Source organism: Mycobacterium sp. ST-F2 (assembly GCF_001905655.1).
Taxonomy (GTDB): Bacteria; Actinomycetota; Actinomycetes; order Mycobacteriales; family Mycobacteriaceae; genus Mycobacterium.
The window spans coordinates 57,672-112,986 of record NZ_JMHT01000022.1 but is presented as its reverse complement, the minus strand read 5'-3'; the positions used below and the strand labels follow the sequence as shown (position 1 = coordinate 112,986).

General features: G+C 67.2%; 56 protein-coding genes (2 of these 56 only partly in view). 32 read left to right on the top strand and 24 right to left on the bottom strand.

The annotated features are described in order from the left end of the window. On the top strand, positions 1 to 38 hold the 3' portion of the coding sequence (gene trmD, locus EB75_RS09800) for a tRNA (guanosine(37)-N1)-methyltransferase TrmD (protein WP_073695231.1). It extends 649 nt beyond the left edge of the window; 38 of the gene's 687 nt are visible here — the last part of the coding sequence; the start codon falls outside the window, past its left edge; the stop codon is at positions 36 to 38. Positions 39 to 67: 29 nt separating this feature from the next. Here trmD and EB75_RS09795 read toward each other — a convergent pair whose 3' ends face one another. Next, on the bottom strand, positions 68 to 988 hold the full coding sequence (locus tag EB75_RS09795; RefSeq protein ID WP_073695230.1) for a serine hydrolase: 921 nt from the start codon (positions 986 to 988) through the stop codon (positions 68 to 70). Between the two features lie 315 nt (positions 989 to 1,303). Between EB75_RS09795 and rplS the strand changes: the two genes are divergently transcribed. The 4 genes from rplS to EB75_RS09775 all read left to right on the top strand — a co-directional run bounded on the left by rplS (position 1,304) and on the right by EB75_RS09775 (position 3,591). Then, on the top strand, positions 1,304 to 1,645 hold the full coding sequence (gene rplS / locus EB75_RS09790; protein ID WP_020103768.1) for a 50S ribosomal protein L19: 342 nt from the start codon (positions 1,304 to 1,306) through the stop codon (positions 1,643 to 1,645). A 43-nt stretch (positions 1,646 to 1,688) separates the two neighbouring features. Further along, positions 1,689 to 2,531 (top strand): signal peptidase I, encoded by an 843-nt coding sequence (lepB, locus tag EB75_RS09785; RefSeq protein WP_073695229.1) that lies wholly within the window; start codon positions 1,689 to 1,691, stop codon positions 2,529 to 2,531. Positions 2,532 to 2,539: 8 nt separating this feature from the next. After that, entirely contained in the window at positions 2,540 to 3,223 is a 684-nt protein-coding gene (locus tag EB75_RS09780; protein ID WP_073695228.1) for a ribonuclease HII, read from the top strand. A gap of 62 nt (positions 3,224 to 3,285) precedes the next feature. After that, the gene (locus EB75_RS09775) at positions 3,286 to 3,591 is read left to right on the top strand and encodes a DUF2469 domain-containing protein (protein ID WP_003893809.1); all 306 of its coding nucleotides are present in this window, start codon (positions 3,286 to 3,288) and stop codon (positions 3,589 to 3,591) included. 3 nt (positions 3,592 to 3,594) lie between these two features. Here EB75_RS09775 and EB75_RS09770 read toward each other — a convergent pair whose 3' ends face one another. Further along, the gene (locus EB75_RS09770; RefSeq protein WP_073695227.1) at positions 3,595 to 4,809 is read right to left on the bottom strand and encodes a cytochrome P450; all 1,215 of its coding nucleotides are present in this window, start codon (positions 4,807 to 4,809) and stop codon (positions 3,595 to 3,597) included. A gap of 142 nt (positions 4,810 to 4,951) precedes the next feature. Between EB75_RS09770 and EB75_RS09765 the strand changes: the two genes are divergently transcribed. The 3 genes from EB75_RS09765 to EB75_RS09755 are packed head-to-tail and all read left to right on the top strand — an operon-like array spanning position 4,952 to position 6,623. Further along, entirely contained in the window at positions 4,952 to 5,485 is a 534-nt protein-coding gene (locus EB75_RS09765) for a TetR/AcrR family transcriptional regulator (protein WP_083612132.1), read from the top strand. 60 nt (positions 5,486 to 5,545) lie between these two features. Further along, a complete protein-coding gene (locus EB75_RS09760; protein ID WP_073695226.1) occupies positions 5,546 to 6,214 on the top strand; it encodes a PadR family transcriptional regulator in 669 nt (222 codons plus the stop codon). A gap of 22 nt (positions 6,215 to 6,236) precedes the next feature. Beyond that, positions 6,237 to 6,623, top strand: coding sequence for a DUF2237 family protein (locus EB75_RS09755; RefSeq protein WP_073695225.1), 387 nt, complete (start codon positions 6,237 to 6,239; stop codon positions 6,621 to 6,623). 3 nt (positions 6,624 to 6,626) lie between these two features. Here EB75_RS09755 and EB75_RS09750 read toward each other — a convergent pair whose 3' ends face one another. Then, the gene (locus tag EB75_RS09750) at positions 6,627 to 8,333 is read right to left on the bottom strand and encodes a 3-ketosteroid-delta-1-dehydrogenase (RefSeq protein WP_073695224.1); all 1,707 of its coding nucleotides are present in this window, start codon (positions 8,331 to 8,333) and stop codon (positions 6,627 to 6,629) included. A gap of 145 nt (positions 8,334 to 8,478) precedes the next feature. Here EB75_RS09750 and EB75_RS09745 point away from each other — a divergent pair, with 145 nt between their 5' ends. From EB75_RS09745 to EB75_RS09735, 3 genes are read left to right on the top strand one after another with little or no spacing between them, the layout of a single operon-like run. After that, complete coding sequence (locus tag EB75_RS09745; RefSeq protein ID WP_073695223.1) at positions 8,479 to 9,612, top strand: 3-ketosteroid-9-alpha-monooxygenase, oxygenase component; 1,134 nt, start codon at positions 8,479 to 8,481, stop codon at positions 9,610 to 9,612. Further along, entirely contained in the window at positions 9,612 to 9,881 is a 270-nt protein-coding gene (locus tag EB75_RS09740; protein WP_073695222.1) for a ferredoxin, read from the top strand. Before EB75_RS09745 ends, EB75_RS09740 begins: the two co-directional genes overlap by 1 nt. 26 nt (positions 9,882 to 9,907) lie before the next feature. Next, a complete protein-coding gene (locus tag EB75_RS09735) occupies positions 9,908 to 10,708 on the top strand; it encodes an SDR family NAD(P)-dependent oxidoreductase (RefSeq protein WP_073695221.1) in 801 nt (266 codons plus the stop codon). 31 nt (positions 10,709 to 10,739) lie between these two features. Here EB75_RS09735 and EB75_RS09730 read toward each other — a convergent pair whose 3' ends face one another. Together EB75_RS09730 and EB75_RS09725 are read right to left on the bottom strand one after the other, a co-directional pair. Beyond that, positions 10,740 to 11,522 (bottom strand): SDR family NAD(P)-dependent oxidoreductase, encoded by a 783-nt coding sequence (locus tag EB75_RS09730; protein WP_073695220.1) that lies wholly within the window; start codon positions 11,520 to 11,522, stop codon positions 10,740 to 10,742. A 135-nt stretch (positions 11,523 to 11,657) separates the two neighbouring features. Then, on the bottom strand, positions 11,658 to 12,170 hold the full coding sequence (locus EB75_RS09725; protein ID WP_073695219.1) for an anthrone oxygenase family protein: 513 nt from the start codon (positions 12,168 to 12,170) through the stop codon (positions 11,658 to 11,660). Between the two features lie 96 nt (positions 12,171 to 12,266). Here EB75_RS09725 and EB75_RS09720 point away from each other — a divergent pair, with 96 nt between their 5' ends. Then, positions 12,267 to 13,193, top strand: coding sequence for an AraC family transcriptional regulator (locus EB75_RS09720; protein WP_073695218.1), 927 nt, complete (start codon positions 12,267 to 12,269; stop codon positions 13,191 to 13,193). An 11-nt stretch (positions 13,194 to 13,204) separates the two neighbouring features. Here the strand turns inward: EB75_RS09720 and EB75_RS09715 are convergent, their stop codons facing one another. From EB75_RS09715 to EB75_RS09690, 6 genes are all read right to left on the bottom strand, one after another. Beyond that, a complete protein-coding gene (locus EB75_RS09715) occupies positions 13,205 to 14,059 on the bottom strand; it encodes an SDR family oxidoreductase (RefSeq protein ID WP_073695217.1) in 855 nt (284 codons plus the stop codon). Positions 14,060 to 14,108: 49 nt separating this feature from the next. Next, the gene (gene lipP1, locus EB75_RS09710; protein ID WP_073695216.1) at positions 14,109 to 15,026 is read right to left on the bottom strand and encodes a LipP1 family hormone-sensitive lipase; all 918 of its coding nucleotides are present in this window, start codon (positions 15,024 to 15,026) and stop codon (positions 14,109 to 14,111) included. Positions 15,027 to 15,057: 31 nt separating this feature from the next. Further along, entirely contained in the window at positions 15,058 to 15,858 is an 801-nt protein-coding gene (locus EB75_RS09705) for an IclR family transcriptional regulator (RefSeq protein ID WP_073695215.1), read from the bottom strand. A 254-nt stretch (positions 15,859 to 16,112) separates the two neighbouring features. Next, positions 16,113 to 17,576 (bottom strand): FAD-dependent oxidoreductase, encoded by a 1,464-nt coding sequence (locus tag EB75_RS09700; protein ID WP_073695214.1) that lies wholly within the window; start codon positions 17,574 to 17,576, stop codon positions 16,113 to 16,115. After that, entirely contained in the window at positions 17,573 to 18,481 is a 909-nt protein-coding gene (gene bphC, locus EB75_RS09695) for a biphenyl-2,3-diol 1,2-dioxygenase (protein WP_073695213.1), read from the bottom strand. The genes EB75_RS09700 and bphC overlap by 4 nt, the downstream gene beginning before the upstream one ends. 1 nt (position 18,482) lies before the next feature. After that, positions 18,483 to 19,664 carry an acyl-CoA dehydrogenase family protein gene (locus tag EB75_RS09690; RefSeq protein WP_073695212.1) on the bottom strand — a complete coding sequence of 394 codons (1,182 nt, stop codon included), beginning with the start codon at positions 19,662 to 19,664 and terminating at the stop codon, positions 18,483 to 18,485. An 839-nt stretch (positions 19,665 to 20,503) separates the two neighbouring features. Between EB75_RS09690 and EB75_RS09685 the strand changes: the two genes are divergently transcribed. The 3 genes from EB75_RS09685 to EB75_RS09675 are packed head-to-tail and all read left to right on the top strand — an operon-like array spanning position 20,504 to position 24,375. Further along, positions 20,504 to 22,111 carry a flavin-containing monooxygenase gene (locus tag EB75_RS09685; RefSeq protein WP_073695211.1) on the top strand — a complete coding sequence of 536 codons (1,608 nt, stop codon included), beginning with the start codon at positions 20,504 to 20,506 and terminating at the stop codon, positions 22,109 to 22,111. Further along, complete coding sequence (locus EB75_RS09680; protein WP_073695210.1) at positions 22,111 to 22,911, top strand: mycofactocin-coupled SDR family oxidoreductase; 801 nt, start codon at positions 22,111 to 22,113, stop codon at positions 22,909 to 22,911. The genes EB75_RS09685 and EB75_RS09680 overlap by 1 nt, the downstream gene beginning before the upstream one ends. An 18-nt stretch (positions 22,912 to 22,929) precedes the next feature. Further along, entirely contained in the window at positions 22,930 to 24,375 is a 1,446-nt protein-coding gene (locus EB75_RS09675; RefSeq protein WP_073695209.1) for a WS/DGAT/MGAT family O-acyltransferase, read from the top strand. 13 nt (positions 24,376 to 24,388) lie between these two features. On the opposite strand, the gene EB75_RS09670 is transcribed toward EB75_RS09675, so the two are convergent. From EB75_RS09670 to EB75_RS09660, 3 genes are all read right to left on the bottom strand, one after another. After that, the gene (locus tag EB75_RS09670) at positions 24,389 to 25,897 is read right to left on the bottom strand and encodes an acyl-CoA synthetase (protein ID WP_073695208.1); all 1,509 of its coding nucleotides are present in this window, start codon (positions 25,895 to 25,897) and stop codon (positions 24,389 to 24,391) included. A gap of 338 nt (positions 25,898 to 26,235) precedes the next feature. Next, positions 26,236 to 27,672, bottom strand: coding sequence for a WS/DGAT/MGAT family O-acyltransferase (locus EB75_RS09665; RefSeq protein WP_073695207.1), 1,437 nt, complete (start codon positions 27,670 to 27,672; stop codon positions 26,236 to 26,238). A 299-nt stretch (positions 27,673 to 27,971) separates the two neighbouring features. Next, complete coding sequence (locus tag EB75_RS09660) at positions 27,972 to 28,823, bottom strand: alpha/beta fold hydrolase (protein WP_073695206.1); 852 nt, start codon at positions 28,821 to 28,823, stop codon at positions 27,972 to 27,974. Between the two features lie 113 nt (positions 28,824 to 28,936). Here EB75_RS09660 and EB75_RS09655 point away from each other — a divergent pair, with 113 nt between their 5' ends. The 3 genes from EB75_RS09655 to EB75_RS09645 are packed head-to-tail and all read left to right on the top strand — an operon-like array spanning position 28,937 to position 32,582. After that, positions 28,937 to 30,166 (top strand): CoA transferase, encoded by a 1,230-nt coding sequence (locus EB75_RS09655; RefSeq protein WP_073695205.1) that lies wholly within the window; start codon positions 28,937 to 28,939, stop codon positions 30,164 to 30,166. Next, positions 30,163 to 30,963, top strand: a complete 801-nt coding sequence (locus EB75_RS09650; protein WP_073695204.1) for an acyl-CoA thioesterase — start codon at positions 30,163 to 30,165, stop codon at positions 30,961 to 30,963. The genes EB75_RS09655 and EB75_RS09650 overlap by 4 nt, the downstream gene beginning before the upstream one ends. Positions 30,964 to 31,007: 44 nt before the next feature. Further along, positions 31,008 to 32,582: an acetolactate synthase large subunit gene (locus tag EB75_RS09645; RefSeq protein WP_073695203.1), complete on the top strand. Its 1,575-nt coding sequence runs from the start codon at positions 31,008 to 31,010 to the stop codon at positions 32,580 to 32,582. 56 nt (positions 32,583 to 32,638) lie between these two features. Here EB75_RS09645 and EB75_RS29270 read toward each other — a convergent pair whose 3' ends face one another. Next, entirely contained in the window at positions 32,639 to 32,806 is a 168-nt protein-coding gene (locus EB75_RS29270) for a hypothetical protein (protein WP_168176020.1), read from the bottom strand. A gap of 266 nt (positions 32,807 to 33,072) precedes the next feature. Continuing rightward, positions 33,073 to 33,240 carry a hypothetical protein gene (locus EB75_RS29265; protein ID WP_168176019.1) on the bottom strand — a complete coding sequence of 56 codons (168 nt, stop codon included), beginning with the start codon at positions 33,238 to 33,240 and terminating at the stop codon, positions 33,073 to 33,075. Positions 33,241 to 33,487: 247 nt separating this feature from the next. On the opposite strand from EB75_RS29265, the gene EB75_RS09640 reads away from it, so the two are divergent. From EB75_RS09640 to dprA, 3 genes are read left to right on the top strand one after another with little or no spacing between them, the layout of a single operon-like run. Then, positions 33,488 to 33,844: a YraN family protein gene (locus EB75_RS09640; RefSeq protein WP_073695202.1), complete on the top strand. Its 357-nt coding sequence runs from the start codon at positions 33,488 to 33,490 to the stop codon at positions 33,842 to 33,844. After that, positions 33,844 to 35,352 (top strand): YifB family Mg chelatase-like AAA ATPase, encoded by a 1,509-nt coding sequence (locus EB75_RS09635; RefSeq protein ID WP_073695201.1) that lies wholly within the window; start codon positions 33,844 to 33,846, stop codon positions 35,350 to 35,352. The genes EB75_RS09640 and EB75_RS09635 overlap by 1 nt, the downstream gene beginning before the upstream one ends. Further along, positions 35,349 to 36,482 carry a DNA-processing protein DprA gene (gene dprA, locus EB75_RS09630; RefSeq protein ID WP_073695200.1) on the top strand — a complete coding sequence of 378 codons (1,134 nt, stop codon included), beginning with the start codon at positions 35,349 to 35,351 and terminating at the stop codon, positions 36,480 to 36,482. Before EB75_RS09635 ends, dprA begins: the two co-directional genes overlap by 4 nt. A gap of 22 nt (positions 36,483 to 36,504) precedes the next feature. Here dprA and EB75_RS09625 read toward each other — a convergent pair whose 3' ends face one another. The 6 genes from EB75_RS09625 to EB75_RS09600 are packed head-to-tail and all read right to left on the bottom strand — an operon-like array spanning position 36,505 to position 44,045. After that, positions 36,505 to 37,695: a cytochrome P450 gene (locus tag EB75_RS09625; protein ID WP_073695199.1), complete on the bottom strand. Its 1,191-nt coding sequence runs from the start codon at positions 37,693 to 37,695 to the stop codon at positions 36,505 to 36,507. A gap of 34 nt (positions 37,696 to 37,729) precedes the next feature. Next, complete coding sequence (mhpA, locus tag EB75_RS09620) at positions 37,730 to 39,307, bottom strand: bifunctional 3-(3-hydroxy-phenyl)propionate/3-hydroxycinnamic acid hydroxylase MhpA (protein ID WP_073695198.1); 1,578 nt, start codon at positions 39,305 to 39,307, stop codon at positions 37,730 to 37,732. A 19-nt stretch (positions 39,308 to 39,326) separates the two neighbouring features. Beyond that, the gene (locus EB75_RS09615) at positions 39,327 to 40,103 is read right to left on the bottom strand and encodes a 1-acyl-sn-glycerol-3-phosphate acyltransferase (protein ID WP_073695197.1); all 777 of its coding nucleotides are present in this window, start codon (positions 40,101 to 40,103) and stop codon (positions 39,327 to 39,329) included. Next, a complete protein-coding gene (locus tag EB75_RS09610; protein WP_073695196.1) occupies positions 40,100 to 41,983 on the bottom strand; it encodes an acyl-CoA synthetase in 1,884 nt (627 codons plus the stop codon). The genes EB75_RS09615 and EB75_RS09610 overlap by 4 nt, the downstream gene beginning before the upstream one ends. Then, positions 41,980 to 42,918 carry a fumarylacetoacetate hydrolase family protein gene (locus tag EB75_RS09605; protein ID WP_073695195.1) on the bottom strand — a complete coding sequence of 313 codons (939 nt, stop codon included), beginning with the start codon at positions 42,916 to 42,918 and terminating at the stop codon, positions 41,980 to 41,982. Before EB75_RS09605 ends, EB75_RS09610 begins: the two co-directional genes overlap by 4 nt. Further along, positions 42,915 to 44,045, bottom strand: coding sequence for a VOC family protein (locus tag EB75_RS09600; RefSeq protein ID WP_073695194.1), 1,131 nt, complete (start codon positions 44,043 to 44,045; stop codon positions 42,915 to 42,917). The genes EB75_RS09605 and EB75_RS09600 overlap by 4 nt, the downstream gene beginning before the upstream one ends. Positions 44,046 to 44,150: 105 nt before the next feature. On the opposite strand from EB75_RS09600, the gene EB75_RS09595 reads away from it, so the two are divergent. The 4 genes from EB75_RS09595 (at position 44,151) to EB75_RS09580 (ending at position 47,915) form a co-directional block, all read left to right on the top strand. Continuing rightward, complete coding sequence (locus EB75_RS09595) at positions 44,151 to 44,804, top strand: TetR/AcrR family transcriptional regulator (protein WP_073695193.1); 654 nt, start codon at positions 44,151 to 44,153, stop codon at positions 44,802 to 44,804. 51 nt (positions 44,805 to 44,855) lie between these two features. After that, positions 44,856 to 45,725 (top strand): siderophore-interacting protein, encoded by an 870-nt coding sequence (locus tag EB75_RS09590; protein WP_073695192.1) that lies wholly within the window; start codon positions 44,856 to 44,858, stop codon positions 45,723 to 45,725. Next, entirely contained in the window at positions 45,725 to 46,891 is a 1,167-nt protein-coding gene (locus EB75_RS09585) for a lactate 2-monooxygenase (RefSeq protein WP_073695191.1), read from the top strand. Before EB75_RS09590 ends, EB75_RS09585 begins: the two co-directional genes overlap by 1 nt. A gap of 127 nt (positions 46,892 to 47,018) precedes the next feature. Continuing rightward, positions 47,019 to 47,915 (top strand): tyrosine recombinase XerC, encoded by an 897-nt coding sequence (locus EB75_RS09580; protein WP_073695190.1) that lies wholly within the window; start codon positions 47,019 to 47,021, stop codon positions 47,913 to 47,915. 214 nt (positions 47,916 to 48,129) lie between these two features. Here EB75_RS09580 and EB75_RS09575 read toward each other — a convergent pair whose 3' ends face one another. Beyond that, on the bottom strand, positions 48,130 to 48,615 hold the full coding sequence (locus EB75_RS09575) for a M23 family metallopeptidase (protein ID WP_073695189.1): 486 nt from the start codon (positions 48,613 to 48,615) through the stop codon (positions 48,130 to 48,132). 288 nt (positions 48,616 to 48,903) lie between these two features. On the opposite strand from EB75_RS09575, the gene rpsB reads away from it, so the two are divergent. The 6 genes from rpsB to EB75_RS09545 all read left to right on the top strand — a co-directional run bounded on the left by rpsB (position 48,904) and on the right by EB75_RS09545 (position 54,544). Beyond that, positions 48,904 to 49,716: a 30S ribosomal protein S2 gene (rpsB, locus tag EB75_RS09570; RefSeq protein WP_073695188.1), complete on the top strand. Its 813-nt coding sequence runs from the start codon at positions 48,904 to 48,906 to the stop codon at positions 49,714 to 49,716. Position 49,717: 1 nt separating this feature from the next. Beyond that, a complete protein-coding gene (gene tsf, locus EB75_RS09565) occupies positions 49,718 to 50,533 on the top strand; it encodes a translation elongation factor Ts (RefSeq protein ID WP_073695187.1) in 816 nt (271 codons plus the stop codon). Positions 50,534 to 50,667: 134 nt separating this feature from the next. Further along, on the top strand, positions 50,668 to 52,074 hold the full coding sequence (locus tag EB75_RS09560; RefSeq protein WP_073695186.1) for an amidase: 1,407 nt from the start codon (positions 50,668 to 50,670) through the stop codon (positions 52,072 to 52,074). A 235-nt stretch (positions 52,075 to 52,309) separates the two neighbouring features. Continuing rightward, positions 52,310 to 52,912 carry a hypothetical protein gene (locus EB75_RS09555; RefSeq protein ID WP_073695185.1) on the top strand — a complete coding sequence of 201 codons (603 nt, stop codon included), beginning with the start codon at positions 52,310 to 52,312 and terminating at the stop codon, positions 52,910 to 52,912. After that, positions 52,912 to 54,075 carry a glutathionylspermidine synthase family protein gene (locus tag EB75_RS09550; protein WP_073695184.1) on the top strand — a complete coding sequence of 388 codons (1,164 nt, stop codon included), beginning with the start codon at positions 52,912 to 52,914 and terminating at the stop codon, positions 54,073 to 54,075. The genes EB75_RS09555 and EB75_RS09550 overlap by 1 nt, the downstream gene beginning before the upstream one ends. Positions 54,076 to 54,094: 19 nt before the next feature. Beyond that, positions 54,095 to 54,544 carry a DUF350 domain-containing protein gene (locus EB75_RS09545; RefSeq protein ID WP_029118373.1) on the top strand — a complete coding sequence of 150 codons (450 nt, stop codon included), beginning with the start codon at positions 54,095 to 54,097 and terminating at the stop codon, positions 54,542 to 54,544. A gap of 5 nt (positions 54,545 to 54,549) precedes the next feature. On the opposite strand, the gene EB75_RS09540 is transcribed toward EB75_RS09545, so the two are convergent. Beyond that, the gene (locus EB75_RS09540; protein WP_073695183.1) at positions 54,550 to 54,975 is read right to left on the bottom strand and encodes a MarR family winged helix-turn-helix transcriptional regulator; all 426 of its coding nucleotides are present in this window, start codon (positions 54,973 to 54,975) and stop codon (positions 54,550 to 54,552) included. Between the two features lie 45 nt (positions 54,976 to 55,020). On the opposite strand from EB75_RS09540, the gene EB75_RS09535 reads away from it, so the two are divergent. Continuing rightward, a protein-coding gene (locus tag EB75_RS09535; protein WP_073695182.1) for a class I SAM-dependent methyltransferase crosses the window boundary here: on the top strand, positions 55,021 to 55,315 show its 5' end (the start). Its footprint extends 395 nt past the window's final position; only the first 295 of its 690 coding nucleotides appear in the window; its start codon is at positions 55,021 to 55,023; the stop codon falls past the right edge of the window.

The window sequence follows — 55,315 nt, the reverse complement described above, 5'->3', positions numbered from 1 at the left end:
AGCGGACGCGGGAAAGAAGACCTGATCTGTTGAGCTAGACCGCTTCCCGTCGCTTCGCTTGCCCCAGCTAGCTGATTCGTCCGCCCGGGAACATCGTCTTCACCGCGTTGGTGATCGTGGCGCGAGCCGTGGCGTCATCGGTGGGTTGCAGCGAGCCGATCGCCATGACGTAGCGCCGGTCGGCGCCGATCACGCCGGTGGACATGTGCATCCAGTTGTTGCCGCCCCACTCCGGCATCCAGCCCTGCTTCACCGCTACCGGCTCGCCGTACAGCCCGTCCGGGATGCCGAAGCGCTGCGGGTAGCCGTCCGCGCCGGTTGGCGTGGACGCGGCCAGGTTGGACAGGATGATGCTGGCCTGCTCCGGCGGTAGCCCGCCCGAACCATTGAGCAGCTGGTCGTAGTAGTGCACCAGATCGGAGGTGGTGCTCATGGTGTTCCACCACTTGCCGTCATAGGGCACCGACGTCCCGGTCAGTCCGTAGCGGGCCGCGACGCGCGTGATGACGCTGTTGCCGCCGCTGCGGTTCCAGAAGACCTCGGCCGCGGAGTCGTCGGACGAGCGCAGCATGGTGTCCAGCGACTGCCGGTCGGCCGCGGTGAGCTCGATCTGGCCCTTGGCCTCTTGCAGTAGCAGGTCGTCCGCGATGAAGAGCTTGGCCACCGATGCGATGGGCATGGCGGAACCGTTGCCGGTGGCGATCAGCTGGCCGGTGTTGCGATCGAGCACCGCGGCGCTCATCTGTGCGCCGGCCGCCGCGGCATCGCTGGTGGCGCTACGTTCGCGGGATTCGAGGCCCGTCAGGGCCGCGGCGGGCTCGGTGGCTGGGGCCTGCGGGATCTCCAGTGCCGTGACCACCGGCACGACGGTCAGCGCGATCTTGTTCGGGGGCGCAGCCCCGTAGACCTTCGCCTCGCAACCGGCTGTGACCATCACCGTTGCCGCAGCAGCGGTGATGGTCAGCAGCTTCAGGTGCTGCGGGCGCATGGGTCTCCTAGCCTCACGGTGAGTAAATTCCGATTGATCAGCGTAACCGGTGAATGTGTGTTGCGTGTGACGGATGTGGCGGTGTGGTCTGTGATGTCGACTGCACCGCTCCCGGTGGGGTCACGATTTCGTCACCCGGCGGCCGTCTGGCACAATTGAGCAGTTGTCTGCGCTGGGCGCGGGGTCGGCGTCTGTTCCGGATGTGTCCCCGCCCGCTACGGCATCCGACCAACGTCCGTAAAGAGAAATGGCTTTTCCGTCGCGCCGCTTGGCGTCCGACGGCTCCAGCCGCGAGTTAGCAAGGAAGTGTCACCGATGAAAACGCTGGACTTCGTCGACCAGGCGTCGCTGCGCGACGACATCCCGGCCTTCAACCCCGGCGACACCCTCAATGTGCACGTCAAGGTCATCGAGGGCAACAAGCACCGCATCCAGGTGTTCAAGGGCGTCGTGATCCGTCGTCAGGGTGGCGGCATCGGTGAGACCTTCACCGTCCGCAAGGAGAGCTACGGCGTCGGCGTCGAGCGGACCTTCCCGGTGCACTCGCCGAACATCGACCACATCGACGTCGTCACCCGCGGTGACGTCCGTCGCGCCAAGCTCTACTACCTGCGCGAGCTCCGTGGCAAGAAGGCCAAGATCAAGGAAAAGCGCTGAGCTTGTTCGGCGACGTCACAGCCGAACTGATTAGCCTGGTGCCGTGACCGGCCCGAGCGAGGACAGCAGTACCCCGGACAGTCCGACGACGGACGACCCCGACACCAAGATGGCCGCCGACGAGGCCGACACGGCCGACGAAAAGCCGAAGTCGAAGCTGGCCGCCTTGCGTGAGGGCGTCGTCCTCGTCGTCACCGCGGTCTTGCTGTACTACGTCGTGCTGACATTCGTCGCGCGGCCGTACCTGATTCCGTCGGAGTCCATGGAGCCCACGCTGCACGGCTGCAGCGGCTGCGTCGGCGACCGGATCATGGTCGACAAGCTGACCTATCGGTTCGGTGCGCCCGAGCCCGGTGACGTGGTGGTCTTCAAGGGCCCGCCGAACTGGAACATCAGCTACAAGTCGATCCGTTCGGACAATCCGACGATGCGCTGGATCCAGGACGCGCTCTCGGTCGTCGGCTTCGTGCCGCCCGATGAGAACGATCTGGTGAAGCGCGTCATCGCTGTCGGCGGCCAGACGGTCCAGTGCCGGAACTCGACGGGTCTGACGGTCGATGGCAAGAAGCTCAAGGAGCCGTACCTGGACCCGGCGACCATGATGGTCGACCCGGCGACCGATCCGTGCCTCGGCTACGAGTTCGGCCCGGTGAAGGTGCCCGACCATCGGCTCTGGGTGATGGGCGACAACCGCACCCATTCGGCCGACTCGCGTGCGCACTGCACGAACACCCCGGCCGACGCCATCAACGGGCTGATGTGCACCGGTGACCCGATGGCGGGCACGGTGCCGGTCGACAACGTGATCGGCAAGGCCCGGTTCATCGCGTGGCCGCCGTCGCGCTGGGGCGGTGTGGTCACGGTCAACCCGCAGACTGGTCAATAGGTGTTGTCTTGCCGGTTTGGCCGCCCCGCACGGTGATCCGCAAGTCCGCCGGCCTGCGCACCCTGGAGTCTGCGTTGTACCGCGGCGGCCTGGGTCCGGTGGCCGGAGTGGACGAGGTCGGCCGCGGGGCCTGCGCCGGCCCGCTGGTGGTGGCCGCCTGTGTGCTGGGGCCGAATCGGCTGGAAAGCCTGGCGGCCCTTGATGATTCGAAGAAGCTGAACGAAGCCGAACGGGAACGCCTGTTTCCGTTGATCCGGCGCTATGCGCTGGCGTATCACGTGGTGTTCATCCCGTCGGTCGAGGTGGACCGACGCGGGGTGCACATCGCCAACATCGAAGGCATGCGCCGTGCGGTGGCGGGGCTGTCACTGCGACCGGGATATGTTCTCTCGGACGGCTTCCGGGTCCCGGGGTTGCCGATGCCGTCGCTGCCGGTGGTCGGCGGGGACGCCGCGGCCGCGTGCATCGCCGCGGCCAGTGTGCTGGCGAAGGTCAGCCGCGACCGCCTGATGGTCGAGATGGACGCCGTGCATCCGGGCTACGGGTTCGCGGTGCACAAGGGGTACAGCACCCCCGCGCACACCGCCGCGCTGGCGGACCTGGGGCCGTGCCCGGAGCACCGGTTCTCGTTCGCCAATGTGCGCAAGGTGGCGACCAAACCCGGCATAGGGCAGCGCTGCCGATCCGGGTAAGGGAAAATGGCCCTGACAAACCACGTAAACCGAAGGACCGCTGAACTGATGAGTTTGTGCCGATGAGTGCCGAGGATCTCGAGAAGTATGAAACCGAGATGGAACTCTCGCTGTACCGCGAGTACAAGGACATCGTCGGGCAGTTCAGCTATGTCGTGGAGACCGAGCGCCGCTTCTATCTGGCCAACAGTGTCGAGCTGATTCCGCGCAACGCCGACGGCGAGGTCTACTTCGAGCTGCGGCTGGCCGACGCCTGGGTCTGGGACATGTACCGGCCGGCGCGGTTCGTCAAGCAGGTCAGGGTCATCACCTTCAAAGACGTCAACATCGAAGAGGTCGAGAAGCCCGAACTGCGCCTGCCCGAATAGCGGTCAGCGGTAGCGCAGCTCCAGGCGCCGGTGCCGGCGCACCATGAGGCTCGGCACCCATTCGGCGTCGGCGAGCTCGAACCAGTCGGTGGATTCCAGCAGCGTGGTGATCCCGATGCGGGCTTCGGTACGGGCCAGTGCGGCGCCGACGCAGAAGTGCAGGCCCTTCCCGAACGCGAGGTGGTTGCGCAGGTTCGGACGGCCCAGCTGCAGCAGGTCGGGGTCGTCGAACGCCGCCGGGTCACGGTTGGCCGAGCCCCACAACAGCAGCAGGTGGCCGTCTTTGGGCAGCGGTACGCCGGCCAGCGTGGTGTCGTTCCGGATGTGCCGGTGATGGTTGCGGAACGGTGACTCGAGCCGCAGCGTCTCCTCGAGTAGGGCAGGCACCAACTGCGGATCGTCCCGGACCTGCTCCTGGATGTCCGGCAGGGTGGCCAGCAGCCGCGCCGCGTTGCCCATCAGGCCCGCGGTGGATTCGCCGCCGGCACCCACCAGTTGAAGCAGCATCAGCACCGCCGTGTCGCCGGCGAGGGCGCCGTCGGCCACCGCGCGGGCGAGGTCGCCGAGGAGGTTGTCTCGTGGGTCCGGTTGGGCTTCGGCGAACTTGGCGTACAGGTAGCCGGCCAGCTGTGTCGACGTCTCGACCGCGGTGCTGATGTGGTCGAGGTCGAAGACACCACTGAGCAGTTCGGTGCTGCCGTAGCCCCACTGGACCAGCTGCGGTACGTCGTCGTCGGGGAGTCCGATGAGCCTGGCCACCAGCGTCATCGGTAGCCGGTCGCCGACGGCGGACATCCACTCGATGCGACCGCCCACGGCCGCGTCGGCCCACAGCTGTCGGGCGATGTCGGCGATCGTCGGCTCGAGGGCTCGGATTCGCTTGGCCACCAACGCCGGTAGCACCAGTTTGCGTTCGTGTGCGTGCCGCGGGTCGTCGCCCGTGGCGAGTACATGTCCCGCGGTGTCGACGGCGCCCATGTCGAAGGTCGCTGCCGAAACCGTCCCTGCCTGCGTTCCCGCATTCACCAGCGTGGCGGTCAGATTGGAGGAGAAGTCCTCGGGGCGGCTGACGGCCTCCTGCACGGCGTCCCAGGTGGTGGCCAGGTAGAAATCTGTGCCGGGCACCCGGTGTACCGGACCGGCAACGCGAAGCTGCGCGTAACAGGCATACGGATCGTCCAGCGCGGACGGGCTGAGAAGATCTGAAACTAGTTGCACGCCTTGAGTTTTGGGTGCCGATGAGGGTGTGTCAAGGACTATTTCCGGCAGTCTCAGGCACGGTACCAGAGCTGCGGTGATGCAGACGATTCATGAAAATATATCTCGCCATGAGACATATTTGTCATTTAGTATCACAGGTGTGGACTGGCTGATCGGTGCCGAGCGCCGCGATGCCGGCGTCGAGCGCATTTACGCCGCCGCGGCCGCCAGCGCCGCGGCCCGGGGTCTGGACCGGTTGAACATCGACGAGGTCGCCGCCAGTGTGGGCTGTTCCCGCGCCACGGTGTACCGGCATGTCGGCGGCAAACAGGCGCTGCGGGACGGGGTGCTGGCGCGCGCGGTCATGCGGGTCGGACAGGAGATCGCGCAGGCGGTGGCCGGGCACACCGGGCCCGAGCGGATCGCGGCGGCCGTGCTGACGTCCCTGCGAGTGGTCCGGGCGGACCCGCTGGCCTCGGGTGTGGTGCGTGCCGGAGCCCTCATCGACTTCGACTCACCTCGGCTCTCGCGGGCGGCATCCGAGCTGACAGGAACCACGGATCCGCTTCTCGCGGACTGGATCGTGCGGGTTGTGTTGTCGTTGCTGTGTTGGCCGCTGGCCGACGAAAAGGCCGAAGAGCAGGTGGTACGCCGTTACGTGGCCGCGGTAGCCGGGCCGGTGGGCCGCGAATGACTATCCCGGCGAGCGGTCATGAACTGGGTGCTTGCGGCAATAGATTGTTAGGCTAAGCAGATGGCAAGTAAGCCACAGAACAAGCCGTCGCTCGCAGCGACGAGTTGGACGCTGCTCGGCATGCTGTCGTACGAAGAGGAACTCAGCGGCTACGACATCAAGAAGTGGATCGACTGGAGTGTCGGTTTCTACTACTGGAGCCCGTCGTACAGCCAGATCTACACCGAGCTGAAAAAGCTTGAGGGACTTGGCTATCTCGAGTCCCGGGTCGAACAGGACGAGGGCCTGCGCACCCGTCGCCTCTACAAGATCACCGAGTCCGGCATGGCTGCCGTGACCGACTGGACCAACAACGCGCCCGTCGACCCTCCTGTGCTCAAACACAGTGTGCTGCTGCGGGTTACGTTCGGCCATCTGAGCAATCCGACCCGGCTGCGGGAGCTGCTGGAGCAGCACGTCGCCTACTGTGAGGCCATGGAGCGGCAGGCCGCCGAAGATTCCGACGGCGCCAAGGCGCAGCCGGTGTGGGCGTATTCGGTGATCGCGCTGCGCTGGGCGGCCAAGTACTACGCCGCCGAGCGGGAATTGGCGCTGGAGCTCATGAAGGACATCGACGAGGCCGACGCGGTGCTGCAGACCGCAGCGAAAGGTGTAGCGGGCATGCCGCGTTCGATGCCCGGCCTGTGGCGCGAGGTCGAGCGTGAGGTACAGGGTCGCCACGACAGTTAGCCCGGGCGCGAAGGATTGACCGATGGCAGATCGCAATGTGCTCGGTGCTCCGCTGGAACCGTGCGGTACCGAACCGCTGACGGGCTTCTACCGCGACGGCTGCTGCTCGACCGGACCCGAGGATGCCGGCCGGCACACCATCTGCGCGGTCGTGACCGCCGAGTTCCTGACGCACCAGCGTTCGATCGGCAATGACCTGTCGACGCCGATGCCGCAATACCGATTCCCGGGGCTGTCGCCCGGCGACCGCTGGTGCGTGACCGCGGTGAACTGGCTTCGGGCTCACAATGACGGTTGCGCGGCGCCGGTGGTGCTGGCCTCCACGCACGAGCGCACCCTGGAGGTTGTACCGATCGAGGTCCTCAGGGCATATGCCGTCGACGTGCCCGACGATCTCGGCGGCCTCTGAGCGTTACAGCTTGCCCGCGGCATCCCGTCCGGCGATGTAGCCGTACACCAGGCCCTGCGCGATGGTCGCGCCTGCGCCCGGGTAGACGGCGCCGAAGGCGTTGGCCGCGGTGTTTCCGAGCGCGTACAGCCCTTCGATGACACCGCCGTCCTCGCGGTGCACCCGGCCCCGCTCGTCGGCCACGACGCCACCGCATGTGCCGAGGTCGCTCAGCGTCATCTTGACGGCGTAGAACGGACCCTTGACCAACGGCCGCAGGTTCGGATTCGGCGTCACGGTCGGGTCGCCGTAATACTGGTCGTAGGCGCTGAGACCACGGTCGAAATCGGGATCGATGCCGGCAGCCGCACTTTCGTTGAACCGCGTCATGGTCTGCTCGAAATCGGCGACTGGGACACCCATCTGCGCGGCCAGGTCGGCGAAGTTGGTCGCCTTCGCCGCGATACCGGCCCGGTACCAGGATTTGGGCAGGGGCATCCGGGGGAATGAGCCGGCGGCGAAGACGTAGCTGTTGCGGTACTTCTGGTCGAAGACGATCCACATCGACTCGATCGGGGTGCCGGCGCGCTCGAGTTCGAGCACCCGCTGGCCGAATGACATGTAGTCGGTCGATTCGTTGGCGAAGCGCTTGCCGTCCTGGTCGACGATCAGCGAGCCGGGCAGCGAGCGCTCGGCCAGCAGCACGGCCGGCGGACGGCCGTTCGCCGACGCCACCGCCGGGAACCACCAGGCCTGATCCATCAGCGCGGTGGCGGCACCGAGATCGGTGGCGGCCCGGATGGCGTCGCCGGTGTTGGAGTCGGCACCGAGGCTCTCGTGGTCGCCGAGCGAATCGGACTGGTACTTGTGCCGCATCGCCATGTCGTGGTCGAAGCCGCCGGCCGCCAGCACCACGCCGCGGCGGGCGGTGACGGTGACCTCGCGGCCCGCGTGCGACAGGACCGCGCCGGTGACCCGCCGGCCGTCACCGGTCAGGCGGACCAGCGAGGTCTCGGTCCAGATCGGGACGCCGGCCTGCAGCACGCCGGCGAACAGCCCGGCGGCCAGCGCCTGGCCGCCGGCGATGTACTCGCGGCCCAGCAGCTTGCCGCCGACCCCCTGCGCGAGCCGTTTTGCGATGAGCGGCAACCCTTTTCGCGGCACCCGGGCCATCAGGTTCATCCATTTGTAGTCCGCGCCGGTGGTCGGCATCGGAACCTTGACCTCCATGACGCCGCCGCGCAGGCGATCGCGGTACTTGCCGAGCACACGGGCGTTGAGCGGGCGGCACTCGCAGGTGCGGCCGGTGGCCCGGCCGCCGGGCAGCTCGGGGTGGTAGTCCGAGTACTCGCGGGCCCAGAACAACCGCATCGGGGTGGTGCGTCCCAGCATCTCGACGGTCGCGTTGACGTGCTTCAGGAAGCCGGTGGAGCGGGCCGCCGGCGCGGTGTCGTGCACGACCGCGTCGAGGTAGGTCGAGGCCCGGTCAGCGGTGTCGGCGGTGCCCTTGTCGGTGAGCAGGGGAGTCGTCGGCAGCCACAGGGCTCCGCCCGAGCGGGCGGTGGAACCGCCGACGTCGGAAGCCTTTTCGACCACGAGGACGTTCAGCCCGGCCTCGTGACCACTCAGGGCGGCGGCCAGGCCGATGCCGGAACCGATCACCAACAGATCGACGGTGGTGTCAGTGATGTCGAGGCCGGCCGGAATCGTGGCCGCGGCAGATGTCGTCACGAGCGCTAAGCGTATTGCGGCAGAGCGATTTCGGGCTTCGGACGTCCCTGCCAGCGGGAGAACATGTGCATCGCGCACCCCGCAGCTGTTAGACCTGAAACATCAAACTGCAGCCCAGTTTTCAATGTGAGGATGGTCGCTGAAGATGACACTGGATGATGTCGATGTTCGCCAGATCGAGGCCGGCGATGCACCGACCCGGTTCGCCCGTGGTTGGCACTGCCTCGGCCTGACCAAGGACCTCGGTGACGGCAAGCCGCATTCGATCAAGGCTTTCGGCCAGAAGCTCGTCGTGTTCCGCGGTGAGGACGGTCAGCTCAACGTGCTGGACAGCTACTGCCGGCACATGGGCGGTGACCTGAGCCAGGGCACCGTCAAGGGCAATGAGATCGCCTGCCCGTTCCACGACTGGCGGTGGGGCGGCGACGGCAAGTGCAAGCTGGTGCCGTACGCCAAGCGCACGCCGCGGCTCGCGCGCACCGCGAAGTGGTCGACGCTCGAGCAGGACGGCATGCTGTTCATCTGGAATGATCCCGAGGGCAACCCGCCACCGGATGACGTCACGATTCCGCGCATCGAGGCCGCGGAGAGCGACGAATGGACCGATTGGCATTGGTACACAACGGTTGTCAACACAAACTGCCGCGAGATCATCGACAACGTCGTCGACATGGCGCATTTCTTCTACATCCACGGCTCGACGCCTGCGCACTTCAAGAACATCTTCGAAGGCCACGTCGCCACTCAGTTCATGAACAGTTCGGCACGTGCCGACATGTCGGGTCCGGACGGCGACTCGGCGATGCTCGGTTCGACATCGGTGGCGTCGTACCACGGGCCGTCCTTCATGATCGACGACCTCACCTATCACTACCCGGATGGCGATCACCACACGGTCCTGATCAACTGCCATTACCCCATCGACGCGAATTCGTTTGTGCTGCAATACGGTATCGTCGTCAAGAAGTCTGTCGGCCTACCCGAGGACGCGGCGATGGCCAACGCGATCGCCCTCGGTGACTGGGTGAAGCGCGGCTTCGAGCAGGATGTGCAGATCTGGAAGAACAAGGCCCGCATCGACAATCCGCTGCTGGTCGAGGAGGACGGTCCGGTCTACCAGTTGCGCCGGTGGTACGAGCAGTTCTATGTCGACGCCGCCGATGTGGTGCCGGAGATGACCGACCGCTTCGAATACGAGCTGGACACCACCGTGCCCCTTGAGGCGTGGACCAAGGAGATGGAAGCCAACATCGCAGCGCGGGCCGCGGAGTCGGTCTGATGACCGTGCGGCCCGATATCCGGCTGGCCGATATGCCGATGGTGCCGGTGGCCTGCCGTGCTTGTGGCGCAGAGGTTTTGGCGCGCAAGGGCAGCTGGCAGCAGACCAGCGTGCAATGGAGCGCGGACTCGGCCGCGAGGTGTGAGGAACGCCGGCGGGCGGAGCTGCTGCCGGGGCGGATCTTCCTGGCCTGTGGCCAGATGAAGGAGTCCATCGCGGCGGCGGTGGCGGCCGGTGTCGTGCACGTCGTCCAATCTGAATCGGGCTGACGAACCGGGCGTGGCACCATAGCCGCATGAGCTCAGACAAGCGGGTCGCAGTCGTCACCGGCGCCAGCCGGGGCGCCGGCAAGGGCATTGCCGCAGCGTTGGTGGCCGACGGATGGACTGTCTACCTGACCGGCCGCACCGTCACCGACCCCGGCGACGGCGGCATCGCCGTTCCGGTGGACCACCGCGACGACGATGCGGTGGCCGCGCTGTTCGGCCGGGTGGCCGACGAAGCCGGCCGGCTCGACCTGTTGGTCAACAACGCCGCGGTGGTGCACGACAACCTCGTGGACCCGAAGCCGTTCTGGGAGAAGCCAATCGGGCTGGGGGACGTGCTGGATGTCGGCCTGCGATCGGCCTATGCCGCGTCCTGGTACGCCGCCCCGTTGCTGGTGGCTGCCGAGCGTGGCCTGATCGTGTTCACGTCGTCGCCGGGCGCGGTGTGCTACATGCACGGTCCCGCCTATGGTGCGCAGAAGGCCGGTGTGGACAAGATGGCTGCCGACATGGCCGTCGACTTCCATGGCACCGGGGTATCGACGCTGTCGATCTGGATGGGCATCCTGCTCACCGACAAGTTCAAGCAGGCGTTCGACGCCGATACGCTGGCCAAGGCCGCGGGCAATTTCGAGACACCGGAATTCATCGGGCATGTGATCAACGCGCTGTACCTGGACCCGGACCTGGAGGGCATCAGCGGGCAGACCGTGATCGCCGCAGAGGAGGCACAGCGCTACGGCATCACTGATGTGGACGGCCGCACGCCGCCGTCGCACCGGGCGATGCTTGGTGATCCGCGGGTGCCCAGCGACGTGGTCGTGCGCTGAGCACCCGCGGAAGTTCTGGCCCCGCAGGGGTCTAGCAGTGCGCGCCGCCGTCGATCCGGATCTCGGTGCCGGTGAGGAAACGGCCGTCATCGGAGGCCACCATGGCCACCACCGAGGCGACGGCGCCAGGGTCGCCCAGGTTCGACTTGTTGCCGGTGTTGAGCATGGGCACCTGCTTGGTCCACAGGCTGTAATCGGTGCCCTCGGGCATCTTGGAGAACGTACCGTTGGCCAGCGGGGTGGAGACGCCACCGGGCTGGATGTTCACGGCGCGCAGCCCCTGCTTGGCGTATTCGAGGGCCAGCGAGTGGGTGAAGCTCAGGATGCCGCCCTTGCTGGCGGAGTAGGCCGACATGTACGGGTGGGCGTAGCTGGCCGAGGTCGAGGTGAAGTTGACGACGACACCGCGCCCCGAGGCCAGCAGCGCCGGCAGGGCCTGGCGGGTCATCAGGAAGGTGCCGGTCAGGTTGACGGAGATGATGCGGTTCCAGTCGGCCAGCGAGACTTCGTGCGTGTGCCCGCACGTCTCCATCGCGGCCACGTTGACCAGCACGTCGAGGCCGCCCATGTCGGCGATCGCGGCGTCGACGCCCTTGACGACGTCCTCTTCCGACGAGATGTCGAGCACCGTGGTGGTGAGTCGGCTTGCGGTGCCGGCCTTTTCGGCGGCTTCCCGGGTCTGGGCGAGCCCCTCGGCGGAGATGTCGCACGCGACGACGGTGCCGCCCTCGTCGAGCAGGCGGGCCACGGTGGCCTGGCCGATGCCCGAGCCGCCGCCGGTCACGATGACGCGGCGGTCGCTGAATCTATCCATGCTGCAAGTCCTTTCGTTGCCGAAGGATTCTTGCGGCGCAGGGGGCCCGGTGGACGGTGGTGGTCCGGTCACCGGGACGTTCGTCAGGTGTCGATCGGCCCCGGGCGTTCGTCGTTCTCCGAGGTCAGGGCGGCCTCAGCCGCGCGCCGGCACCGCCAGGGCCCAGCCGAGCACACCGGTGGCCGCGGTATTGACCAGGGCGCGAATCATGTTCCAGCGCACCCACGACGACTCGAACTGCTGCCGGAGGGCGCCGAGGTCGCCGAGGTTGGTCGAGGCGGTGGCCGTCGCGAGCTTGTCGTTGAGCGGCACATTGATCGCCGACGTGATGACCAGGCTGGCGATGTTGAGCGCCAGGGCGATTCCGATCCAGACCAGCACCGGACGGGCCTCGGGTTTCAGATAGCAGGCCCCGGCCAGGACGGTGAAGCCGATGGAGCCCAGGAACGTCACCATGAACGAGGGGTTGACGATGACCACGTTGATCTTGTTCATGACGTCGATGTACGTGCGGTCGTCGAACGCGCCGAGCGCGGGCATCACGGAGATCGCGTAGGCGTAATAGAGGCCGGCCAGGAGTCCGGAGGTCAGCAGCGCGACGATGAGCGCCGTCGTGCCGAGGGGCTGGGGCAGCTTGCTGAGAGTCATGAGCTGACCGTATTGACCGAGGGTTGGACGATCCATCGCCAAAAGGCTCGCTTCCATACGCGAGCGTCTACATCGGTCATCGTCTAGCGTGGAAACGTGGACGCCCTGGCGGGGTTACTGGAAGGGCCGCGCGCCCGTGGCGCGTTTCTGATGCGGTCGTTGCTCGACCCGCCGTGGTCGCTGCGGGTCGAGGACAGAGCCCCGCTCACCATCGTGGTGGTCGCCCGCGGCTCGGCTGTTGTGCTCCCGGATTGCGCCGCCGGGCAGAGCTTGGCGGCGGGCGACGTCGCGATTTTCCGTGGGCCTGACGGATACACCGTCGCGGACGACGCCGGTACCGCACCCGAGGTCGTCGTACATCCGGGACAGGTCACGAGGACCATGGACGGTGAACCGCTGTGCGAGGCACTGAGTCTCGGCGTCCGGAGCTGGGGCACCCGCCCCGATGCCGACACGCTGTTGATCACCGGCGCCTACGAAGAGGTGGGCGCGGTGTGCGGGCGGCTGCTGACCGCGCTGCCACCGGTGGTGGTGGTTCGCCGGGGCGAGGTCAACGGCATGCTGGTCGACCTCCTGCTCGACGAGATGTCGCGCGACGAGCCGGCGCAGGGGGCGGTGCTGGACCGGATGCTGGACCTGTTGACCATTGCGGCGCTGCGCAGCTGGTTCTCTCGCGAGGACGCGCCGGCCTGGTATCGCGCGTATCGAGATCCCGAGGTGGGCACGGCGCTTCGGCTCATGGAGAACAACCCGGCGCACCCGTGGACCGTGGGGTCGCTGGCTGCCGAGGTCGGGTTGTCCCGTGCCGCGCTGGCCCGGCGATTCACCAAACTCGTGGGGGAACCGCCGATGGCATTGCTGACCGAGGTTCGTCTGGCGCTCGCGGTTGACCTGCTGCGCGGGTCCGATGCCACCATCGAAGCTGTCGCCGGCCGCGTGGGATACGGCACGGCTTTCGCGTTGAGTACCGCGATCAAGCGCCGTTACGGCATGAGCCCCAAGGCAATCCGCGCGCAGGGATGAGCGCCGGTTGACTAGCGGGTCTTGGCGAAGCGGCGATGCCGCCATACGTACCGCGGGATGCCGCGCAGCGGGACGCCCTTGGGCCAGCCGTCGGGCCGGAAGTACGCGTCGGTGCCGCCGTCGACGAAAACGATGCTGCCGCACAGGAAGTCGGCGGAGTCGGACAGCATGAACGTGATCCAGTTGGCGAGGTGCACGGGATCGCCGAAGTTGCCGGTCGGGATCGGGAAGGCTCGCACGGCCTTGCCTTCACGCGGTGAATCGAGCTGCGCCTGCAGCAGCGGGGTCATGATGGCCCCCGGCGCCAGGACATTGAGGCGGATGCCGCGGCCGGCCCAGTCGGCCGTCACCGCGGTCTGCCGGACCCAGCGGGCCACGGCGATCTTGGACGCGGCGTACATGAGAGCCGACGCGCCGCCGCCGAAGAACCGCACCGCCCGGGCCGCGCGGTCGGCGTCACCGGCCAGCAGCGCCTTGATGGCGCGGCGGGGCACCGCGGGCACCGTGGTGCTGGAGTTGCTGCCCAGCGCAACGACTTTCGCATTACCGGCGGCGGCAAGTGCCGGGCGCCAGGCGGTCAGCAACTCGACCGTGCCGAGGTAGTTGATCTGGGCGATCAGCCGCGCGCGGTCAGCACCGGCGCCGGGGCCGATGCCGGCGGCCAGCACGGCGCCGTCGAGCTTGCCCTCGGCCAGCTCCAGCACCCGGGTGGCGGCGGTCCGTCGGCCGTCCGCGGTGGACAGGTCCGCGATGACATCGGCGTCCTTGAGGTCCACCCCGATCACCGTATGACCCTGACCGCGCAACTGCCCCGCTGCTTGGTATCCCATGCCGGATGCCGAACCGGTCACAGCGTAGGTGCCGATGATGATCTCCTCGGGTGGTGGGGAAACGTGATTGGTGGGAAATCGCCGTTTAGTCGGCGAGCAACTTGGACACTGCGTCGGAAATGTCGCGACGTGCGCGGTGCGCGATGTCGAGTACCGGCATGGTCAGGAACCCGTGAATGGCACCGTAATACAGCTCGGTGACAGGAACGTCCGCCTCGCGCAACGCTTCTGCGTAGGCCAGGGCCTCGTCCCGCATCGGGTCGTAGCCGGTGACCACGAGAACTGCCGGAGCGACGCCGGCTACGGAGGCCGACAGCGGTGCCGCGTAGGGGTTTTCGCGGTCGGCGGTGTTGGGCACGTACTGATCCCAGTACCACTGCATGGCTGCGGTGGTGTTGTAGTAGCCGGTGCGGAACTCGTGGTACGAGCCGTAGGTGAAGTCGGCGGTCAGCACCGGGTAGAGCAGCACCTGGGCGGCCAGCGGCGCACCGCCGCGGTCGCGGGTCATCAATGCGGTGACGGCGGAGAGGTTGCCTCCGGCGCTGTCGCCGCCGACGATGAGCTTGGTCGCGTCGCCGCCGAGTTCGGCGGCGTGGGCTGCGGCCCATTGGGTCACGGCGTAGACGTCTTCGGCGGCAGCCGGCCACTGATGCTCGGGCGCGAGCCGGTAGTTGACCGAAACCACCACGGCAGGAATGGAATTCGCGAAACTGCGGCAGAGTCCGTCGTGCGAGTCCAGATCGCAGAAGACGAAGCCGCCGCCGTGCGCGAAGACGAAGATCGGCAGGGGGCCGCCTGACCCCTCGACGGCGGGCCGGTAGATCCGGACTCCGATGCCGTCGACCTCCGTATCGGTGACCGAGGCGACCGCTTCGGGTTCGGCGGGGGCGACGTACCGCGCCCGGATGGCGGCGCGCGCTTGCGCGCCAGTCATGTTCGGCAGGTCGGGGAAGCCGTCGTTGAGTGCCTCGAGGAGGCCGGCGATCTGCGGGTCCAGGCTCATGCGCGATCCGCTAGCGCTACTCGCTGGCGGCTCATGCGTACTGCAGCGCCGGGCCCATGCGCAGCGGGCGCATCGGCTGCAGCGTCGGAGCCACGCGCGAATCCTCGGCATTGCGCCAGATGCCCATGGCGGTCATGCGCACCGGCGCGGTCAGCTGTTCGAAGGCCATGCGGTTCATTGGACCACACACCGACACGGCGGCGACGGCCTCACCCTGGCGGCCGATCGGCGCTGCGACGCAACCGAATCCGGGCACCGACTCTTCGCGCTCGAAGGCGACGCCGTGGGAGCGGACCTTGGCCAGTTCGGTGGCGAGCTGCGCGCGGTTGGCGATCGAGTACTTGGTCTTGCGGCTCATGAGGTCGACCTCGGCGTCCTGGTTGTAGGCCAGGATGGCCTTGCCGACGGCGGTACAGTGCGCCGGCTGGCGGCCCCCCACGCGCGACGGCAGCACGGTCATCATGCCGTTGCCGACCTTCTCGAGGTAGACGACGTCACCGCCGTCGAGCACGGCCAGGTGGACGACCAGGCCGGTGGCGCGGTGCAGTTCGTGCAGCAGCGGGCCGGCGGCGCGGTGCAGGCGGTCCTGGTGCACGGCCAGCGAGCCGAGCTCCACCAGACGCATCCCCAGTTCGTAGTCGCGGCCGTTGCGGCGCAGCCAGCGCAGCTGCACCAGGCGCTCCAGCATGCGATGGGCGGAGGAACGGGGCAGACCTGTGCGGCGCACGATCTGGGCCAGGGTCAGGCGGCCGGGGCCGTCGAACGCGTCGAGAACCAGCGATACCCGGTCGATGACCGCGCTGGGGGTGGTGGATTCGACTGCTGCTGTCATGTCGGCCTCCAAGCTCCGTTGCTCCGTGTGTCATATTCCTATTAGGAATATTACTGTTTGTATCACACGGTGGTGCGACTTGTCACACATTTCGTCGGAACGCCGGAGAATATATGCACAACGAGGTGTCCCCGAGCCGGTTGGCAGGGGACACCTCGTGTGTCGAAATTGCAGCTTATGACCCAAAAATGGGACACGGTCCGCGGGCTGTCCGGGTGGCGACACGCGCAGCGGCGACACGCCGGGACGGGGGATCAGTTCTGCGCCGCGGACCTCCCGGCACGACGGCCGTAGAAGCTCCCGTCGCCGAGGGACACGCCGCTGGCATAACCCCAGGCAGACAGGCCTGCCGCACTGCGCCCGGCAGCGAACAGACCGGGAATCGGCGCGCCACTGACGTGCAGAACCCGGCCGTCGAGCGTCGTCAACAGGCCGCCGAGGGTGAACCCGCCGGTGCTGTTACGGAGGTCGATCGCACCGACCGGTGACCCGATCGGACGCAGCCACTGCGGCTTCTTGTGCAGCAGCGGGTCCTCGCCGTTCGCGGCGTGCTCGTTGTAATAGGCGACGGTGTTCTGCAGGACGCCCTCCGGCAATCCGATCTCGGCTTCGAGCTCGGCCACCGTCTCGCACACCCAGGTGGCCGGTCGGCGCAGGAACGGCGTCGCCGAGGTGGCGGCCATGGCCTCCTCCATGGCATCGCCGTCGATGATCAGGTAGGCGGTGTTGTCCTGGTAGTACAGCGTCTGCTGGCCGATGCGGCCCGCATAGGTGTCCTCGGCGATGTAGCGCTGGCCGAAGCCGTTCACCAGGATGCCGCGGACCAACTGCTGCGGGTCGCAGAAGAACGCCACCTCGGTGGCATCCATGTGCGCCAGGTCGGCGCCGAGCACCTGAGCCATCCGGATCGCCCGGCCGTCGTGCTGCTCGATACTCGCCGCCGGGCGGCCCGCGATGCGGGGTGCGTACTGCGCCACCATCGCGTCGCTGTAGGCGAAGCTGCCCGAGGCCAGCACCACGCCGCGGCGCGCCTTGATCGCCACGGTGTCGCTGTACCGGCGGGCGATGATGCCGACCACCCGGCCGTCGGCCTCGGTGATCAGCGACTGCACCTCGGTGTCGTACACCGATCGGACGCCCTGCGCGGTGGCCGTTTCCACGAGCGGCTTCATCAACATGTAGCCGCCACTGCGCTCACCGGCGACCTTGTCGGTCATCTGCGGCACGTGACCACGCGGCGCGGGGGAGGCGATGGTGTTGTACGGGAAGGCATTTTCGCCGCCCGTGAACATCAGGCCCTCGTCGCTCGGTGGCTCCCAGCCCGGTTCACCCCAGAACACCGGCTTGAACGGCACGCCGCAGCTCACGAGCCAGTCATAGTGGGCGACGCTGCCGGCGCAGTAGTCGTCGATCCGCTCGTCGTCCGCACCCGGACCCATGGCCACCTTCAGGAAGGCGGCCATGTTCTCCACGGAATCCTCGAAGCCACAAGCCTTTTGGAGTGCGGTGCCGCCGCCGAGGTAGATGAATCCACCGGCCATGGCGGCAGCGCCGCCCCAGCCTCCGGTGCGTTCGACGACCAGGACGTCGGCGCCGGCCGCCGAGGCTTCCACCGCGGCGGCCGCACCGGCGATGCCGTAGCCGACGATCACGACGTCGGCTTCGTCGTCCCACGTGGTGATGGACGATGCCGGAACCGGGTTCAGCTCAGCACTCATGGCAGCATGGCCCGAGGAGGAACGCCCATCCACTCATGGCCCCAGTAGCTGTCGGCGGTGATTTCCTCTGCGGTGTAATACCGTTCGTCGACCTTCATGCCTTCGGTGCCGAACTCGATGTCCCAGTCGCCGGGCGAGCGCACGTAGAACGAGACCATCTTGTCGTTGGTGTGGCGGCCCAGCGTCGAGGACAGCTGGAAGCCGTCCCGGTTCACGCGGTCGAGCGCCTGCCCGACGGCGTCGAGGGTGTCGACCTCGACCATGAGGTGGATCAGCTTCGGGTCACGCAGTGTCGCGGCCGGGCAGATCGCCAGGCTGTGGTGGCGTTCGTTGATGCCCAGGAACTGCACGCGCAGGGGGCCGAACTCCGGTGGCGCGGGCACCCGGAAGGCGCCGCGGGGCAGGAAGCCCAGCACGTCGGTGTAGAAGGTGAACAGCCCCTTGGCGTCCTGGGCCGGCAGCACCACGTGGCCGAGGCCGAGGCCTTCGGTGACGAAGCGCGCGCCGAACGGCGTCACGACAGGGCTGTGGTCCAGCACCGCGCCGTGGAACACCTCGACGTCGTTGCCGGCCGGGTCGACGAAGGCGATGACCTCGTCGACGCGGCGGGCGTCGGCCTCTTCCAGCGACAGTTGCTTCCACGGCACACCCGCGGCGTCCAGGGTGGCCTGCACCCGGCGCAGCGCGGCACCGTCGCGGACCTCCCAGCCCACGGTGACGATGCGGTCGGCGTCGCCCGGCACCACGATGATGCGCGCGGTGCGCTCGTCCATCCGCAGGTACAGCGCGTCGGGATCAGGACCGCTGCCCTTCGCGAAACCCAGTACGTCGAAAGCGAATTGGCGCCAGCGTTCGATGTCGGCGGTCTGGACCTTCACATAGCCCAGGCTCTTCAGATCACTCACGTCAGATCATGCCTCGCAGCGGGCCCTGGGGATCGACGCCGAGGCTGCTCAGTGCCGATGCGTGGAAAGTGGTGCCAGGGACGTGGATGGCGTGGGCCTGGCCGACGTGTGCGTCGCGCCAGTAGCGCTGCAGCGGTTTGTCCATGCGGGTGGCATTGCCGCCGCAGCGGGCGAAGATTTCGTCGACGGCGGATACCGCGCGCCACACCGAGCGAATCTGGGTGCGCCGGCCGGCGGCGCGGTCTTCGAAGGACACCTCCTTGCCGGCGTCGACCATGTCGTAGATGCGGTCGGCGTTGGCCAGCAGTTCCTGGCGGGCGGCGTTGATGTCGGCGGCGGCCTCACCGATGGCGTACATGACGTAGGGGTCGTCCTTGATGGCGACACCACTGGAGTTGACGCGCTCGCGCTGGTAGTCGAGGGCCGCGGCCAGGGCGCCCTCGGCGATACCGATGACGGCGGACGAGATGCCCAGCGGGAACATGGTCGACCACGGCATCAGGTACAGCGTCGAGGTCATGCCGGCCTCGCGCTGGGCGCGGCCGTCCATCACCTTGGTGGCGTCCATGGTGCGGTAGGTGGGGACGAAGGCGTCCTTGACGATGACGTCCTTGGAACCGGTGCCACGCAGGCCCACGACATTCCAGGAGTCCTCGACGATTTCGTAGTCGCTGCGGGGCAGGATCATGTGCAGCATCTGCGGCGGCATGAGGGGCTTGCCCTCTTCATCACCGAGCATGGCGCCCAGGAAGATCCACTCACAGTGGTCGGTGCCCGAGCTGAACTGCCAGCGGCCGTTGAAGATGTAGCCACCGTCGACCGGCCGGGCGACGCCCTGTGGGGCGTACGGGGAAGCCACCCACGTGTCGGTGTCGGATGCCCAGATTTCGGCGGCGACCTTCGGGTCCGCGTACGCCAGTTGATACGGGTGGACGCCGACGACGCCGTTGATCCAGCCGGCGGCGGGATCCAGGGCGGCGGTCGCCATCACGGTCTCCGCGAACTCGCGCGGGTGCACTTCGAGGCCGTCGTATTCCTTGGGCTGCAGCAGCTTGATATTGCCGGCGGCCTTCATCAGCTTCACGGTCTCGTCGGGCAGCTGGCCCAACTTCTCTGCCTCCCAGGCTTGTTCACGCAGCTGGTCGGCGATGTCACCGATCTTGTCGATAACCCGCTGGGTCATGGTCGTTGTCCTAACTCCTGTGATGGGCTAACTAATGGTTTACCGCACCCGCGGTGCACCGCGAGGCTGTTCCCGGTCAGCGGACGAAAATCCTTCACCCGGCATCGATCCGGGTCTTGCCGCTCATGGCAGCGAGTCTCCGCCCTGCCGACGGGTTCTGGTCACGGGCCGGTCCGATGGCCGGGACAGGCGGTGATAGGTCGTCCGATGGCCGGGAGGCTCGCCGATGCGGTGTGACGTGTATCTGCTTGTGCCCCATCGTTTTCTGGGTCCCGCCGCGAATCGGGACTTTGGCCTCTGGTGGACGGACCGATGGGCTCTACATCCTCGGCCGCGCTCGGCGAATCATGGCGCGTACAAGTGGACGACGGGCCGGAACAGAGGCAGTGCGATGGACGGATGGGTACGCCGTTGTGAGCGGCTGGTAGGGCGGACAACAGCCGCCGCGTTGATGCTCGTCGGCGTCAGTGCAGCCGCGGTCACGGTCGTCGCGCAGAGTCCAGGCACGCCGGTGTCGGGGTCGCTGGTCGCGGAGCCACCTGGCTGTTGGGGTCCCAATGGTGTGGACCCGGACTGCCTGGGTCCTGGACCGTACGGGCACGGCCAGTGGGGACCGGGTCCGGGAACCGCGGCACCTGGCGCCATGGTCGGTCCCGGAAACTCGGGTCCTGGCTCGGCGGAATCCGACCCCACGACGCCCTGAGTATTGCGACGGTCCCGGTGGGTTGATCGCGCCGATCACCCGCGGCCGGCCCTCTGGTCGGGACGGGTCCCGGTGCGTCGCCCGTTCACCGGGACGCCTCGTACTGGGACATGCGGCGGAGGGCTAACTTCGCCTTATGAGCAGCGCAGCACAGGTTGACGTCGTAGTTGTCGGCGCCGGGTTCGCCGGACTTTACGCATTGCACAAACTGCGGTCGGAAGGTCATTCGGTCGTGGTCTTCGAGGCCGCCTCGGATGTGGGTGGCACCTGGTTCTACAACCGCTACCCGGGCGCCCGTTGCGATGTGGAGAGCATCGACTACTGCTACTCGTTCGACAAGGACCTGCAGCAGGAGTGGACCTGGACCGAGAAGTACGCCACCCAGGCCGAAATCCTCACCTACATCAACCATGTCGCCGACCGCTTCGACCTGCGCCGCGACATCCGGCTGAGCACCCGGGTGGTGTCGGCAACCCTCGACGAGGAGACGCTGCGCTGGACGGTCACCACCGACAAGGGCGACACCGTGGTCGCGCGCTTCTGCGTCATGGCCACCGGCGCGCTGTCCGAACCGCTGCTGCCGAACATCCCGGGCGTCGAAACCTTCGCGGGCGAGACCTATCACACCGCGAACTGGCCGCACGCGGGCGTCGACTTCACCGGCAAGCGGGTCGGTCTCATCGGTACCGGCTCGTCGGGAATCCAGAGCACACCGATCGTCGCCGAGGAAGCCGCGGAACTCGTTGTCTTCCAACGCACCCCGAACTTCTCGGTGCCTGCCGGCAACGAGCCGCTCACGGCTGAGCGCGAAGCCGAGGTCAAGGCCAACTACGACCAGCGCCGCGAGCTGTCCTGGCGCAGCGGCGGCGGCTCGCCGCACATGGCGCACCCCAAGCTCACCATGGAGCTGTCCGACGAGGAGCGCCGCGCCGAGTTCGAAAAGCGTTGGCAGCTGGGCGGTGTGCTGTTCAGCAAGACGTTCACCGATCAGATGACCGACGAGGTCGCCAACGCCGAGGCGAAGAAGTTCTACGACGAGAAGGTTCGTGCGGTCATCGACGACCCGACGATCGCCGACTTGCTGATTCCGAACGACCATCCGATCGGCGCCAAGCGAATCTGCACCGATACCAACTACTTCCAGACGTTCAACCTGCCCCACGTGAAGCTGGTCAGCGTGAAGCAGACCCCGATCACGCAAATCGATGCCACCGGAATCACCACCACCGAGGACCGGTTCGAGCTGGATGCCATCATCTTCGCCACCGGGTTCGACGCTCTCACCGGTGCACTGGCGCGCATCGACATCACCGGTCGCGGTGGTCAGAAGCTCAAGGACAACTGGGCGCACGGTCCCCGGAGCTACCTGGGTCTGGGTGTCGATGGCTTCCCGAACATGTTCCTGGTGAACGGCCCGGGTGCACCGGCAGTGCTGGCCAACATGGTGCTGCATGCCGAAGCGCACGTGAACTGGGTCGCCGACGCGATCGCGTACGTCGACGCGCACGGCTATACCGCGATCGAGGCCACCACCGATTCGGTCGACGAATGGTGCGCCGAGCTGGTGCGCCGCGCCGACACGACGCTGTTCCCGAAAGCGAACTCGTGGTACATGGGCGCGAATGTGCCCGGCAAGCCACGGGTTTTCATGTTGTTCATCGGTGGCTTCGCCGCCTACAACGACATCTGCGCAGAGGTCGCCGCCGCCGGGTACAAGGGATTTGAACTGACCAAGGCCGACTGATGTCAGGGCTGTTGAACAAGGTCGCTCTCGTCACCGGTGCCGCTCGCGGCACCGGGCGAGCCCATTGCGAGCGGTTCGCCGACGAGGGCGCCGACATCATCGCCCTCGATGTGGAGAGTGCCGCAGCCGATTTGGCCGATCTTGCCGACGCGGTGAAGCAGCGCGGCCAGCGCTGCTACACCGGCGTCGCCGACGTGTCGAAGTTCGACGAGGTGAAGGCCGTCGTCGACGAAGGCGTCTGGGAGTTCGGCCGGCTGGACGTCGTCGTCGCCAACGCGGGTATCCATTCGGCGTCGGCGCCCTCATGGGAGGTGACCACCGAAGACTGGCAGCGCGTCATCGGCGTCAACCTCACCGGCGTATGGCACACGGTGAAGGCCGGCGTGCCGCATTTCGGGCCGTCCGGGGGATCCATCGTGATCATCAGTTCCACCAACGGACTTCGCGGCAGCGCCAACACCGCTGCGTATACCTCTACCAAGCATGCGGTGGTCGGCCTCGCGCGGACGTTGGCGAATGAGCTGGGGCCCAAGCGGATTCGGGTCAATACCGTGCATCCCGGGGCGGTCGGTACCGCCATGGTGCTGAACCCGGCAACTTTCAAGCGCATCCGGCCCGATCTGGAGAACCCGACCGCCGAGGACGTCGCCGAAGTCCTTGCCGCGCGCAATCTCCTGCCGGTGCCGTGGGTGGAGCCCGAGGACATCAGTAACGCGGTGGTCTTCCTGGCCTCCGACGAAGCCCGCTACATCACCGGCACCCAGCTGGTCGTCGACGCGGGATTGACGCAGAAGTCCTGACGCAGTGAGGGGTTGGCGATGAAGCGATTGAGCGGTGTGGACGCCATGATGGTCTACAGCGAGACACCGAACGTCCACATGCACACGCTGAAGATGCTCGTGGTCGACGCATCGGACTTCGACGCTGCGTTCGACTTCGACTTGTTCAGTCGCACGATCCGCGGCCGGATACATCTGTTGGAGCCGTTGCTCTACCAGTTGGTGGAAGTCCCGTTGGGGCTGCATCACCCGATGTGGCTCGACAATGCCGAGATCGACTGGGACTACCACCTGCGTCGTGCGACGGCGCCGGCTCCAGGAGGCCGTCGCGAGTTCGACCAGATCGTCGGACAGATCGCAAGCACGCCCCTGGACCGCGACCGCCCGCTGTGGGAGTTGCATTTCGTCGACGGCCTGGCCGACAACCGCTACGTCATCGTCATCAAGATTCATCACGCCCTCGCGGACGGCGTCGCCTCGGCGAACCTGATGGCACGCATCATGGACCGGCCCGGTTCGGCCGGAGACGGAAGCGACGAGGACGGCGAAAAGGCAAGCGCCCCTTACTGGTCGCCATCAACAGGCGAATTGCTGCGCGCCGCCGGCCGTGACCACCTCGCACAGATCCGGGCGTTGCCGCAGCTGGTGGCAGAGACCGCCCGCGGCGTCTCCCGGGTGCGGCGCGCGAAGCAGGACCGGGTCGAAAACCCTGACATGGCTCGCCCGTTCCAGGCCCCGTCGACGTTCATGAATCACGTCCTGCCGTCCGGCCGCACCTACGCCACCGCGACGTTGGCTCTCGCCGAGGTCAAGGAGACGAGCAAGCATCTGGGCGTCACGATCAACGACGTGGTGCTGGCGACCGCGGCCGGTGCGCTGCGGCAGCTGGCCCTCCGTTACGACGGACGCGCCGACGCGCCGCTCGTCGCCTCGGTCCCGACGAGTACCGGCACCTCGGCCGGCCGGCTGACCGGCAACGAAGTCAGTTCGTTGTACGTGTCGTTGCCGGTGCATGTTCCCGACCCGACGCAGCGGCTGCAGCTGGTACGGCTGGCCACCCAGATGTCCAAGGAGAGTCAGGCGCTGCTCGGGCCGACGCTCATCGCGACCTGGATGGGTTATCTGCCACCGTTTCTCGTGCCCGCAGTCTTCCGGCGGGTCGCGCAGCGCGAAGCGAAGAGCAACAGTCTCAACATCGTCGTCTCGAATGTGCCAGGGCCACGTGAGCGCGGCCGCTTCGCCGGGGCGACGGTCAGTGAGCTGTACTCCGTCGGACCGCTGATGGCGGGCAGTGGCCTGACCATCACCGTATGGAGCTACGTCGACCAGCTCAACATCTCGGTGATCTCCGACGATCGCACGGTGAAAGACACGCACGAGGTGACGAACGCGATGATCGATGCGTTCGCCGAAATCCGTCTGGCTGCCGGGCTTTCCGGCGCTCTGTCCGAGGTGCCGACGGCGATGGCGCAAGTCGCCCGCTGACCGTCGGCAGGCCTCACACGTACTTTTCGCGCAGTACCCGCTTGAGAACCTTGCCCGACGCATTGCGCGGTATCGCCTCGGCGAAGATCACCTTCTTGGGCAGCTTGTAGCGCGCGAGCCTGGTGCCGCAGAACTCGACGATCTGGTCCGCGCTGACCGTGCTCTCGTCGGCGACGACGATGGCGCACGCGACCTCGCCCCACTTCTCGTCGGACAAGCCGATCACCGCTACCTCGGTGACGCCAGGCATACCGATCACGACGCTCTCGATCTCGGCGGGGTAGATGTTCTCGCCGCCGGAGATGATCATGTCTTTCATGCGATCCCGGATGTAGAGGTAACCCTCGTCGTCGATCTCGCCGATGTCACCGGTGCGGAACCAGCCGTCGTCGAATGCATCGCGTGTCGCATCGGGGCGGTTCCAGTACTCCTTGAGCAGGAAGTCGGCCTTGATCACGACCTCGCCTTCGCCCTGTGCACTGATCGCGCCGTCGTCACTGCGGACGCGGACCTCGGCGAACATGCCGGCGCGCCCGGCGGACCCGATCTTGCGCAAGGCGTCCTCGCCGAGCAGCACGGTGCCGCAACCACACGACTCGGTGAGCGCATAGCCCTGCACCACCTGCATGTTCTTGGTGCCGTACAGCTCGATCAGGGCCTCGGGCATCGGTGCGCCGCCGGTCATGAAACAGCGGAAGTCAGGGGCGTCGAGTTCGGCGAACTCAGGTACCTGGCGCATGAAGTTCAACACGGCCGGCACGGCGCCGGCGGTGTTCACCCGCTCCTCGATGATCAGCGACCACATCTTCGAAGGATCGAGCTGTGGCATGGAGATCAGGGTGATACCGCGCATGGCACAGAAGATGACGGTGGTCAGCGCCGCCACATGGAACATCGGCAGTGGCAGCAGGACTCGGTCCCGGTAGCGCGAATCAGCGGTCATCGCATTGGAAATCGCGGCCGTGTGTACCGAATCATGGCTGTGCACAACGCCTTTGGGGTTACCGGTGGTGCCCGAGGTGTACATGATGAACAGGTTGTCCGAGCCGCCGCAGTCGATCTCCGGCTCGTCGGCAGCCGCGGATTCGAGGCGTTCGGTGAGCGAACCGGCGCCGCCCACCACCGGCACCCATTCGGTGATGGCGTACTCGTACTGGGTATCTGCCCTGATGGCTTCGACAGTTTCGGCGAACGCCTGACCGTAGACCAGGGCCTTGCTGCCGCTGTCGGAGAGGATGAAGGCCAGTTCGGGTGCGGTCAGGCGCGTGTTCAGCGGCACCGCGACCGCGCCGATCTTGGCCGCGCCGTAGAACAGGCAACAGAATTCGACCGAGTTGGGCATCAGCAACGCCACCCGGTCGCCTGGTCCGAACCCGAGGGAGGTCAGCACATCGGCGCACTGGTTGGCCATCGCATTGAACTGCGCGTAGCTCATGCGGACGTTGGTCGACGGCTCGACGTAGGCCTCGAGGTGCGGAGAAACGACTGCGCGTTGTTTGAGCATGCCGCCGATGTTCTTCATACGTCCTCCGTTCGGTGTTATCGCGCTGCCGGCACGATCCGGTCGCGGCGACGGGAACTGCCGCAGCCGACACTGTTTATCGTTGTATGACAACGTGATTGAGTCGCTTGCTGCCCTGAAGACGGCGACTTACCCGCGGTGGTCTGGCACGTCGGCGCGGCCCATATGTGTTGGGACAGCATCCCGAGAACCTACTCACGGATACGGGTGTGTGGAGGGCGCCGGCCCAGTCACTGGGAAATCTCGCTGCTCGGGCCGGCTGTGGCGGACGAAAATGCCGAACGCCACCGGTATGGGCCGGTGGCGTTCGGCATTTCGGGGCTCGGTGGCTCCCGGTGCTAGCTGCGTCCTCGCTGGGGTGACTTGCGGGCCGGTGCCGCCTTGCCCTCGACGAGGCCGGCCGCGATCTCGAGCTCGACGAGCGCCGGCTCGATGGCATCGGCCATGGCGTCGATGTCGTTCGCCATCTCGGGAGTGGTCACGAAGCCGAAGTCGATCCGGTCGCGGTAGCTGAAGCAGGTGATGTTGAGGCCGACGTCCATCACCAACGGGCCCATCGGCATCATCTGCTCGAGGATCGCGCCGTCCATGTACAGCGGCACGGGCGGCCCGGGCACGTTCGAGACGACGAGGTTCATCGGTTTCAGGGTGCCGCCGAGCTTGCTCGCGGTGTAGGCCCGGGCGGCCAGGGCCACGAGGCCGGGCGGCGTGGTGTCGGTCAGTCCCATGATCTGGTGCGCCGTCAGGGCTTTGGCCATTTCCTTGGCGCTCTGCGAGCTGGCGTAGATGGCCTTGATCCGTTCGGCGGGGTCGACGATGTCGGAGGCCAGCGACACCGACATGGCGCTGACCTGGTTGCCCACCTGGTCGCTGGAACTCTCGGTCCGTGTCGACACCGGGACCTGCGCGATGAGCGACTTGTCCGGCAGCTCGCCGCGGTCCTCCAGATACTTCCGCATGGCGCTTGAGACCAACGCCAGCACGACGTCGTTGACCTTCACGCCGAATGCTTCCTTGACCGCTTTCACGCGGTCCAGGGAGACGCCCGAATTGCTGACCCGGCGGTGCGGCGAGATGGGGCCGTTGAACCGGGTGTGCGGGGCGTCGAAGTACCCGGGCGGCTTGTTGGCGACGCTCAGCGCAGCAATCTGCTGACGCACGGTCTGCTCCAAGAACCGCACGACACGGTACGGCGTCTTGATGCCGATGTTGATCAGCCCGCCCAGGGCCTGTGACTCGAAGCCCGGCGCCTTGATGCCCACCAAGGACCCGCTCGGCTCGGCGGCGGGGGGCCGCGGCGTGGGCGTGAAGTCCAGCAGAATCTCGCCGAGTCCGGCTCCGGAGACGCCGTCGATGATGGCGTGATGCATCTTCATCAGCACCGCGACCTTGCCGCCCTCGACGCCTTCGATGTACCAGAACTCCCACAGCGGCCGGGACCGGTCCAGCTTGTAGGACATCAGCCGTCCCACCAACTGATCCAGCTCGCGACGGCCGCCGGGCGCCGGGACTGCGATGTGGCGAACGTGGAAGTCGAGATCGAGTTCCTCGTCCTCGACGAACCACGGCCGGTCGAGGCCGAGCGGGGCACCGGTGACCCGCCAGCGCAATTGCGGCATCTCGGGCAGTCGCGACGCCAGAAGCGCTTTCACCGACTCGAAGCTGAAATCCGGGGCGTCGGTCGGATCGTAGATGGACGACGCGGCGACGTGCATGTGCCAACTGTTCGTCTCGGCGAACCAGAAGGTTGCGTCAGCGCCTGACAAGCGATTCATGGTGCTGATCCTAGGGTGCGTGCCGAGGAGCTCGCGTGAAATCGGCCGTTTGGTACGGACTTCCGGGTGTGAGAGTCGTCTCCGGCCGTTGTGGGTGGGCAATCACCTTGGCGCGCAAGGCCGCCCGGCGTATCGACCCCCGGTCGATGTTCCCGCCCGGTCAGTTGGTAAGCCCGACAATATATTCCGCGGAATCGCAGTCGGCTCGCTAGTGATGGGGTACGCCACCGCACGATGAACGCAAGCGGCCGCGTCCACACACCGTCGGTGTGCGGGCACGGCCGCTCGGAGTCAGAAGGTCAGCGCTGCAGGAAGCCCAGCACCGTGCTTTCGAACGCTTCCTTGGCCTCGATCATCGCCCAGTGGCCACAGTTCGGGAATACGTGCAGCTCGGCGTTGGAGATGGTGCGCATCGGGATCAGCGCCATGTCCAACGGGCTGACGCGGTCGTCGCGGCCCCAGGTGAGCAGCGTCGGCGCCTTCACCTTGTGCATCTGCGCCCACGGCTGTGGCGGCGCGTCGGCCGACCGCATGAACTTCATCATCATCTTGAACGCGGCCTTGCCGTACATCCGGCGGGCCGACTCGAGCGTCTCGGGGTCGGAGGCCAGCTTCATCCGCTCTTCGATCAGCTCCTCGGTGACGATCTTCTCGTCGTAGACCATCGAGTTGAGCCAATCGATCAGGCGCTGGCGGGTGGGGTCCTCGGTGAACTCCTGCAGCAGCCGGATGCCCTCCGACGGGCCGGGGCTGAAGATGTTGGTGCCGATGCCGCCGATGGTGACCAGCTTGCCGATGCGGTCGGGGTTGTTGATGGCGAAGTTGATGCCGACGCCGCCGCCCATCGAGTTGCCGACGATGTCGACCTTGTCGATGCCGAGCGCATCGAGGAAGGGCACCACGGCGGACTGGGCGTCGATCATCGGGTGACCGCCGAAGTCGTCGCTGACGCCGAAGCCGGGGAACTCCAGGATCAGGCAGCGGAAGTGTGCCGAGAAGGTCGGCAGGATGCCGCGGAAGTTCCGCCAGCCCGTGACACCCGGGCCCGAACCGTGGAGGAAGAGAACGACAGGGGCCCCGTCATCTCCTGTGCCCTCGTCGTAGTAACGCAGCGTGCCGCGCTCGGTCTGGACTTCCTTCAGCTCAGTCATACGTTCCAAATTACGGTGTGAATGTCACGCGGCCGCGACCACCTCCCGTCCGGCGGGATTCGACGGGCCCGGGCCTGCCCGATTGTGCTGCGTAGGGCCTTTATGGTGTCCAGATGACGGTTGGTGATTCGTGCTCCTCGCGTGCGCGGCCGGAGTCCGTGCGTCCGCTGGCGGGCGTGCGCATCGTCGAGATCTCCAGTTTCGTCGCAGTGCCCCTGGCGGGAATGACGCTGACACAGCTCGGCGCCGAGGTCATCAGGGTCGATCCGGTCGGCGGTGCCGCCGACTACCACCGCTGGCCGATCACCGATGACGGCGAGAGCATCTACTGGGCGGGCTTGAACAAGGGCAAGCGATCCGTTGCGGTGGACCTACGTTCGGCGCAGGGGCAGGAGCTGGTCACCCGGCTGATCGTCGACGCCGGCGTCTTCATCACCAACGTGGCGGGTCGGCAGTGGCATTCGTACGAGACCTTGTCTGCGCTGCGGCCCGACCTGATCCACGCCGAGGTGTCCGGCCGCGCCGATGGCGGCACAGCTGTGGATTACACCGTCAACGCCGGACTGGGTTTTCCATTGGTCACCGGCCCGGCCGAGCTGCACACCCCGGTGAACCATGTGCTGGCGGCCTGGGATGTGTCGTGCGGTCTGTATCTGGCGCTGGCGGTGACGGCGGCGCTGCGGCACCGCGACAGCAGCGGCCAGGGGCAGCGGGTCGGCATTCCGTTGGAGAACGTGGCCCTGGCGACCGCCGGCAATCTCGGTTTTCTCACCGAGGTGATGGTCAACGGGGTGGGGCGTGAACGCATCGGCAACTCGATCTTCGGGCAGTACGGGCAGCAGTTCGCCAGCGCCGACGGTGCCGCGTTCATGATCGTCGCGTTGACGGGTCGGCATTTCCGGGACCTCGTCGAGGTCACGGGTACGGCGAAAGCGGTTGCCGCGCTGTCGGAATCGCTCGGCGCGGACTTCACCGACGAAGGAGAGCGGTACCTGCACCGCGACGCGCTCACGGGCCTGTTCACCGTGTGGTTCTGCGCGCACACCGCCGAAGAGATCGCCGCGGCGCTCGGCGGGACGTCAATCCTGTGGGAGCGCTACCGGGACTTCCGTGAGGTGGCTGCGAGCCCGAAGGTGACCGACAACCCGCTGTTCACCGAACTCGACCAGCCGCGCATCGGCCGGTATCTGGCACCGGGACTGCCGCTGCGGATCGACGGCGTGTACCCGGCCCCTCGCCCGGCGCCGGCGCTCGGCGACGACACCGCTGCGGTGCTGACCGAACGCCTCGGATTGACCGCCGCCGACGTCGCCCGTCTCACGGAAGCGGGGACCGTGGCGTGACGGTGTTGCCTGATTTGTTGTGGGTGTCGCCCGGAGATGGCGACGACGCCTGGGTGGGCAGGGCCGGCGGACCCGACGGCAAACGGGCCTTCGGCGGTCTGTTCATGGCACAAAGCCTGTCCGCGGCTTCGCAAACGGTGAATCCGGACATGCGCCCGACAGCGATGCACCTGCAGTACCTGCGCGGCGGTGAAGCCGGCGCGGCCACCGACTACACGGTGGCCCGGGTGTACAACGGGCGCACCGCAGCGTCGCGACGGGTCGAGGCCTTCCAGGACGGGCGGCTGCTGACCGTGGCGACGGTGTCCTACTCCGTCGATCTGCCGGGTCCCGAGCACGATGAATCATGCACACTCCCAGACGATCCCGATCAGCTGCCGCTGACCGGCCCGCCCGGGCCGGCGCCCGCGGTGCCGCTTGACGAACTCGACATCCGGATCGTCGACGACCGGTCGTCGGGCGATTTCGTCCGACGCATGTGGTGGCGGGCCACCGTGCCCATGCCCCCGGACCAGTTGTCGCACATGATGATTGCCTGCTACGTCACCGACCTGTACGGAATCGACCCGGCACTGCAGGTGCACGGTCACTCCATGCAGGCCCGCACCCACCGCAGCGGCACCACCGATTTCTCCATCTGGTTCCACCATGCGATCCGGGCCGATCAGTGGAACCTGCTGGAATCGCGTTCGCCCGCCGCGGGCCGGGGACGTGGTGTGATCACCGGAAGTCTGGTCGGCGCCGACGGCACCCGCATCGCGACGCTGGTGCAGGAAGGCCTGATCGCGGACCGGTAGTACCGTCATCCGCAGGCTGCTGGCGGAATCGGCGAAGGAGAACGATGAACGGCGCACAGGCACTGATCCGGACACTGGTCGACGCCGGCGTCGACGTCTGCTTCGGCAACCCCGGCACCAGCGAGATGCACTTCGTCGCCGCGCTCGACTCGGTGCCCGAGATGCGCGGCGTGCTCTGCCTTTTCGAGGGCGTGGTCACCGGCGCCGCCGACGGCTATGCCCGGATGGCCGAGAAGCCGGCGGCGACGCTGCTGCATCTGGGCCCGGGTCTGGGCAACGGCATCGCCAACCTGCACAACGCCCGTCGGGCCTATTCGCCGGTCGTGAACGTCGTCGGCGACCATGCGCTCGGCCACAAGAAGTACGACGCACCACTGGAATCCGACATCGACGCGATGGCCGGCACGGTGTCCGGATGGGTGCGCCGGTGTGAGAAGTTGGCCGACATCGCCACCGATGCGGTGGCCGCGATCGAGGCCGCACAGCAGGGCCAGGTGGCCACGTTGATCCTCCCGGCCGACGTCTCGTGGACCGAAGGCGCCGAGCCGGCAGCGGGGGAGCCGGCCACGAGTGCGGTGCCGTTCGACTATGGGGCCGGCGTCGATCCTGCCGAACACGACTTGATCGAGGCGGACGCGGGCGTCTTCGGCGCGGGCACCGTCATGCTGCTGGGCAGTTCGGCGTGCCGGGAACGCGGGCTTCGTGCAGCCAGTCGCATTGCCGAGGCGACGGGGACCAAGGTGCTGATCGAGACCTTCCCGGCCAGGCTGGAACGGGGCGCCGGACGGCCCAATTTCGAACGGTTGGCGTATCTCGCCGAAGCCGCTCAATTCCAGCTCACGGGTGCCGAGAACCTGGTGCTGGCCGGTGCCCGGTCGCCGGTGTCGTTCTTCGCCTACCCCGGCAAGGCCAGTGACCTGGTGCCCGCCGGTTGCCGGGTGCACACCGTGAGCGGCGACGTGGTGGCTGGGCTGGAGGCCTTGGCCGATGCCGTGGCGCCGGGTAGCGAGCCGGTGCTGACGGAACTGAAAACCCCGGAACTGCCGGCGGATTCAGCATTGACGACCCAGAACTGGGTGGAGGTGGTGGCGGCCACGTTGCCCGACAACGCCATCGTGGTGGACGAGTCCAACACCAGCGGGTTCCTGCTGCCGCAGGCAACGATGAGTGCGCCGCGACACGATCTGTTGACGCTGACCGGCGGGGCCATCGGCTTCGGACTACCGAATGCGGTCGGTGCCGCGGTGGCCCGCCCTGACCGTCCCGTCCTGTGCCTGCAGTCCGATGGCAGTGCCATGTACACGATTTCGGCGTTGTGGACCATGGCGCACGAACAGCTCGACGTGGTGACGGTGATCCTGAACAACGCCGCCTACGCCATCCTGCGGATGGAGCTGCAGCGCGTCGGCGCCACTGAGGTCGGGATGGCCAGCGGGCCGAAAGCCGCTGCCATGCTTGACCTGTCGAGCCCGACGACGGATTTCGCGGCGTTGGCGGAAGCCATGGGCGTGCCGTCGGCCAAGGCGACGACCACCGCAGAGCTGGCTGAGCTGCTCCGCGTCGGCTACGCGACTCCGGGGCCGTACCTCATCGACGCGGCGGTGCCGGCGCTGTTGTAGGTGCGGGCAAAAAAATTCGGGGCCCCTCGACGAGGGGCCCCGAATCTTGCTGACAGTCAGCGGCTCTGGTGCACGGTCGTATCGACCTGCGGCGCCGACGCGTGCTGGTTGATGTCGTTCACCCAGCCGTGGTGCGAGTAATCCGCGGATGCCGGCGCGGCCAAACCGAGTACCGCAGCAGCCATACCATTGGCGATCAGGGCGGCCAGTCCGAGCTTCTTCATTGTCCCCAACTCCTTGTTTTTGAAGCTTTGATGCTGGGTTCAACCGAGGGGGGACCTGGGGAATTTCCGCAGCGGGGCCGATGGCAGCAATTGGTCGTCGTTCGGCAGTATCGCGTCAATGTCGGCAATCGTCGCGGCAGTGCCGAAACCAAATGTGGTGATTCAGCTAACTCCCTTCTGAGGGTGGTGGGGCGCCCGGAGCTGCCTCCTTGTTCCGCACAAAAAAGTTGGGGCACCCCGAGGGGCGCCCCAACTTTCGCTGTTGCTCAGCGGCTCTGGTGCACGGTGTTGTCGACCTGCGGCGCCTCAGCGCGCGGGTGAATGTCGTTGACCCAGTCGTGGTGCGAGTAGTCCGCCGATGCCGGCGCGGCCAGACCCAGCACCGCTGCTGCCAATCCATTTGCCACCAGTGCGGCGATTCCGAGCTTCTTCATTGTCCCCAACTCCTTGTAGCCGAAGCTTTGATGCCCGGTTCAACGGGGCAGGGGCCCGGGGTATTTCGACGCGTCGGCGGTTGGCAGCAATTGATCGTTCTTCGGCAGAAACGAGTCTTTTCAGGCATCCCTGTGGATGAATCGCGCACTGTGGATAACTCGTGGGTTTCGATGTGTTCGACGCCACCACAGCGCGAATTCTGTCGGCCATACGCGCCATCGTCGCGGTATGAACACACCACCACGCATGACCCGGGCCGAGATCGGCGCCCTCGGCGAACAGCTCGCGGTCGACCACCTCGTCTCACTCGGCATGACGGTCCTGGCCCGGAACTGGCGCTGCCGATGGGGTGAACTGGACGTCATCGCCACCGAAAGAGACCACAGTGCCGTGGTCTTCATCGAGGTGAAGACCCGCACCACCACCGAGTTCGGCGGTATCGAGGAGGCCGTGACGCCCGAGAAGGCCCGTCGACTGCGCCGGTTGGCGAGTGTCTGGCTCGCCGAGCAGGAGTCCCGCTGGCCCGATGTTCGGATCGACGTTGTCGGCGTGCGTCTCGGCGGTCGGCAGCCGGAACTGGTGCATCTGAAAGGTATCGGCTGATGGCGCTCGGACGGGCCTATTCAGTGGCCATCCGCGGCCTCGACGGTGTCATGGTCGAGATCGAGGCGGACATCACCTCGGGGCTGCCGGGAGTGCACCTTGTCGGCCTGCCTGACGCGGCACTGCAGGAATCGCGGGATCGGGTCCGGGCGGCGATCACCAACTGCGGCAATTCGTGGCCCATGTCGCGGCTCACCCTCGGTTTGTCGCCGGCCACGCTGCCCAAGGGCGGGTCGATGTACGACCTGGCGATTGCCGCGTCGGTGTTGTCGGCGCATCTGAAGATGCATTGGGATCGGCTCGAAAAGACCGTTCTGCTGGGCGAATTGGCGTTGGACGGCCGGGTGCGGCCGGTCAAGGGCGTACTGCCGGCCGTCATGGCCGCCAAACGCGAAGGGTGGCCGTCGGCGGTGGTTCCTCTCGAGAACCTCGCCGAGGCCAGCCTGGTCGACGGCATCGAGGTATGGGGCGTCCGGACGCTCGGTCAGCTGCAGGCGTGGCTCAACGGTAAGGCCGCGCTGAGCGAGCGAGTCGACACCACGGCGCCGCCCGCTGCCGACATCGTCGATCTTGCTGATGTCGTCGGCCAGACCCAAGCGCGGTGGGCGGTCGAGATCGCCGCTGCCGGCGCTCACCACCTCATGCTCACCGGGCCACCAGGGATCGGCAAGACGATGCTGGCTCAACGGCTTCCGGGGTTGCTGCCAGACCTGACCGACGACGAGGCGCTGGAGGTCACCGCCATCCATTCGGTGGTCGGGCTGCTCACCGGGGACACGCCGCTGATCACTCGTCCACCGTTCGTCGCGCCGCACCACACGTCCAGTGTCTCGGCGTTGGTCGGGGGCGGCTCAGGGATGGCGCGCCCCGGTGCGATCAGCCGGTCGCATCGTGGCGTGTTGTTCCTCGACGAGTGCGCCGAGATCGGGACCAGTGTGCTCGAAGCCCTGCGCACCCCGTTGGAGGAAGGTCAGATTCGGCTGGCCCGTCGTGACGGCGTGGCCTGCTATCCGGCGCGTTTTCAGCTCGTCCTTGCCGCCAACCCCTGCCCGTGCGCACCTCCGAACTCGCGGGACTGCGTGTGCCCGTCGGCCGACCGGCGCCGGTATCTGGGCAAGCTGTCCGGCCCGTTGATGGATCGGGTCGACCTGCGCGTCGATATGCATCCGGTGCTCGCCGGTGCGTTCGGCGATCACGCGGCCGAATCCACCAGTGCTGTCCGCGCACGAGTCGCCGCGGCCCGGGCTGCCGCAGCCGAGCGGTGGCAGGACGTCGGGGTCCGGACCAACGCCGAGGTGCCGGGGCCGGTGCTGCGCCGCAGATTCCGGCTGAGCCGGGACGCGATGAAACCGCTGCGTCAATCGCTGGATTCCGGGCGGTTGAGTATCCGCGGCGTCGACCGCACTTTGCGTGTCGCGTGGTCTCTGGCCGACCTGGCGGGCCGCGATTCACCCAATCTCGAAGACGTCAGTACGGCGTTGAGTTTCCGCGAAGGAGATGCACGATGACTACCGACGATGTCGAACGCCGTGCGTGGGCGTACCTGTCGCGCGTGGCAGAACCGCCGTGCCCGCGGTTGACGACGCTGGTGGCCGCTTGCGGCCCTGTCGAGGCGGCGGACATGATCCGTCGCGGACTGGAGGACAAGGACCTCACCGGGAAAGTCGCCGCCCGTCGTGAGGTCGACTGTGCGGCGCGGGATTTGGAGATTCTCGATCGCCGGGGTGGGCGGCTGATCACTCCCGACGACGATGAGTGGCCGTATCTGTCGTTCGTGGCGTTCGGGAACAAGGCGGTGCGGGATCTGCCATCGGGCTACCCGCCGATGGTCCTGTGGGCGCTCGGCCCGGCGCGGCTCGACGAGATCGCCGAACGTGCCGCGGCCATCGTCGGCACCCGCGCGTGCACGTCATACGGCGAGCACATCACCGCCGAGATCGCTGCCGGGCTCGTCGAGCGCGACGCTGCCGTGGTGTCAGGCGGCGCCTATGGCATCGATGGGGCCGCGCACCGCGCAACGCTGGCGTCAGACGGCGTCACCGTGGCGGTGCTCGCCGGAGGTGTCGACGTGCCGTACCCGTCGGGGCATTCGGCGCTGCTGCACCGAGTGGCGACCTCAGGGCTGCTGCTCAGTGAGTACCCGCCGGGGGAGCGGCCGACGCGGTACCGTTTCCTGACGCGAAATCGCTTGGTGGCGGCCTTGTCTGGCGCGACGGTAGTGGTGGAGGCGGGGCTGCGCAGTGGGGCGGCCAGTACAGCTGCGTGGGCGAACGCGATGGGCCGCAAGGTCTGTGCGGTGCCGGGGCCGGTGACGTCGGCCGCCTCGGCGGGATGCCACGTCCTCATCCGCAACGGCGCGGCCCTGGTCGACAGGGCGGAGCAGGTCGTCGAATTGATCGGCCACATAGGCGAACTCGCCGACGACCCCGAGCATCCGGAGACGCCGCTGGATGACCTGACCCCGGAACAGCTTCAGGTGTACGAGGCACTGCCGGCACGGGGGTTCCGCAGCCTGGAACAGATTTCGGTCGGTGCGGCCCTGCCTCCCGAACGGGTGCTCGGGCCGTTGGCGCTGCTGGAGATCAGCGGGCTGGTGGAGAAGCAGGACGGGCAGTGGCGGATCAGGAGGGCGGGGTGATGTGTGTCTGCTGTCCCCGCGACTAAGCGGCAATCAGCTTGAGCGGCAACCGTTCGTGGCGGCGGATGATGTTGTTGATCGCCCATTTGGGTGTGCCGGTGAGCTCTATCCGCTCCACGCGATCGAGCAGCGCCCGCAACATCGCCGTAGTTTCCAAGCGAGCCAGGGCCTGTCCGGCGCACGCGTGCGCACCCTGTCCGAAACCGACGTGGCGGCCGGCGTCGCGTCGGATGTCGAAGACGGCCGGGTTTTCCCATTCGCGTTCGTCGCGGTTGGCGGAGGCATAGATCACCAGGACTCGTGCGCCCGAGGGGATTGGCACTCCGGCGATTTCGGTCTGCTGCGCCGTGCACCGCGCAAAGGCGCGCAGCGGTGGCTCGTAGCGGACGATCTCATTGACGGCGTTCGCCATGAGGCCGGGTTCGTCCTTGAGCAGCTGCCACTGGTCGGGGTGGCTGGCGAAGAGATACAACGCGTTGGAGATGGCGCTCATGGTGGTATCGATCGACGGGGCGATGTAGTCGACGAGCAACGGCGGGCATTCGTCGTGCGCCAGTTGGCCTTCGTCCGCCGCGGCGAGTAGCTCGTCCGCCATGCTGCCCTCGATGACGTTGCGCTCGCGAACCACGCGTCGAGCGAAGCGCAGCATGAGCAGGGTGTTGGGCACCGCTTTGATCGCCTGCCAGTTGAGCGGTCCGAGTACATCGAACGTTGCTCCGGCCCAGGCAATCAGGTGATCGCGTTGATCGCGCGGCCAACCGATGAGGTCGGGCACGACCGCCAGCGGTAGCGCGGCTGCGAGGTCGTTGACACCGTCGATGTCGCCCCTGTCGAGCGCTGTTTCGACGACGCCGCGGGCCGTGTCGTCGACGGTGTCACTGATGGCGCGCAGAGCACGTGGCAGCATGCGGTGTGCGACGCGCTTGCGGCGTTGTTCGTGCTCGACACCGTCGCTGTTGAGCGTGGTGCCGTACGACATGCGGTTGGTGATCGGATTGAGCGCTACACCCTGGCCCGACAGAAAGGTCTTGTCATCGCGTAGTACCGATTTGCACTCGGTGTAGCGCGGCAACGCATATGCCCGCTGCTTCGCCAGCCATACCACCGGACCGAGGTCACGCATCCTCTGGTAGTGGGGGTAGGGGTCGGTGATGGCGTCGACAGCGTAGATATCGGGTTCGTAGATGGGTAGGCCGGCGGGCGTGCGTCGCATTGGCGTTCCTCTCGTGGGTCTTGGCGGTGGACGATTACGCGCGGTCCCGTAGGTCGGCGGAGGGCAGCCCGGCACTGTGCGCGTGAGCGGATGACGCGAACCCCGGTACGGCCGCACACAGTTTCCCCACGTCGCGGCCCGCGCACATGACGGTGCGATCAGGCCGGATGACAGCGGCGGTGGCGTGGCCGCGGCGTAACCACCGTTCCAACTCACCGCCGGGCTCGGCGACATGTACGACGATGCCGTGATCTTGGAGCACGGCGAGTTGGAACGCCAGGGGACGCGTCGTGGTGACGAGCGCAAAGCCGTTGCCCAACAACGTGTCCAGGCGCCGGCCGTCGGCCAGAACCGGGTTGGGGCACAAGGTGCCGGCGAGGTGGCGGGGTCTCCGGCTCTTGATGACCAACGCAGACTCGTGCAGCCGGGGGGTCGTGCCGTGGGTGAGCTTGTCACGCAGGCCGGGTAGCAACCGCAGCCGGGGTGCGACGGTGCGCCGCACCATGTTTCCCACGTGGCCACCGGCTGTCATTGCCCATCCCATGGCCAATGCCAGGCCGATCATGCTGCGCGCGTGGGGTTTCCGTTCCTGCTCGTAGGTCGCCAGCACCGCCTCGGGTAGCTCTCCGTTGATCACCCCGGCGAGCTTCCACGCCAGGTTCATCGCGTCGCGCAGCCCCGCTCCCATGCCCTGCCCGATGAAGGGCGGCGTGAGGTGGGCGGCGTCGCCGAGGAGGAACACGTTGCGTTCCCGCCAGCTGTCGGCGATCTGTGCACGAAAGGTGTACTCGGTGACGCGCACGAGCTCGAGGTCGTTGTCGGCGACGTCGCCGACCCATGGGGCGACCAGGGGCCGTAGGGTCGCCATCGTGCTGAAGTCGGCAGCAGTTTCCGAAGGCGGCAGCCGAAATTCCCAGCGGTAGCGGTCGGGCCCGATCCGCATGTAGGTCGCGGCCCGAACGGGATCGCACACCTGATGCACACCGTCCCACTGATCGAGTTCGGCCTCGGTGACCACGTCGGCCACCAGCCAGCGCTGCTCGAAACGCAGGTCCTCCATGGCGGCACCGATGGTGGCTCGCACGACGCTGTTGGCCCCGTCGCAGCCCAGCACGTAGCCGGCTTCGACGACGTGCTCTGTTCCGGTGGCACGGTCGGCATAGGTCACCCGCACGCGGCCCGGTTCGTGCTGGGTGATGCCGGTGACCTCGGAATTGCCGCGCAGCTCCACATTTAGGCGCTTGGCCATGTTGGCGCGCAGCAGCTCTTCCAGTACGGGTTGGTCGAACATGTTGGCCTGGGGGAAGCCATGCCTGCTGCGGGCGGGGTCGCGGTCGAACTGTGCCAGCGTGTGGTGGTTCTGGTCGAGCAGGCGCAAGCCGAGCGCCGGCCGGGAAATGGCGGCGAACTCTTCGGCCACACCGAGGCGGGCGAGGATGCGATGAATCTCGTCATCCAGATGCACCGCGCGCGGCTGGGGATAGACCGATTCCCAGCGGTCGAGAACCAGCGTCGGCACGCCGTGGTCGGCGAGCAACGTCGCGGCGGTGACACCGGTCGGCCCCGCTCCGACGACGACAACGGGCACGGATTGCGTTACAGGGTCAGGCATTTCGGTCCTCGACTCGGGATCAGCCGATGATCGGCTTGCGGTTGGCGACGAGAGTGTCGAGGCGCGCTTGCATGGCGGCCTCGATTCGGGACGCGAAGTCCTCGGCAGTTTCGCCGGGATTCGCGGTCATCGGGGGCAGGACCGCGGTCACCAGCTTGGTCGGCAATGCGACGTAGGGGAGCATGCCGGCGACGCCGACGTTGAGTCCCCAGGGAATGGTGACGCTGACGGGCAAGGTCTTCATCCGCAGGCGCCGGTGCAGGCCCAATCGTCGTGCAAGTCCTCGACCATCAGACATGACGAACAACGAGTCGCCTGCGCCGGCCGTGACCACAGGCACGACCGGTACCCCGTGGCTCATCGCGAGGCGGGCAAAACCGCAGCGCTCATCGAAATGCACCCGGTTGCGGTCGCGCCAGGACTTCCCGGCGTCGACGTCGCCGCCGGGAAACACCAGAACGTTGTGCCCGGCGGCGAAGGCGGCGTCTGCCGATTCCCGGCTTGCGGGTCGGCCGTCGAGAAACTCGGCGATGCGGCCGGCGCCGACTGTCCAAGCCACCTGGTGAACGAGCGCGGTGACCGGTCGTTTCAGCGCCGCTTTCTCGCGCACCGCGATCATTGCCAGCACATTGAGGTCCACCAGGCCGCCGAAGCCGTGATTGGCGACGAGCAGCGCAGGTTCGGGAATGTCGGCGTCGATCTGGATCTCGTGGCGGTGGTACCACCGCAGATAGTTCGGTACGGCCACGCGCACAACGGATTTGAGTGTCGACGACGTCGACGAGGCGTCGGTCATGATCGTTCCTTGATGTCCCACGCGAGCGCGTAGCGACCCAGGATCGCGGCAACGGCGTCGGTGTCGGTGTCGGCGCCGACGACGATGGTCACCACGATGGCACCGTCGTCGACGGCTGCTTCGACGTCGTCGACGCCGGGCACAGCGGCCAGCGCGTCACGGACCGCGCTGCGGGCAGCATCAGCCCGCAGCGGCAGCTTGTACGGCTTACCGACGGCGGTGACCGGGATGGCGTCGATCGCGATCACCGATTTCGGAGCGGCCGCGCTCTCGGCGACGTGCTGGGCGGCCCACTGCCGCAACGAATCCGGAGTCACGGCACTGTCGGGTCGCAACGTCACATACGCGACCGGCACTTCACCCGAGTGCACATCGGGCCGGCCCACCGCGGCGACACCCGTGACGTCGGGATGCGCCAGCAGCGCATCTTCGATCAGCGCCGGGTCGATGTTGTGCCCGCCGCGGATGATCAGGTCCTTTGCGCGTCCGCAGAGATGGACGAAGCCGTCGTCGTCGACCCACGCGAGGTCTCCGGTGTCGAGCCAGCCGTCGACCAGTTTGCCGTTGCCGTCGAGCACGAAACCATCAGAGTTGCGGCCGGTGACATAGCCCGGAAACACGGTGGGGCCACCGATCGCGAGGGTGCCGATCTGCCCGGACGGCAGTTCGTGCCAGACGCCATGGTCGTCGATGTCGACTGTCTTGACCTGCTGGTAGGGCAACCGCTGGCCTACCGAACCGGGCCGGGTATGGCCGGGGAAGCTGCGTGCGCTGGCGCAGGTCGCCTCGGTCAGTCCGTAGCCCTCCAGCAGAGGGACGCCGGTGTGCGACTGGAAGTCGTGGCGCACCGCATCCGGCAGTGCGGAGGCGCCGACAATCGCCATTTCCATGCTGGAGATATCGGCGTCGACCGGTATCTGGCTGAGCACCGAGTACACCGTGGGTACCGCGCTCATAGTGGAAATGCGGTAGCGTTCAACGATTTTCCAGAAGTTGCCGTAGAGCGACATATCCCGGTAGCCGAGCGGGCCGGCCCACAGCACCTGCTGTCCGCGCAGCACCGGCGCGAGCAGGGTCACCACGAGGGCGTTGACGTGGAACAGTGGCAACGCGGCGAACAACACCGATGCTTCATCGAGCACCGTGTTGGCGGCGATCATCCATGCATCGGCCACCTCGTTGGCGTGCGTGTGTGCGGCCAGTTTCGGTGCGCCGGTGGTTCCACCGGTGTGGAACAACGCGGCCAGATCGGTGGAATCCGGTGCGGTGCCGTGGAATCGGGTGCCGTCGTGTGCCGCGGACAGTCGCGTCAGGTAGTCGACCTTCGCCCCGGCCACGGTAGGGACGTCGATCGGCGTGGCGCCGGTCGGTCCGATCAGCAGGATGGTGTCGATCAAGCCGGCACCGACGAGACGCTCGGCCACCGCCCATGCCGAGGTGTCGAGCTGCGCGTCCGCCGTGATGAGGAGCCGGGCACCGGATCGCCGCACCAGTTCACCGACGTGCTCCGGAGAGAGCGCGCCGTTGATGGGCGCGGCGATGCCGGCCAGCTGAGCCGCCAGCGTCGCGGTGATCAGGTCGTCACAGTTCGGGGCGATGAGCGCAACCGCGTCATGGCGCTGAACACCCAACTCGTACAGTAGGTTTGCGCTCTGGTGGACGTCGTGCAGCAGTTGGCCGAAGGTGCGCTCAACGGACTTCTCCCAGCGTTCGCCGTCGGTCAGGACACTGACGGCGATCCGGTCCGGCCACATCTGCGCGGCGCGTGCCAGCAGCGCGTAGGTGGAGGCCGGCAAGCCCCGCTCGGACAGCGGGACGGCTTCGATGTCGGCCAGGTCGGTCGGGCTGGAGTACCTGGGCCACAACAGGTTCGCGCTCATGCGTACTTCACGACGTTGCGCTGGGCACCGAGGTCGATGGCGCCGTCATCGGTGGCGATGGTCGCCTCGACGACGTCACCGTCGTGCAGGTATTTCGGGTTGCGCGCCTGGCTCTTGAAGAAGCTCTTCCATTTCACGGCGGGCGGCAGCAGTGAGCCGATGAGTGCGACCACCTTGGGCGGCGCACTCAGCGCGGTGCCCACGGGCGTCCCGGTCAGGATCAGGTCGCCTGCGCTGAGGTCCTGGAAACGGCTCAGCGACTGCAGCGCCTGCAGCGGCGGGTAGATCATGTCGCCGGCGACCAGCATGTCCTGCCGCAGTTGACCATTCACGCGCAGCTGCAGCCGCAGGTCGCCGAAACGCTTGAGCTCGGCGGCGGTCAGCAGCACCAGGGCCGGGCCGACGGGCGTGAAGGTGGGGTAGGACTTCGCTTCGTAGAACTGCGTCTGGGGCAGCTGGATGTCGCGGGCGGAGACGTCATTGGTGACCACCAGTCCGGCCACGTAGTCGGCGAGGTTGGCCTCGGTGATGGTGCTGCCCACCGGGATGTCGGTGCGGATGACCAGACCGATCTCCACTTCGTAGTCCAGGAACTGCACGTGGCCGGGTTTGACGATCGCGTCCGATGGGCCGGTGATCGACGCCGACGATTTACGGAAGAAGGTCAACGGGATCGAAGCCGGTTCCATCCCGGCGTCTTTGACGTGCGAGGCGAAGTTGGTCATCTGGGCGACCACTCGGCAGGGTGCGGTCACGGGGGAGAGCAGATCGAGGCTGTCGACCGGCACCGTGGCGGTGTCGGCGGCAGCGGCTTCGATGGCGGCGCGGTCGGCGAGCAGGGCGCCCGTGGTGGTCGCGTCGGTGGCGATCTTGGCGGCACCGGTGGCGGTGTGCACCCACCAGGCGTCGGCGGTGCGCAGAACGGAGATGGTCATGAGTTCGCTACTTTCAGCAGGCCGATGAGGCGGTTGATATCGAATTCGTTGTCGCCTCGCAGGGCTGCGAAGATCGACTGTGCTTCGTGGGGTAGGGATTTCGGATTGGTGCCGAGGAAGTCCTTGCTCGCCGGTGGTCCCCATTGGGCCAGGCCCGAGGCGGTGAACGGTGCCCAACCCGGTTGCAGGGTCGAGTCGAACAGGTCGCCGTCGGTGAAGTGCTCGACCATGAAGCCGTCAGGGTCGCGCCAGTAGTCGAAGAGCTGACTGCCCTGGATGTGGCGGCCGATTCCCCAGGACCGGAAATAGCCTTGCTCCGTGAGGTATTCGCCGCCGGCGGCCAGCGCATCGAGATCGCATACCTGATAGGCCGAGTGCACATAGCGGTTCTGTGGTCCGAGCGCCAGCGCCAGTGTGTGGTGATCAGCGGGCGTCGCACCGCGGTCGCAACGAATGAAGCTCATGGTGGGTCCGCGGTCGCGCTGTCCTGGGAAGTACAGGAAGTCGCTGACGATCATGCCGAGAGTGTCGAGATACCAGTTCAATGTCTCGAGGTATTTCGTCGACTGCATGACGAGGTGACCGAGCCGTTGCACCGTGGTCGGCTCCCGACGCGGGCGTTGGGTGGCGTTGATGCGGTGAATCTCGTGACCCATGTTGTAGCGGTGCGGAGTCTGCGACGGCAACGCGTCGAGGGCGTGCATTCCGGCCACCACGTGCACCGGCACACCGCTCGGGTCGACGAGATCGACCGCCATGCCGCCGATGGCTGCGGGCAGCGCCCTCGTCCGGGTCCCGGTCGCGGTGGCCAACCGCAGCAGATCCGCTTCGTCGGCCGCGGCGAACGCGACGCCGAGAAACCTGCTCCGGGTGCCGCGGCGCACGATCACGCACGGCGCGGTCGAATCGCTGCCGCGCAGATGCAGTTCCTCATCGGTTCGTAGCGAGGTGGTGAAACCGAACGCCAGCGCGAACGCCTCGGCCCGCTGAAGGTCCGGTTTCTCGAATTCCAGCCAGGCGATATCAGCCACTTTGATCACGGGGTTGCGCGACCGCCCGCAGTGCTCACCTTTCAGGGCGCCCTGCTCGCTGTGGAGCTCGTTGTGTGCGCCGACCAGGTCGTTCATCCCAGACCCCTTTCGTTCTGACGAAATCGTCACATGCGACGCGGCCCTCAGTCAAGAGTTTCTGACGAAATCCTCAAAACTGATAGATGCTGCTATTCTGGGCCGGTGACTGCACTGCCCGATGAACCGGCCAACCGCCTGGAGAGGCGCAAACAGCGCACCCGCGCAGCTCTGATCCAGGCGGCCCAGGCGCTGATCGCCGAGGGCAAGGTCAACGTGCCGGTCCTCGAGATCACGCAGGCGGCAGACGTCGGAATGGGCTCGTTCTACAACCACTTCGACAGCAAGGAAGAACTGTTCGAAGCGGCCGTGGCCGATGTGCTCGACAGCCACGGCGCGCTGCTCGATCAACTCACTGCGTCGATCGACGACCCGGCCGAAAAATTTGCCTGCAGCTTTCGGATGACCGGTCGGCTGTTTCGGCGCCGCCCGCAGGAGAGCCAGATCTTGCTGGCCAATGGCCTCAGTCTCATAGGTTCGGACCGTGGCCTGAGCCCTCGCGCCCTACGGGACATCACGGCCGCCGTCGCCGCCGGCCGATTCGCCGTCGACGATCCCAAATTGGCCTTGGCCGTCGCTGCTGGAGCACTTCTCGGGCTCGGCAAGCTCCTGCAGCAAGAACCCGAACGCGACGACGCGGCGGCCGCAGATCGGGTCACCGAAGACGTATTACGGCTGTTCGGACTGCCTGCCGAGGAAGCGCGCCAAATCTGCCGGCGAACACTTCCCGGTCTTGATGGCGTAGCTCCGATTGCGTGAGCCGGCCTCGGTAGCCCACCGCCACGGCTGGCCCGCTCGTATAGTCGAGGCGTGGCAGGCCGTCCGATACATACGTTCGAAGTACTGCGCACCCAGCGCCTGACCCCGCACATGATCCGAGTTGTGTTCGGCGGCAACGGGTTCGACACCTTCAGTCCCAAGGAATTCACCGATTCCTACGTCAAGTTCGTCATCGTGCCCGCGAGTGTCGACGTGGCGGCCCTGGCGCAACCGCTGACCCTCGACAGCTTCGCGGAGTTGCCACATGAGCAGCGTCCGACGGTCCGGACCTACACCGTTCGCCGGGCCGACGTCGAGCAGCGTGAACTCACCGTCGACTTCGTCGTGCACGGCGATACCGGCGTGGCCGGGCCGTGGGCGGCGTCGTTGGTTCCCGGTGACCCGGCCTATCTGATGGGCCCCAACGGTGCCTATTCGCCGAATCCGGCCGCCGACTGGCACCTGCTGGTCGGAGACGAAGCGGGGCTGCCGGCGTTGAGCACGGCGCTGGAAGCGTTGCCGCCCAATGCAATCGGGCAGGCCTTCATCGAAGTCGAGGGGCCCGACGACGAGGTTGAACTCGCCGCACCTGCGGGTGTGCAGGTCCAGTGGGTTCACCGTGGTGGCCGCGCCGACCTGGTGCCCGACGACCGGGCCGGCGACAACGCGCCGCTCATCGCGGCGGTCCGAGCGGCCGAGTGGCTGCCCGGCCAGGTCCACGCGTTCGTCCACGGCGAGGCCCAGACCGTCATGCACAACCTGCGGCCGTATCTGCGCAAGGAGCGCGGCGTCGGCGCCGAATGGGCGTCCATCTCCGGCTACTGGCGTCGCGGGCGCACCGAAGAGACCTTCCGGCAGTGGAAGGCTGAGTTGGCCAAGGCCGAAGCCGAGGCGGAACCTGCAGCGGAAGGGCGGCCCTGATGGCATTCGGTGACTACCAACTCGAAATCTATCTGCAGGGCCTCGGTGGCGTCGTCCCGACGCTGCCGATCTCGTTCGCGGAACTCGAGGAGCGTGCCCAGGCCGCGATGCCGCCGTCGATCTGGTCCTACGTCGCGGGCGGCGCCGGCGACGAGCGGACGCAGCGCGTCAACGTCAGCGCCTTCGACCGCTGGGGCCTCATGCCGCGAATGCTGGTCGGGGCCACCGAGCGGGACCTGACCGTCGACCTGTTCGGCCTGAAGCTGCCGTCACCGCTGTTCCTGGCGCCCATCGGGGTCATGGGCATCTGCGCCCGCGACGGCCACGGTGACCTGCACGCCGCGCGGGCCGCCGCCCAGACCGGCGTGCCGATGATGGTCTCGACGCTCACGAGCGATCCGCTGGAGGACGTCGCAGCCGAATTCGGTGACACCCCAGGCTTTTTCCAGCTGTACACCCCGAAAGACCGGGACATGGCGGCCAGCCTGGTCAGCCGCGCCGAGGCGGCCGGGTACCAGGGCATCGTCGTCACTCTCGACACGTGGGTGCCCGGCTGGCGCCCGCGCGACCTGTCAACCGCCAACTTCCCGCAGCTGCGTGGCCACTGCCTGTCCAACTACACCAGTGATCCGGTGTTCCGGGCCAAGCTGCCCGCACCGCCCGAGCAGAACCCGCAGGGCGTCGTGATGCAGTGGGTGCAGGACTTCGGCAACTCACTGACCTGGGACGACCTGACCTGGCTGCGGTCGCTGACCAAGCTGCCGCTGCTGGTCAAGGGCATCTGCCATCCCGACGACGCGCGGCGCGTGCGTGACGCCGGAGTCGACGGCATCTACTGCTCCAACCACGGCGGCCGGCAGGCCAACGGCGGAATTCCAGCCATCGACTGCCTGCCCGGCGTCGTCGCAGCGGCCGACGGACTGCCGGTGCTGTTCGACTCCGGCGTCCGCACCGGTGCCGACGTCGTCAAGGCGCTCGCCCTCGGCGCGACCGCCGTCGGCATCGGCCGCCCGTACGCGTACGGCATGGCGCTGGCCGGCACTGCCGGCGTGGTGCACGTGCTGCGATCGTTGCTGGCCGAGACCGACCTGACCATGGCCATCGACGGCTACCGGTCGCTCGCCGATCTCACCCCGGACGCCCTGCGGCGCGTCGACGCGCCGTAGGTGGCAAGTGGATGTGACTGATCTCCTTACATCCACTTACACGCTAAATGGATGTATGAGGTCACAGCTCGGCCACCGACGGGTGGTGTGACAGGCGATCGGGCGGAGCTTCTGCGACCGTAGGGGAGTGCACCAGGCGGTTCTCGATGAGTTCGATCAGTACCTCGAACTCGAATGCGGTCGCTCCGAGCACACCCGGCGCGCCTACCGCGGCGACCTGAGGTCGCTGGGGGAATTCCTCGGCGACGATGCGGCCATCGCGGATCTGGACCTCGTGACACTGCGATCGTGGCTCGCCGAACAGGCAAACAGGGGCGCCGCCCGGACCACGCTGTCCCGCCGGACGTCGGCGGTGAAGACCTTCACCGCGTGGGCGGTGCGGCGCGGCCTGCTCGAGACCGACCCGGCGGTACGGCTGCAGACCCCCAAGGCCCGTCGTGCGCTGCCCGCCGTACTCCGCCAGGACCAGGCTGTCGATGCCATGTCCGCCGCGAATTCCGGTGCGGAACAAGGTGATCCGATGGCGCTGCGCGACCGGCTGATCGTCGAGATGTTGTACGCCACCGGCATTCGCGTCAGCGAGCTGTGCGGGCTGGACATCGACGACGTCGACCAGAGCCGGCGGGTATTGCGTGTCCTGGGCAAAGGCAACAAGCAGCGCACCGTGCCGTTCGGTGAGCCGGCCTTCAAGGCGCTGCGGGTCTGGTTGGCCGACGGCCGGCCGGCGTTGGCGGTGGCGACGTCGGGGCCGGCGCTGCTGCTCGGGGCGCGGGGACGGCGCCTCGATCCCCGTCAGGCGCGGACCGTCGTGCACCAGACGATCTCGGCGGTCGACGGCGCCCCCGACATCGGGCCGCACGGCCTGCGGCACAGTGCGGCCACCCATCTCTTGGAGGGCGGCGCCGATCTGCGTGTGGTGCAGGAACTGCTGGGGCATTCGTCGCTCGCGACCACTCAGCTCTACACCCACGTGACGGTGGCCCGGCTGCGCGCGGTGCACGATCAGGCCCACCCCCGCGCCTGACTCTCGCCGCCCACACCTCCGCGAGCGGCCGTGTCTGTACAGCGACACGCGGGGCCAGGTGTGCATTTCGGGGCCGCTCGCCGCTGGTGAGGGTGCGCATCCTGCACGCCATTTGCGGTGTGTCGGCGTACAAACACGGCCGTTCGGCGCCGGTGACGGTGCGCGTCCCGCACGCCATTTGCGGCGTGTTGCGCGCAAACACGCACGCTCGCGGTCAAGAGGATAGGGGTTTGAGGCGGATGAGGGTGGTCGCGAGGAGGCCCAGGGGATCGACGTAGTCGGCATTGGACGACGCACCCCACATCGCGCCCCAGTGCAGGCAGCTGGTGCACCCCGGATGCCCGGCCACCAGGGTGCCGAGCGCGGTGCCGGCAGCGACGACGGCGCCCGGCCGCACCGCCGCACGGACGGGCTCGTAGCTGGTGCGCAGCCCGCCGGGATGGGCGACCGACACCACCGGCCTGCCGGCGAGTTCTCCGGCGAACACCACCGTGCCCGGGGACGCGGCATACACCGTCTGACCAGGCGAGCCCGCCAGGTCGACGCCCCGATGCCCGCGCTGCCAGTTCGGCTGGGGCGCGTCGAAGGTACGTACGACGGCAGGTTGCGGCCGCAGGGGCCACTCGAGCCGGCCGTCGGCGGCGTGCGCCACGCCGGCCGGGCAGAGGGTGACGAGCACCACGAGCAGACTGATCCGCATCAGCCCAGTTCAGCGTGCCACCGCAGGCTGCGGTACCCCGAGAACCCCGATCTGTGGATAACCGACGCACTGTGGACAAAAGCACCCCTGGCAACCGTGTAAACTTCCTCCTGCAATCCGCATTCGTGGGTTGACTTCGCGCGCCTGCACAGCGGCTCGATCTCGGGCCGCCATCGCATGCCGGGCGGTCCCACCTCGGACAACCGAGTTGGGTCCGGCACGCAGCAGACGCCAGGGTCCGGGATCACCCGATACCGGACGACAACCGAAAACAAGTGAGGCACAAACATGGCCGTAGTGACCATGCGGCAGCTGCTGGATAGCGGCGCGCACTTCGGGCACCAGACCCGTCGCTGGAACCCCAAGATGAAGCGGTTCATCTTCACCGACCGCAACGGCATCTACATCATCGACCTGCAGCAGACGCTGACGTACATCGACAAGGCGTACGAGTTCGTCAAGGAGACCGTCGCCCACGGCGGCAGCGTCCTCTTCGTCGGTACCAAGAAGCAGGCCCAGGAGTCCATCGCTGACGAGGCCACCCGCGTCGGCATGCCCTACGTGAACCAGCGCTGGCTGGGCGGCATGCTCACCAACTTCTCGACCGTCCACAAGCGCCTGCAGCGCCTGAAGGAACTCGAGTCGATGGAGCAGACCGGTGGCTTCGAGGGTCGCACCAAGAAGGAAATCCTCATGCTGACGCGTGAGAAGAACAAGCTCGAGCGCAGCCTCGGCGGTATCCGGGACATGCAGAAGGTTCCGTCGGCCATCTGGGTCGTCGACACCAACAAGGAGCACCTGGCCGTTTCCGAGGCCATCAAGCTGGGCATCCCGGTCATCGCGATCCTGGACACCAACTGCGACCCCGACCAGGTCAACTACCCGATCCCGGGCAACGACGACGCCATCCGCAGCGCCGCGCTGCTGACCAAGGTCATCGCTTCCGCGGTTGCCGAGGGTCTGCAGGCCCGCTCGGGTGCCAAGACCGAGGCCGAAGGCGCCGAGCCGCTCGCCGAGTGGGAGCAGGAGCTGCTCGCCGGTGCGACCGCCGGCACCGACGCTGCCGCTGAGACCACCGAAACCACCACCACAGAAAGCTGAGATGGCTAACTACACCGCTGCTGACGTAAAGCGACTGCGGGAGCTCACCGGCTCCGGCATGCTCGACTGCAAGAACGCACTGGTTGAGACCGAGGGTGACTTCGACAAGGCCGTCGAGGTCCTGCGCATCAAGGGTGCCAAGGACGTCGGCAAGCGCGCTGAGCGCGCCACCGCCGAGGGCCTGGTCGCAGCCAAGGACGGCGCCCTCATCGAGCTGAACTCCGAGACCGACTTCGTCGCCAAGAACGCCGAATTCCAGGCTCTCGCGGATCAGATCCTCACCGCTGCTGTCGAGGCCAAGGCCAACGACGTGGAGGCCCTCAAGGCCGCCACCGTCGGTGGCACCACCGTCGAGCAGCTGGTCGCGGACCTGTCCGCGAAGATCGGCGAGAAGCTCGAACTGCGCCGGGTCGCCTACTTCGACGGCACCGTCGAGACCTACCTGCACAAGCGTGCCGCGGATCTGCCGCCGGCCGTGGGTGTGCTGGTCGAGTACAACGGTGCTTCTGAAGAGGCCGCCCACGCGGTCGCGCTGCAGATCGCCGCGCTGAAGGCCAAGTACCTCACCCGTGAGGACGTGCCCGCCGACCTGGTCGCCAACGAGCGTCGCATCGCCGAGGAGACCGCCAAGGAAGAGGGCAAGCCCGAGGCTGCACTGCCGAAGATCGTCGAAGGCCGCGTCACCGGCTTCTACAAGGACGTCGTGCTGCTGGACCAGCCGTCGGTGTCCGACAACAAGAAGACCGTGAAGGCCCTGCTGGACGAGGCCGGCGTCACCGTGACCCGCTTCGTGCGGTTCGAGGTCGGCCAGCAGTAGAACTTGAGCGGCTTACCCGCCGTTCATCGACAAAACCCCGCGCACAAACCCGGCGATCCCGGAGTGCGCGGGGTTTTGCTTTGCCCGCAACGGTGCGGCAGACGCCGGTGGTACTGCTTGGTACCGTGGCTCCTATGACACGCATCAGCACGTTCGGTGACGACGCCCTCGGTGACCTCGACGCGGTCGGCGTCGCCGACGCGATCCGCGGCGGTCAGGTATCGGCGACCGAGGTGGTGCAGGCGGCCATCGCCCGCACCGAGAAGGCGCAGCCCGAGCTGAACGGCATGGCGTACGAAGCCTTCGAGCAAGCGGCCGAAAAGGCAAGCGCACCACGGCCATTCGGAGGATTCTTCGACGGTGTGCCGACGTTCATCAAGGACAACGTCGCGGTGGCGGGTTGGCCGACGATGCAGGGCGCCGACGCGTGGACGCCCAGGCCCATGGCGGCCGACGGGGAGTGGGTGCGCCTGTACCTGTCGACGGGGCTGATCCCCCTGGGGAAGTCGCAGATGTCGGAGTTCGGGTTCAGCGCGTCGGCCGAGCATCCCCGACTCGGGCCCGTGCGTAATCCGTGGGACACCACGGTGACCGCGGGTGCATCGTCGTCCGGATCGGGCGCTTTCGTCGCGGCCGGCGTGGTGCCCATCGCGCACGCCAACGACGGCGGCGGCTCCATCCGAATTCCGGCGTCCTGCAACGGATTGGTCGGCCTCAAGCCCACACGCGGCCGGCTGCCGGTGGACCGCGAAACCCGGATGCCGCTGCAGATCGTCGCCAACGGCGTCCTCACCCGCAGCGTCCGTGACACCGCGGCGTTCTACCGCGAGGCCGAGCGTGTCTACCGGAACCCGAAGCTGCCGGCGATCGGCGATGTCACCGCGCCAGGGCAGCGCCGGCTGCGCATCGCGGTGTGCACCAGCTCCATCGGCCGTGATGCCAGCCCCGAGATCCGGGAGCTGACCATGCAGACCGCGGCCCGGCTCGAAGAGCTCGGCCACCGCGTCACCGAGATCGGCAATCCGGCACCGGAGCGGTTCCGCGATGACTTCCTGTTGTACTGGGCCTTCCTGGCGTTCGCTCTGGTTCGCGGCGGAAAGCACACGTTCGGCCCGAGCTTCGACCGCGCCAAGTTGGACAACCTGACTCTCGGGCTGGAACGGAAGGCCGCCCGCAACCTGCATCGGGTGCCGGGCGCCATCGCCCGCCTGGCCGCGTCGCGGCGTATCCCGGCGCGCCTGTCCCGCGACTACGACGTGGTCCTCACCCCGACACTGGCCGAGGTCACACCGCCTATCGGGCACCTGGACCCAACGGCCGACTACGACCAGGTCATGTCGCGGCTCATCGACTGGGTGGGTTTCACGCCGCTGCAGAATGCCAGTGGCGCGCCGGCTGTTTCGCTGCCGCTGGCCCGGTCGGCGTCGGGACTGCCGGTCGGCATGATGTTCGGCGCGGCGGCGGGGCAGGAGGCCACGCTGCTGGCGCTGGCCTTCGAGTTGGAGCAGGAGATCGGTTGGCCGACGCTCGCGGCGCGCTGACGCGGCGCGGGCGGCGGCAGCCACTCGAACCTTCGCGCCACCGAACCGGAGTCAACGGCCGCTTCGCCGGGCGACCAGCCTTATGCTGTCTCACAGGTTGCGTCAATTGGGGGTGTGCATGACTGTCGGGCCCGAGAACGGGGCTGAAAGGCAGCCGTGGAAAGCGTCTGCTCAAGGCAATGGGCCTGATCCCGCCCCGGAGTCCGGTGCGAACGTACCGCCGGTACCTCCGCAGGTGCCCCCGCCGCCACCTCTACCGAATCCCACCCCGGAATTTCCGCCCCCGGCGCCGCCTGCGGAGCCGCAGGGGTCCGTCCGCTGGCAGGATCCGGCCACGGCCAAGCCACGGCCGCCGACCGTCGGTGAGGCGCGGGCGCGGGACAAGGCCAAGAGGGCGCGCGAAGCCGAGGAAGAGATCGAGCGCGTGAAGGCCGAGAAGGCCCGTAAGCGCGCGGCCACCGGTAAGAAGGTGCTCATCGGGTCGGCGGTCGGCGTCGGTGTGGTGGCGGTCGTCGCCGCCGGTTATGCGATCTTCCATCGCGACGACCGGATCGGCGCCTCGTGCGTCAAGGACGGCACCAACGAAGTGGTGCCCGACAGCTACTGCAGCAGCGGCTACAGCTCGGGCGGCAGCACGTTCTTCTACGCCGGATCGTCGTACCGCTACTACTACGGCGGCTCCAACAGCGGTATCGGCAGCATTGCGCACGGCGGCACCCTGACTCTGCCGAAAGGCACAACGGCCACAACGAAATCCGGCACCTCGATCTCCAAGTCGGGGTCGTCGGTGTCGCGTGGTGGGTTCGGCTCGTCGAGCAGCGGAAGCTCCGGTAGCTGATGCGGCGCGAACGCAGCACCCCGCGTCCGGGGTGGCAGAAGATCATTGCCGAACAGGGCATGTGCTTCGACACCCCGGCAGTGAGTGCGGACGGCAGCATGCGGCCGTACTGGGACGAGTCGGTGCACTACGTGTTCGACATGGACGAGGTGCTCTCGATCGAGGCGTCGGTCGAGGTGCTGCATTCGATGTGTCTGGAAGCCGTCGAGAACATCGTGCTGACCGAGCGTTACCGCGACTTCGGGCTCCCCGAGTGGAGCTGGCCGCACATCGAAAAGTCTTGGCGCCGTAGCGATCCGCACCTCTACGGCCGTTTCGACCTACGCTACGACGGGCGCCGGCCCCCGGTGCTGCTGGAGTACAACGCCGACACCCCGACATCACTGCTGGAAGCCGCGATCCTGCAGTGGTACTGGAAGACCGATGTCTTTCCCGCCGACGACCAGTGGAACTCGTTGCACGAGAAGCTGGTGGAACGGTGGAAGGAAATCCAGGATCGGTTGCCCGGCAACGAAACCCACTTCACCTGGTCGTCGGCCGACACCAGTGGCGAGGACAACGTGACGCTGGCCTACCTGCAGGAGTGCGCCGCCGAGGCCGGACTGCACACCGTGGGCCTGGCCATCGAGCAACTGGGCTGGGACCGGGACCTGCAGCGGTTCGTAGACCTGGAAGAGGCGCCGATCTCGACGCTGTTCAAGCTCTATCCCTGGGAATGGGTGCTCGACGACGAATTCGGCAAGTACGCGGCCGAATCCCTGCCGGAGACCATGTGGATCGAGCCGCTGTGGAAGTCGCTGCTGAGCAACAAGGCCATCCTGGCGGTGCTCTGGGAGATGTACCCGGGCCACCCGAATCTGTTGCCGGCGTACATCGACGACCCGCATGAGCTGACCGAATACGTCCGCAAGCCCAAGCTCGGGCGTGAGGGGGCAAACGTCACGATCGTCGGCGCGGGATACGAAACGCAGACCGGCGGCGTCTACGGCGAAGAGGGCTACGTCTACCAGTTGCTCGACCCGCTACCGCAATTCGACGACATGCGTCCTGCCTTGGGGGCCTGGATCGTCGGCGACGAATCTGCCGGACTCGGTATCCGAGAGACCTCGGGCCTGGTCACCGACAACGGCGCAGCTTTTGTGCCCCACCGCATCCCGCAGTGACCGGAAGGAAACGAACTTCATGACCCTCACCGCTCTCGGTAACGACTACTGGTCCATCGTCGGGCACGGCGCGTCGGCCATCGCGCTCTACGCCATCGTCGGCGGCGCGCTGATGATCCTCGGTTTCTTCGTGATCGACTGGACCACGCCGGGTCCGCTGCGCGAGCTGGTCCGGTCGGGGCGGCCGAACGCCGCTGCGGTGGCCGCCTCGGGTGTGGTGTCCATGGCCTTCATCGTGGTGCTGGCCATCTACAGCAGCTCGGGTGACCTGGCGGCAGGTTTGATCAAGACGCTGGTCTTCGGTCTGGTCGGCATTGCCGCGCAGGCACTTTCGGTGCGTCTCATCGGCGCCGTCAAGGGCCTCGACATCGGCGAGATGCTCCATGAGGAGAAGTTCTCTCCCGTCGTGCTCGACGTCGCGGCGTCGTACCTGGCCTTCGGTCTGATCGTCGCCGCCGCGATTCTCTGATCGCCCTATTCGGGCGGCAGCAGGCTGGTCAGCGTCTGGCGGAATTCCCGGCGTTGGGCGGCCGTCATGCCGGCCAGCAGGGCGTCGTCGGCCGCGCGGATTCCGGCGACGGTCTTGCCCAGCAGGGTGCGCCCGGCCCGGGTCAGCTCGGTGGGCCGCGACCGTCCGGCCGCCACGGTCGAGGGTCGGGTGATCAGGTCGCGGTCCTGAAGCGCGCGCACGACGATGTTCATCGCCTGTGGCGATACCCCGATGAAGCGGGCCATCTCGGCGTTGGACATGCCGGAGCGGTTGTCCAGCATGCGTAGGCAGACGTACTGGGGGAAGCTCAGGCCCACGGGTTCAAGCACATTGGCGGTGATGTCGGCGCGCAGCGCATTGGCGATGCGGCTGAGCAGGTAGCCCAGGGGAGCGTCTTCACCTTCGAACATGTCAATTATATTGACATATATCAACCACATTGATAAACCGGAGGTATGACCAGAGCCACTGATGCCATGTTCGAAAGCGCCTACCGCGGCGAGGCTCCCGAAATGGGTGCCCGGCCGCCGTGGAGCATCGGAGTGCCACAGCCCGAGATCGCGGCGCTGATCGAGGCCGGCAAGGTCCACGGCGACGTGCTCGACGCCGGCTGCGGCGAGGCGGCCACCGCGATCTACCTGGCCGAGCGGGGGTTCACGACGGTGGGCCTGGATCAGTCGGCCACCGCCATCGAGCTGGCCCGGGCCGAGGCCGCCAGGCGCGGCGCGCACAGCGCCAGCTTCGACGTCG

What these genes read in the sequence shown, in the direction of transcription:
- EB75_RS09795 (WP_073695230.1), bottom strand. Translation starts at nt 988, where the DNA reads ATGCGCCCGCAGCACCTGAAGCTGCTGACCATCACCGCTGCTGCGGCA.
- rplS (WP_020103768.1), top strand. Translation starts at nt 1,304, where the DNA reads ATGAAAACGCTGGACTTCGTCGACCAGGCGTCGCTGCGCGACGACATC.
- EB75_RS09775 (WP_003893809.1), top strand. Translation starts at nt 3,286, where the DNA reads ATGAGTGCCGAGGATCTCGAGAAGTATGAAACCGAGATGGAACTCTCG.
- EB75_RS09760 (WP_073695226.1), top strand. Translation starts at nt 5,546, where the DNA reads ATGGCAAGTAAGCCACAGAACAAGCCGTCGCTCGCAGCGACGAGTTGG.
- EB75_RS09755 (WP_073695225.1), top strand. Translation starts at nt 6,237, where the DNA reads ATGGCAGATCGCAATGTGCTCGGTGCTCCGCTGGAACCGTGCGGTACC.
- EB75_RS09745 (WP_073695223.1), top strand. Translation starts at nt 8,479, where the DNA reads ATGACACTGGATGATGTCGATGTTCGCCAGATCGAGGCCGGCGATGCA.
- EB75_RS09740 (WP_073695222.1), top strand. Translation starts at nt 9,612, where the DNA reads ATGACCGTGCGGCCCGATATCCGGCTGGCCGATATGCCGATGGTGCCG.
- EB75_RS09735 (WP_073695221.1), top strand. Translation starts at nt 9,908, where the DNA reads ATGAGCTCAGACAAGCGGGTCGCAGTCGTCACCGGCGCCAGCCGGGGC.
- EB75_RS09730 (WP_073695220.1), bottom strand. Translation starts at nt 11,522, where the DNA reads ATGGATAGATTCAGCGACCGCCGCGTCATCGTGACCGGCGGCGGCTCG.
- EB75_RS09725 (WP_073695219.1), bottom strand. Translation starts at nt 12,170, where the DNA reads ATGACTCTCAGCAAGCTGCCCCAGCCCCTCGGCACGACGGCGCTCATC.
- lipP1 (WP_073695216.1), bottom strand. Translation starts at nt 15,026, where the DNA reads ATGAGCCTGGACCCGCAGATCGCCGGCCTCCTCGAGGCACTCAACGAC.
- EB75_RS09705 (WP_073695215.1), bottom strand. Translation starts at nt 15,858, where the DNA reads ATGACAGCAGCAGTCGAATCCACCACCCCCAGCGCGGTCATCGACCGG.
- EB75_RS09700 (WP_073695214.1), bottom strand. Translation starts at nt 17,576, where the DNA reads ATGAGTGCTGAGCTGAACCCGGTTCCGGCATCGTCCATCACCACGTGG.
- EB75_RS09690 (WP_073695212.1), bottom strand. Translation starts at nt 19,664, where the DNA reads ATGACCCAGCGGGTTATCGACAAGATCGGTGACATCGCCGACCAGCTG.
- EB75_RS09685 (WP_073695211.1), top strand. Translation starts at nt 20,504, where the DNA reads ATGAGCAGCGCAGCACAGGTTGACGTCGTAGTTGTCGGCGCCGGGTTC.
- EB75_RS09680 (WP_073695210.1), top strand. Translation starts at nt 22,111, where the DNA reads ATGTCAGGGCTGTTGAACAAGGTCGCTCTCGTCACCGGTGCCGCTCGC.
- EB75_RS09675 (WP_073695209.1), top strand. Translation starts at nt 22,930, where the DNA reads ATGAAGCGATTGAGCGGTGTGGACGCCATGATGGTCTACAGCGAGACA.
- EB75_RS09670 (WP_073695208.1), bottom strand. Translation starts at nt 25,897, where the DNA reads ATGAAGAACATCGGCGGCATGCTCAAACAACGCGCAGTCGTTTCTCCG.
- EB75_RS09665 (WP_073695207.1), bottom strand. Translation starts at nt 27,672, where the DNA reads ATGAATCGCTTGTCAGGCGCTGACGCAACCTTCTGGTTCGCCGAGACG.
- EB75_RS09660 (WP_073695206.1), bottom strand. Translation starts at nt 28,823, where the DNA reads ATGACTGAGCTGAAGGAAGTCCAGACCGAGCGCGGCACGCTGCGTTAC.
- EB75_RS09655 (WP_073695205.1), top strand. Translation starts at nt 28,937, where the DNA reads ATGACGGTTGGTGATTCGTGCTCCTCGCGTGCGCGGCCGGAGTCCGTG.
- EB75_RS09645 (WP_073695203.1), top strand. Translation starts at nt 31,008, where the DNA reads ATGAACGGCGCACAGGCACTGATCCGGACACTGGTCGACGCCGGCGTC.
- EB75_RS29270 (WP_168176020.1), bottom strand. Translation starts at nt 32,806, where the DNA reads ATGAAGAAGCTCGGACTGGCCGCCCTGATCGCCAATGGTATGGCTGCT.
- EB75_RS29265 (WP_168176019.1), bottom strand. Translation starts at nt 33,240, where the DNA reads ATGAAGAAGCTCGGAATCGCCGCACTGGTGGCAAATGGATTGGCAGCA.
- EB75_RS09640 (WP_073695202.1), top strand. Translation starts at nt 33,488, where the DNA reads ATGACCCGGGCCGAGATCGGCGCCCTCGGCGAACAGCTCGCGGTCGAC.
- EB75_RS09635 (WP_073695201.1), top strand. Translation starts at nt 33,844, where the DNA reads ATGGCGCTCGGACGGGCCTATTCAGTGGCCATCCGCGGCCTCGACGGT.
- dprA (WP_073695200.1), top strand. Translation starts at nt 35,349, where the DNA reads ATGACTACCGACGATGTCGAACGCCGTGCGTGGGCGTACCTGTCGCGC.
- EB75_RS09625 (WP_073695199.1), bottom strand. Translation starts at nt 37,695, where the DNA reads ATGCGACGCACGCCCGCCGGCCTACCCATCTACGAACCCGATATCTAC.
- mhpA (WP_073695198.1), bottom strand. Translation starts at nt 39,307, where the DNA reads ATGCCTGACCCTGTAACGCAATCCGTGCCCGTTGTCGTCGTCGGAGCG.
- EB75_RS09615 (WP_073695197.1), bottom strand. Translation starts at nt 40,103, where the DNA reads ATGACCGACGCCTCGTCGACGTCGTCGACACTCAAATCCGTTGTGCGC.
- EB75_RS09610 (WP_073695196.1), bottom strand. Translation starts at nt 41,983, where the DNA reads ATGAGCGCGAACCTGTTGTGGCCCAGGTACTCCAGCCCGACCGACCTG.
- EB75_RS09605 (WP_073695195.1), bottom strand. Translation starts at nt 42,918, where the DNA reads ATGACCATCTCCGTTCTGCGCACCGCCGACGCCTGGTGGGTGCACACC.
- EB75_RS09600 (WP_073695194.1), bottom strand. Translation starts at nt 44,045, where the DNA reads ATGAACGACCTGGTCGGCGCACACAACGAGCTCCACAGCGAGCAGGGC.
- EB75_RS09585 (WP_073695191.1), top strand. Translation starts at nt 45,725, where the DNA reads ATGGCATTCGGTGACTACCAACTCGAAATCTATCTGCAGGGCCTCGGT.
- EB75_RS09575 (WP_073695189.1), bottom strand. Translation starts at nt 48,615, where the DNA reads ATGCGGATCAGTCTGCTCGTGGTGCTCGTCACCCTCTGCCCGGCCGGC.
- rpsB (WP_073695188.1), top strand. Translation starts at nt 48,904, where the DNA reads ATGGCCGTAGTGACCATGCGGCAGCTGCTGGATAGCGGCGCGCACTTC.
- tsf (WP_073695187.1), top strand. Translation starts at nt 49,718, where the DNA reads ATGGCTAACTACACCGCTGCTGACGTAAAGCGACTGCGGGAGCTCACC.
- EB75_RS09560 (WP_073695186.1), top strand. Translation starts at nt 50,668, where the DNA reads ATGACACGCATCAGCACGTTCGGTGACGACGCCCTCGGTGACCTCGAC.
- EB75_RS09550 (WP_073695184.1), top strand. Translation starts at nt 52,912, where the DNA reads ATGCGGCGCGAACGCAGCACCCCGCGTCCGGGGTGGCAGAAGATCATT.
- EB75_RS09545 (WP_029118373.1), top strand. Translation starts at nt 54,095, where the DNA reads ATGACCCTCACCGCTCTCGGTAACGACTACTGGTCCATCGTCGGGCAC.
- EB75_RS09540 (WP_073695183.1), bottom strand. Translation starts at nt 54,975, where the DNA reads ATGTTCGAAGGTGAAGACGCTCCCCTGGGCTACCTGCTCAGCCGCATC.